The organism is Vibrio sp. Hep-1b-8, assembly GCF_006124995.1.
Classification (GTDB): Bacteria; Pseudomonadota; Gammaproteobacteria; order Enterobacterales; family Vibrionaceae; genus Vibrio.
Map to the genome: position 1 here is coordinate 1 of NZ_QEWN01000090.1, position 45,451 is coordinate 45,451.

General features: G+C 45.2%; 35 protein-coding genes. 14 read left to right on the forward strand and 21 right to left on the reverse strand.

The window, feature by feature from the left end:
- Positions 1–266: 266 nt before the first annotated feature.
- The 3 genes from DA100_RS09850 to gyrA all read right to left on the reverse strand — a co-directional run bounded on the left by DA100_RS09850 (position 267) and on the right by gyrA (position 6,952).
- Positions 267–2,150 (reverse strand): methyl-accepting chemotaxis protein, encoded by a 1,884-nt coding sequence (locus tag DA100_RS09850; protein ID WP_138971976.1) that lies wholly within the window; start codon positions 2,148–2,150, stop codon positions 267–269.
- 195 nt (positions 2,151–2,345) lie between these two features.
- Positions 2,346–4,100, reverse strand: a complete 1,755-nt coding sequence (locus tag DA100_RS09855; protein ID WP_138971977.1) for a bifunctional diguanylate cyclase/phosphodiesterase — start codon at positions 4,098–4,100, stop codon at positions 2,346–2,348.
- A gap of 224 nt (positions 4,101–4,324) precedes the next feature.
- Complete coding sequence (gyrA, locus tag DA100_RS09860; RefSeq protein ID WP_138971978.1) at positions 4,325–6,952, reverse strand: DNA topoisomerase (ATP-hydrolyzing) subunit A; 2,628 nt, start codon at positions 6,950–6,952, stop codon at positions 4,325–4,327.
- Between the two features lie 284 nt (positions 6,953–7,236).
- Here gyrA and ubiG point away from each other — a divergent pair, with 284 nt between their 5' ends.
- The 4 genes from ubiG to yfaE all read left to right on the forward strand — a co-directional run bounded on the left by ubiG (position 7,237) and on the right by yfaE (position 12,190).
- Entirely contained in the window at positions 7,237–7,944 is a 708-nt protein-coding gene (ubiG, locus tag DA100_RS09865; protein WP_138971979.1) for a bifunctional 2-polyprenyl-6-hydroxyphenol methylase/3-demethylubiquinol 3-O-methyltransferase UbiG, read from the forward strand.
- Between the two features lie 468 nt (positions 7,945–8,412).
- Positions 8,413–10,695, forward strand: a complete 2,283-nt coding sequence (gene nrdA, locus DA100_RS09875; protein ID WP_138971981.1) for a class 1a ribonucleoside-diphosphate reductase subunit alpha — start codon at positions 8,413–8,415, stop codon at positions 10,693–10,695.
- 83 nt (positions 10,696–10,778) lie between these two features.
- On the forward strand, positions 10,779–11,912 hold the full coding sequence (nrdB, locus tag DA100_RS09880; RefSeq protein WP_138971982.1) for a class Ia ribonucleoside-diphosphate reductase subunit beta: 1,134 nt from the start codon (positions 10,779–10,781) through the stop codon (positions 11,910–11,912).
- Positions 11,912–12,190: a class I ribonucleotide reductase maintenance protein YfaE gene (gene yfaE / locus DA100_RS09885; protein ID WP_138971983.1), complete on the forward strand. Its 279-nt coding sequence runs from the start codon at positions 11,912–11,914 to the stop codon at positions 12,188–12,190. Before nrdB ends, yfaE begins: the two co-directional genes overlap by 1 nt.
- 349 nt (positions 12,191–12,539) lie before the next feature.
- On the opposite strand, the gene DA100_RS09890 is transcribed toward yfaE, so the two are convergent.
- Complete coding sequence (locus tag DA100_RS09890) at positions 12,540–12,779, reverse strand: 30S ribosomal protein S6 modification protein (protein WP_138971984.1); 240 nt, start codon at positions 12,777–12,779, stop codon at positions 12,540–12,542.
- Between the two features lie 244 nt (positions 12,780–13,023).
- Positions 13,024–14,265 (reverse strand): CinA family nicotinamide mononucleotide deamidase-related protein, encoded by a 1,242-nt coding sequence (locus DA100_RS09895; protein WP_138971985.1) that lies wholly within the window; start codon positions 14,263–14,265, stop codon positions 13,024–13,026.
- A 174-nt stretch (positions 14,266–14,439) separates the two neighbouring features.
- On the opposite strand from DA100_RS09895, the gene DA100_RS09900 reads away from it, so the two are divergent.
- Both DA100_RS09900 and DA100_RS09905 read left to right on the forward strand, forming a co-directional pair.
- Positions 14,440–15,336 (forward strand): DUF3943 domain-containing protein, encoded by an 897-nt coding sequence (locus DA100_RS09900; RefSeq protein WP_138971986.1) that lies wholly within the window; start codon positions 14,440–14,442, stop codon positions 15,334–15,336.
- 211 nt (positions 15,337–15,547) lie between these two features.
- Positions 15,548–16,060, forward strand: coding sequence for an ACT domain-containing protein (locus tag DA100_RS09905; RefSeq protein ID WP_138971987.1), 513 nt, complete (start codon positions 15,548–15,550; stop codon positions 16,058–16,060).
- Positions 16,061–16,128: 68 nt separating this feature from the next.
- Here DA100_RS09905 and nspC read toward each other — a convergent pair whose 3' ends face one another.
- The 4 genes from nspC to DA100_RS09925 form a co-directional block, all read right to left on the reverse strand.
- A complete protein-coding gene (nspC, locus tag DA100_RS09910) occupies positions 16,129–17,262 on the reverse strand; it encodes a carboxynorspermidine decarboxylase (RefSeq protein ID WP_138971988.1) in 1,134 nt (377 codons plus the stop codon).
- A gap of 89 nt (positions 17,263–17,351) precedes the next feature.
- Complete coding sequence (locus DA100_RS09915) at positions 17,352–18,596, reverse strand: carboxynorspermidine synthase (protein WP_138971989.1); 1,245 nt, start codon at positions 18,594–18,596, stop codon at positions 17,352–17,354.
- 14 nt (positions 18,597–18,610) lie between these two features.
- Entirely contained in the window at positions 18,611–21,511 is a 2,901-nt protein-coding gene (locus tag DA100_RS09920) for a pyridoxal phosphate-dependent class III aminotransferase (protein ID WP_138971990.1), read from the reverse strand.
- A 502-nt stretch (positions 21,512–22,013) separates the two neighbouring features.
- Positions 22,014–24,470: a cadherin repeat domain-containing protein gene (locus DA100_RS09925; RefSeq protein WP_240800903.1), complete on the reverse strand. Its 2,457-nt coding sequence runs from the start codon at positions 24,468–24,470 to the stop codon at positions 22,014–22,016.
- 288 nt (positions 24,471–24,758) lie between these two features.
- Here DA100_RS09925 and DA100_RS09930 point away from each other — a divergent pair, with 288 nt between their 5' ends.
- Complete coding sequence (locus DA100_RS09930) at positions 24,759–26,072, forward strand: TolC family outer membrane protein (RefSeq protein ID WP_138971992.1); 1,314 nt, start codon at positions 24,759–24,761, stop codon at positions 26,070–26,072.
- 2 nt (positions 26,073–26,074) lie between these two features.
- Positions 26,075–26,689 carry an OmpA family protein gene (locus DA100_RS09935; RefSeq protein WP_138971993.1) on the forward strand — a complete coding sequence of 205 codons (615 nt, stop codon included), beginning with the start codon at positions 26,075–26,077 and terminating at the stop codon, positions 26,687–26,689.
- A 77-nt stretch (positions 26,690–26,766) separates the two neighbouring features.
- On the opposite strand, the gene nhaA is transcribed toward DA100_RS09935, so the two are convergent.
- From nhaA to DA100_RS09960, 5 genes are all read right to left on the reverse strand, one after another.
- Positions 26,767–27,951 carry a Na+/H+ antiporter NhaA gene (gene nhaA / locus DA100_RS09940; protein ID WP_138971994.1) on the reverse strand — a complete coding sequence of 395 codons (1,185 nt, stop codon included), beginning with the start codon at positions 27,949–27,951 and terminating at the stop codon, positions 26,767–26,769.
- Between the two features lie 273 nt (positions 27,952–28,224).
- A complete protein-coding gene (locus DA100_RS09945) occupies positions 28,225–29,343 on the reverse strand; it encodes a lipocalin-like domain-containing protein (RefSeq protein ID WP_138971995.1) in 1,119 nt (372 codons plus the stop codon).
- Positions 29,344–31,797, reverse strand: coding sequence for an ABC transporter permease (locus DA100_RS09950; RefSeq protein WP_138971996.1), 2,454 nt, complete (start codon positions 31,795–31,797; stop codon positions 29,344–29,346).
- The gene (locus DA100_RS09955; protein WP_138971997.1) at positions 31,778–32,449 is read right to left on the reverse strand and encodes an ABC transporter ATP-binding protein; all 672 of its coding nucleotides are present in this window, start codon (positions 32,447–32,449) and stop codon (positions 31,778–31,780) included. Before DA100_RS09955 ends, DA100_RS09950 begins: the two co-directional genes overlap by 20 nt.
- Positions 32,450–32,572: 123 nt before the next feature.
- The gene (locus DA100_RS09960) at positions 32,573–33,949 is read right to left on the reverse strand and encodes an MATE family efflux transporter (protein ID WP_171052193.1); all 1,377 of its coding nucleotides are present in this window, start codon (positions 33,947–33,949) and stop codon (positions 32,573–32,575) included.
- Positions 33,950–34,050: 101 nt separating this feature from the next.
- On the opposite strand from DA100_RS09960, the gene DA100_RS09965 reads away from it, so the two are divergent.
- Positions 34,051–35,490 carry a DUF2867 domain-containing protein gene (locus DA100_RS09965; RefSeq protein WP_138971999.1) on the forward strand — a complete coding sequence of 480 codons (1,440 nt, stop codon included), beginning with the start codon at positions 34,051–34,053 and terminating at the stop codon, positions 35,488–35,490.
- A 27-nt stretch (positions 35,491–35,517) separates the two neighbouring features.
- On the opposite strand, the gene DA100_RS09970 is transcribed toward DA100_RS09965, so the two are convergent.
- From DA100_RS09970 to rsuA, 3 genes are all read right to left on the reverse strand, one after another.
- Positions 35,518–36,177: a DUF2913 family protein gene (locus DA100_RS09970; protein WP_138972000.1), complete on the reverse strand. Its 660-nt coding sequence runs from the start codon at positions 36,175–36,177 to the stop codon at positions 35,518–35,520.
- Positions 36,177–37,382 (reverse strand): Bcr/CflA family multidrug efflux MFS transporter, encoded by a 1,206-nt coding sequence (locus DA100_RS09975; protein WP_138972001.1) that lies wholly within the window; start codon positions 37,380–37,382, stop codon positions 36,177–36,179. Before DA100_RS09975 ends, DA100_RS09970 begins: the two co-directional genes overlap by 1 nt.
- Before the next feature lie 156 nt (positions 37,383–37,538).
- Positions 37,539–38,240, reverse strand: a complete 702-nt coding sequence (rsuA, locus tag DA100_RS09980; protein WP_138972002.1) for a 16S rRNA pseudouridine(516) synthase RsuA — start codon at positions 38,238–38,240, stop codon at positions 37,539–37,541.
- A gap of 73 nt (positions 38,241–38,313) precedes the next feature.
- On the opposite strand from rsuA, the gene DA100_RS09985 reads away from it, so the two are divergent.
- From DA100_RS09985 to DA100_RS10000, 4 genes are all read left to right on the forward strand, one after another.
- Positions 38,314–40,053 carry a DEAD/DEAH box helicase gene (locus DA100_RS09985; protein WP_138972003.1) on the forward strand — a complete coding sequence of 580 codons (1,740 nt, stop codon included), beginning with the start codon at positions 38,314–38,316 and terminating at the stop codon, positions 40,051–40,053.
- A gap of 69 nt (positions 40,054–40,122) precedes the next feature.
- A complete protein-coding gene (locus tag DA100_RS09990) occupies positions 40,123–40,521 on the forward strand; it encodes a PepSY domain-containing protein (RefSeq protein ID WP_138972004.1) in 399 nt (132 codons plus the stop codon).
- A 12-nt stretch (positions 40,522–40,533) separates the two neighbouring features.
- Entirely contained in the window at positions 40,534–41,193 is a 660-nt protein-coding gene (locus DA100_RS09995; protein WP_138972005.1) for a response regulator transcription factor, read from the forward strand.
- Positions 41,183–42,520, forward strand: coding sequence for an ATP-binding protein (locus DA100_RS10000; RefSeq protein ID WP_138972006.1), 1,338 nt, complete (start codon positions 41,183–41,185; stop codon positions 42,518–42,520). Before DA100_RS09995 ends, DA100_RS10000 begins: the two co-directional genes overlap by 11 nt.
- A gap of 7 nt (positions 42,521–42,527) precedes the next feature.
- Here DA100_RS10000 and DA100_RS20955 read toward each other — a convergent pair whose 3' ends face one another.
- The 4 genes from DA100_RS20955 to DA100_RS10015 all read right to left on the reverse strand — a co-directional run bounded on the left by DA100_RS20955 (position 42,528) and on the right by DA100_RS10015 (position 44,784).
- Complete coding sequence (locus tag DA100_RS20955; protein WP_171052194.1) at positions 42,528–42,692, reverse strand: hypothetical protein; 165 nt, start codon at positions 42,690–42,692, stop codon at positions 42,528–42,530.
- 115 nt (positions 42,693–42,807) lie between these two features.
- On the reverse strand, positions 42,808–43,092 hold the full coding sequence (locus tag DA100_RS10005) for a putative quinol monooxygenase (RefSeq protein WP_138972007.1): 285 nt from the start codon (positions 43,090–43,092) through the stop codon (positions 42,808–42,810).
- Positions 43,093–43,245: 153 nt separating this feature from the next.
- Positions 43,246–43,992, reverse strand: coding sequence for a DUF2931 family protein (locus DA100_RS10010; protein ID WP_138972008.1), 747 nt, complete (start codon positions 43,990–43,992; stop codon positions 43,246–43,248).
- 42 nt (positions 43,993–44,034) lie between these two features.
- Positions 44,035–44,784: a DUF2931 family protein gene (locus DA100_RS10015; RefSeq protein WP_240800904.1), complete on the reverse strand. Its 750-nt coding sequence runs from the start codon at positions 44,782–44,784 to the stop codon at positions 44,035–44,037.
- Between the two features lie 146 nt (positions 44,785–44,930).
- Between DA100_RS10015 and DA100_RS10020 the strand changes: the two genes are divergently transcribed.
- Positions 44,931–45,451 (forward strand): IS630 family transposase (locus DA100_RS10020; RefSeq protein ID WP_171052195.1); only part of this gene is annotated, 521 nt, incomplete at its 3' end.

The following is a 45,451-nucleotide window of genomic DNA, read 5'->3' on the forward strand; positions in this document are numbered from 1 at the left end:
GCGTACTTGGCAATTCGAAACCGGTCTGTTTTGTCGGTCGAATACAGCAATCTGAAACACATTTTTTGCTAAATCGATACTAATAAGCCTATATTTCATGTTGGTCACCTTTATCCTTGATTCTGTCAAAAGTTAATCATGGCACATTGCGATGCCGAGATAGAGGTGACCATCTCATCACACACCATCGATACCATCTATAAAAAGACCCCAATGTTTTTAGTCAACAATTGGGGGTCATAACAAGTTTATTGTATTCGGGTCACTTAGAGTTTAAAGCGCTGGATTTCTTGCTCAAGTTCATTAGACAACTCAGATAGTTGAGCCGCTTGAGATGCTGCATCGTGCGCTTCGTCAGCGAGTTCGTTAGAAACATCGCGGATACCGACGGTATTGCGAGTAATTTCAGACGTCACAGAAGCTTGCTCTTCCGCAGCAGAAGCGATTTGAGTCGCCATATCGCTGATACGTTCAACCGCCGTTTGAATTTGTGTCAAACTCACCGCAGCAGAGTCTGCATCACTTACACTGGTATCGGCTAGTTGGCGACTGTCGCCCATAATACCGACGGCTTTACCTGTCGTGTTTTGCAGAGTTTCAATCATTTGCTGAATCTCTTTGGTCGACGCATGTGTACGCTGGCTCAGCACTCGAACTTCATCGGCAACCACCGCAAAACCACGACCTTGTTCACCAGCACGCGCCGCTTCGATTGCTGCGTTCAATGCTAATAAGTTGGTTTGTTCTGCAATGTCTTGAATCGTCGACAAGATGGTACTGATGCTGTGTCCGTGTTGCTCCAATTCTTGAATGACTTCTGTCGCTACACTCACTTCTGTGGCTAGATTTTGAATAGAGCCTTGAGTTTGAACGACTTGCTCGCCACCGTGGATACAAGCTGTTACAGCCTCGCTAGAGTTTTGCGCTGTGTGATCTGCATTACCAGCGATCTCTTGGGTTGCGGCGGCCATCTCATTGATCGCGGTCGCGACCATGTTGATTTCATCTTGTTGTAGTCGGATACGAGCACTGCGTTCTTCAGCTTGCATCGCCGTCTGCTTAGACTGTTCTGAAAGTGAAGCGGAAACCACGCTTAGCTTAGATACCATCGCATGCATGTTTCCAACAAAGATGTTGAAGTTATTTGCTAACTGCCCCACTTCATCATCGCTGCGTGGTTCAAGACGTTGAGTCAAGTCGCCTTCACCTGACGCGATCTCTTCTAGCGCTTTTGAAACACGCACCAAATCGTTGAACAAGTAACTAACTAGCCATGAAACAAGTACAATCACAATTAAGGTGATAACCACAGCCGTGATGATCAAACTTTGTAGCAGCTCAGCCAGTGCCGCTTCTTCCGTTGTACGGTCCATCTCAATGGCAAAGATCCACTTAGTGTCTGGCACCTTAGTAAAGAAGTAGAGCTTCTCTTGACCGTTACGCTCAAATGTTACTACTGAACCTGTATTGGCATGCTTTTCGATCTCACGCAAAGTTAGTTGTTTAGAAAGAGTGTTCGTTGGCTTTAATGAGAGTGATTTGTCAGGGTGAGCTAAGAATGTGCCATCTTGAGCATCAATCAGCATTGCGTATGCGTTCTTACCGGCATCCAAGTTGATGACGTCATTAATTAACTGGTCGATAAGTACATCAGCACCAACCACTCCAACAAACTGTCCATTGGCACGAATTGGTTCAGCGATTGTTACTAGTAACGCATTGGTGATTGCGTCGGTGTAGGCTGTGGTAATGATCTGTTTACCCGCATTACTCGCATCGATATACCAAGGACGAACGCGTGGGTCGTAATCTGCACGATTACGTTCAGGGTGTGAGCGGTACATCCCACCTTCTGGCGTACCAAGGAAAATGTCATCAAAACCGCCTGCTTTGCGTGCTTGCTGCAGGAACGGAACCACATCGGCTTCACGGCTGTAGTCGTTGAATGCACTGGCAATATCTTTACGGATCGATATCCAGTCCGAAACGCCTACAGATGCCGCATTTGCTAAGCTTGTTGCACGTGCATTTATACCATTACGTGTTTGTTTTGCTAGTTGATCGGCGGATAGCCACGTCAAAGCGCTTGCCATCAGCACAACGGCGATTAAACTCGCGCCGATGAGTTTTTGTTTTAAGGATAGTTTCATGGTTTCTATACAATTAGTAGAACAGACAGGAAGGGGATTTTATCGGCAATTTCTTACATTTGCACCAATTAATGACAGTATCTTGACTTAAGATAACGTATTGTTATCCCGATATTTTAATAAACGTATGACGGTGTTTTTTGCGCATGTCATCACCACAGCACTCTATACCCACTTTTGACATCAATTTGTCAACTATTGTATGAGTAATTGATTAAACTCTGCGGCAGAAATGGGCTTGGAAAAAAGGTAACCCTGATACTGATGACATTTTTCCCGACGCAGTAATTCGAGTTGCTCGTCGACTTCTACCCCTTCGGCAATCACCGTTTTGTTTAGGTTGTGTCCCATTTGGATTATGGTTCGAACAATCATATGGTCGGTGACGTCTTCTACGCAGTCATCAATAAATGACTTGTCGATCTTGACCACATCGATAGGTAGATGTTTTAGATAGTTCAATGAAGAATACGCCACCCCAAAATCATCAATGGCTATCGTGCCCCCTAGGTCTTGAAGTTTTTTACAAGTCTGAGCAACTTGGGAATGCTTATCCATCATTGCGGTTTCGGTGATTTCAATCTGCAAACAATTGGCTGGCAACTTGTGTTTCTCTAGCTGTTCCATGATGTAAGGAAAGATATCGTCATGAGCAAACTGAACGCTGGAAACATTGATAGAAATAGGAATCAGCGAGCCCTTATCGAGCCAAGCCTTAGCCTGAATAATGGCTTGTTCGAAAACCCATCGGCCGATTGGGATGATTTGCGCGGTTCGCTCCGCAACACCAATAAAATCATTGGGTGCCACAAGCCCTAAATCTGGATGCTGCCAGCGGATCAAGGCTTCCGCACCGACGATCTTATTGCTTTCTAAATCGACTTTTGGCTGATAGACAAGGAACAATTGCTGGTTATCAATCGCGCCTTTGAGTTCTATTTCAATCTGATGCGCACGAATCGTCTCATCCATCAATTCATCATCGTACCATTGGACACGAATCGATTCGTTCTGCTTGCCTCGAGCAACAGCCGCATCGACGTTTTTTCCCCATACTTTGATGTTATTTTGCGCATCACTTAGCAGAGCACATCCTCCTCTGTATCTCAGTCTGTGCGAAGTGTTGTGGATCTTACACACTTTGTCATGATGCGCCTCAAGTCGATCGATAAGTTTATTCACTTCATAGAGTTCGCCATTCTGGCAGGCAACCAAGATAATCAGTTCATCACCGCCTAAGCGAAATAGTTTTCCGTGTCCACCTACAAGTCTTTTAATGTGACAAGCGAATTGATACAGTAATTCATCACCATAACCGTAGCCCAAATCGTCATTCACTTTCTTTAAGTTGTTCAAGCCGACCTGAATCGCTGCATAGTCCATCTGATCACAGGCACTAAGATCACTCACCGCTTGGAAAAAGGACTTACGATTAGGCAGATTGGTCAAATAGTCAGTCAAACTTGCCCGCTTATACAACCGTGATTGCTTTTTCGCTTTTTGCTGATAGAAGGTCATCACTGTGGCAAATATCGTAATAAAGAGTACTTCAATTGCATCTTCGACGAACTCGTCAAACTCTTCAGTAGGAAGATCAATAAGGTAGCTGCCTATCAGCCCAAGTCCCACCGCGATTGGCCACAATGAACCTGGAAACAATATGATGTAGCAGAGGGGTAAGACAAGTAAGCTTTCTTCAATGGCATCCATCTCTAAAGGTTCGATAATCGAACCTCCGAAGATCAAGAATAAAGAGACCAAACTTGCAATAATTTTAATTCGCCTATGAGGTGAAAAGTAAGCGACTAACATAGCAATAGGAAACGCAGTGTAAAGCAGACGAATAGACTTATGTTCAGAGATAAGTGTATAGGTTATTAGGGCAACAGAAATAAAGAAAAAAGCTGTTACACCATATTGGACTACTCGATTGAAATGCTTCAACTGCACTCAACCCTCCTTACTAAAAATGCCTGCAAATAAGCCTATAAATGACCAAGAAGCATACAGTATGCACAACCATTAAATAGAACGCAATACCATTAAATGATTATACTACTAACCTAAAGCATAGTCGAAAATGTTCCTATGACCTCTATCACCTTAAATAAAAAGACAAAAAAAATGCCAGACTTTCGTCTGGCATTCCTCATTAATTAGATTATTACTTTAGCTTAGGCTTCAGTATCATCACTTTTTTGGTCTGCCTCTGGTGCTTCTGATGATACAGTTTGTTCACCTTCAACACCCTCTTCAGCTTCTGGAAGTTCAGCTTCTTCAACTTCGTCAATTCGCTGTAGACCAACAACGCTTTCATCAGCTGAAGTACGGATGAGCGTGACACCTTGAGTGTTACGACCCACTTGGCTTACTTCCGCTACGCGTGTACGAACCAAGGTTCCAGCGTCGGTGATCATCATCATCTCGTCGCCTTCCTCTACCTGAACCGCACCAACCACAGGGCCGTTACGTTCAGAAACCTTGATTGATACTACACCTTGTGTTGCGCGTCCTTTGATTGGGTACTCTGCAAGTTCAGTACGCTTACCAAAACCGTTTTGAGTCACAGTCAGGATGTCACCCTCGTTAGAAGGAACAATTAGCGATACTACTTGATCGTCATCGGCCAGTTTCATACCACGAACACCTGCCGCTGTACGTCCCATTGCACGTACTTTATCTTCACTAAAGCGAACAACTTTACCCGCTTTAGAGAACAGCATGATGTCACTTTGACCATCTGTAATGTCAACACCGATCAGAGAGTCATCTTCACGTAGATTAACCGCAATCAGACCATTTGAACGAACGTTTGCAAACTGATCCAGTGACGTTTTCTTAACTGTACCGTCGCCAGTCGCCATAAAGATAAACTTATCGGCACTGAACTCAGAGACTGGCAGAATCGCGGTAATACGCTCACCTTCTTCCAGTGGAAGAATGTTGACGATTGGTTTACCACGTGCAGTACGACTTGCTAGCGGTAGTTGGTACACTTTCAAGCGGTATGTCTTACCGCGAGTAGAGAAACATAGGATGTTGTCGTGGGTATTCGCCACTAGAAGACGTTCAATGTAGTCTTCTTCTTTCATCTTAGTTGCGCTCTTACCTTTACCACCACGACGCTGAGCTTCGTAATCGCTTAGGATTTGGTATTTAACGTAACCTTCGTGAGAAAGTGTTACTACTACGTCTTCACGAGCAATCAGCTCTTCCATGTCGATATCATGGCTTGCGGCAGTAATTTCTGTACGACGAACATCGCCAAAGGCATCACGAACAGATTCAAGTTCTTCACGGATCACTTCCATCAAGCGTTCTGTGCTTGCAAGGATGTGCATCAGTTCAGCAATCTCTTCTAGAAGTTGCTTGTATTCATCAAGAATTTTCTCGTGCTCAAGACCTGTTAGTTTGTGTAGACGTAGGTCTAGAATTGCTTGTGCTTGAGTTTCTGTCAGGAAGTACAAGCCATCACGGATACCGTATTGAGCTTCTAGCCAATCTGGACGAGCAGCGTCAGTACCAGCGCGCTCTAGCATCGCCGCCACATTGCCCAAATCCCAGCCGCGAGCAACCAAGCCTGCTTTAGCTTCAGCTGGCGTTGGTGCGTTACGAATAAGGTCGATGATTTCATCGATGTTCGCTAACGCTAGTGCTAAACCTTCTAGGATATGTGCACGGTCGCGCGCTTTACGTAGTTCGTAGATAGTACGACGAGTCACCACTTCACGACGGTGATCAACGAAGCACTTCAACATATCTTTCAGGTTGAATAGCTGAGGTTGACCATTGTTCAGTGCAACCATGTTGATGCCGAACGTTGTCTGCAACTGAGTTTGAGCGTAAAGGTTGTTTAGAACCACTTCGCCTACTGCATCGCGCTTACATTCGATAACAATGCGCATACCGTCTTTATCAGACTCGTCGCGCAGTGCACTGATGCCTTCTACTTTCTTATCTTTTACAAGCTCCGCAATTTTTTCAATCAAGCGAGCTTTGTTTACCTGATAAGGGATCTCGGTAACAATGATGGTCTCTTTACCATTCTTTTCTGTCTCGATTTCCGCTTTAGAACGCATGTAGATTTTGCCACGGCCAGTCTTGTAGGCATCTACGATACCTTTGCGACCGCTAATTAGCGCCGCTGTCGGGAAGTCTGGGCCTGGAATGTAATCCATCAGCTCATCAATAGTGATTTGTTCATTATTGATGTACGCAAGACAGCCATCAATCACTTCACCAAGATTATGTGGTGGAATGTTGGTTGCCATACCTACCGCGATACCAGAAGCACCGTTTACCAGCAGGTTAGGAATTTTTGTAGGTAGAACAGCTGGAATTTGTTCAGTACCGTCGTAGTTCGGTACATAGTCCACTGTCTCTTTATCTAGGTCTGCGAGAAGTTCGTGGGCGATTTTGGCCATGCGAACTTCGGTGTAACGCATTGCCGCCGCTGAGTCACCATCGATCGAACCGAAGTTACCTTGACCGTCGACTAGCATGTAACGGAGCGAAAACGGCTGTGCCATACGTACGATAGTATCGTACACAGCGCTATCACCATGTGGGTGATATTTACCGATTACGTCGCCAACAACACGGGCAGATTTTTTATATGGTTTATTCCAATCGTTACCAAGTACATTCATCGCGAACAAAACGCGGCGGTGTACAGGCTTTAGGCCATCACGCACATCTGGAAGAGCACGACCAACGATAACTGACATCGCATAGTCTAGGTATGAACCTCGAAGCTCATCTTCAATGTTTACGGGCGTGATCTCTTTCGCTAGATCGCTCATAGAGCCATTATCCCTCTATTTATAGATCGTATGTACAATACGTTTAAGGTGCAAAAATATAACATACAATTCAGTGGTTCGGCATTACTTTCCCTCTCCTTTTATCAGGTTGTGAGGTTGGTTGTGAATCAAACGCCGAGAAATTGCACACTGATCTTATATCTTGCTGATTAGTGGCTACATTTTGTTCAACAATCGATAAAAGTGCCCCCTCCTTGTGGAGTGTTATCATTTAAAGGGTATAATGCCCCCTTCAAGGAAGCTGGTTAATTAATAGAGTTGTTATGACCCAATCACAAAACGTCGATCCAAATGAAATTAAGAAGTTTGAGGATATGGCCTCACGCTGGTGGGATTTGGAGGGCGAATTTAAGCCACTGCACCAAATCAACCCATTACGTTTAGACTATGTTCTTGACAAGGCTGACGGCTTATTTGGAAAAACCGTACTCGATGTCGGTTGTGGCGGCGGTATTCTTGCTGAAAGCATGGCAAAGCAAGGTGCCGTGGTGACTGGTCTAGATATGGGTAAAGAGCCCCTTGAAGTTGCTCGCCTTCATGCCCTTGAAACAGGAACTAAGCTCACTTACATCCAGAGTACCATCGAAGATCACGCTGTCGACAATGCAGGTAAGTACGATGTTGTGACCTGTATGGAGATGCTAGAACATGTTCCTGATCCTCAGTCAGTCATTCGCTCATGTGCAGCACTTGTAAAGCCTGGTGGTCATGTTTTCTTCTCTACTCTCAACCGTAACGTTAAGTCGTATCTGTTTGCGATTGTGGGTGCAGAGAAGCTGCTTAAAATCGTTCCTGAAGGAACTCATGACCACGAGAAGTTTATTCGTCCCGCTGAACTGATTAAGATGGTCGATCGTACCGATTTGACCGAAATGGCGATAACTGGTCTGCACTACAACCCTCTTACCGACACCTATAAACTAGGTCGAAATGTTGACGTGAACTACATCGTCCACACTCAAAAGTTTTAGCAAATTTCACCTGATTAAAGACAAGGTTATGTTTAAGGCGGTAGCACAAGCTCACCGCCTTTTTTAGTTCTTTTTTAACCTATTTTTGTCGATCTGATTCCAATTTAATCAACTCAATAATCGCACTCAAAATTGAGTAAAGATCAAGGGATTTTTTTTTGTTTATGGTTACTTCTAAACCGATCCTCAAAGTGCAGTTTTACACAATCTTTGCTGCTCTAACTTCATCGGTTAGTAGACACTTACTGTTTTTTTCATTTTTGTTAGTTATCCACAAGTCATCCAAGATCTGCAACTTGAAATACAGTGGGGATAGCACTATCTTGTAATCCGCACCTCGGTGCACCCCTATATGTTGTGTTTGTACTACAATATATAGATAGACTTTGATCACAAAGCCGGAACGAATTTTACAAGAATTACACAAAAATCCGGCTTTAATCAGTTTTGTTAGGGAAATGAAGCAGAATGAACCAACAACTTACCGTTACAAAGCGTAACGGACGCAAAGAAAGTATTGATCTTGAAAAGATCCATCGCGTTATTACCTGGGCTGCAGAAGGTCTAGATAACGTCTCTGTATCTCAAGTAGAACTGCGCGCTCACATTCAGTTCTATGACGGTATTACAACCTCTGATATTCATGAAACTATCATCAAATCAGCGGCTGACTTAATCTCAGAAGAGACGCCTGACTACCAATACCTTGCTGCTCGATTAGCTGTATTCCACCTGCGTAAAAAAGCGTACGGTCAGTATGAGCCACCAACGTTATATGATCATGTATCTCATCTTGTTGAAATGGGCAAATACGACAAGCACATTCTGGTAGACTACACCAAAGCAGAGCTGGATGAGCTAGATGATTACCTAGACCACAAACGTGACCTAGACTTTTCATACGCTGCTGTTAAACAGCTAGAAGGTAAGTACTTTGTACAGAACCGCGTATCAGGTCAGATCTACGAAAGTGCTCAGTTCCTATACATTCTTGTTGCGGCTTGTTTGTTTGCTAAGTATCCAAAAGAGACTCGTCTTGATTACATCAAGCGTTTCTACGATGCGACTTCAACATTCAAAATTTCTCTACCTACACCAATTATGTCTGGTGTACGTACTCCTACTCGTCAGTTCAGTTCATGTGTACTGATCGAGTGTGGTGATAGCTTAGATTCTATCAATGCGACGGCGAGCTCTATCGTTCGTTACGTATCACAACGTGCTGGTATCGGTATCAACGCAGGTCGTATCCGCGCTCTAGGTTCAGAGATCCGTGGTGGCGAAGCATTCCACACTGGTTGTATCCCGTTCTACAAGTATTTTCAAACTGCGGTGAAATGTTGTTCTCAGGGCGGCGTTCGTGGCGGTGCAGCGACCGTATTTTACCCACTATGGCACGGTGAATCTCAAGCACTTATGGTCCTGAAAAATAACCGTGGTGTAGAAGAAAACCGTGTTCGTCATATGGACTACGGCGTTCAGTTGAACCGTTTGATGTACCAACGTCTGGTTGAGGGTGGCAACATCACGCTATTCTCGCCTTCTGACGTTCCTGGACTTTACGACGCGTTCTTCCAGAACCAAGATGAGTTTGAGCGCCTATACGTTCAATATGAAAATGATCCGTCAATCAAAAAAGAGACCGTTAAAGCAATTGAGATGTTCTCTATCTTGATGCAAGAGCGTGCCTCTACAGGTCGTATCTACATTCAGAACGTTGACCACTGTAATACTCACAGCCCATTTGACGCTGAAGTTGCACCAGTCCGTCAGTCTAACCTGTGTCTTGAGATTGCACTGCCGACCAAACCGTTAACCAACGTTGAAGATGACTCTGGCGAAATCGCACTGTGTACTCTGTCTGCATTTAACTTGGGTTCAATTAAGTCGCTCGACGATTTTGAAGAGCTGTCAGATCTTGTAGTTCGCGCTCTTGACGCACTGCTTGATTACCAAGACTACCCTCTTCCAGCGGCGTACAAATCTACTATGAACCGTCGTACTCTAGGTGTGGGTGTTATCAACTACGCATACTACCTTGCTAAGAATGGCGTGAAATACTCTGATGGCAGCGCAAACGGCCTAACTCACCGTACATTTGAAGCGATTCAATACTACTTGTTGAAAGCATCAGTAGCACTAGCAAAAGAGCAAGGTAAGTGTCCTCTATTCGGAGAGACAAACTACGCGAAAGGTCTACTTCCTATCGACACTTACAAGAAAGACGTGGATAAGATCTGTGATGAGCCGCTGCACTATGACTGGGATGGCCTACGCCAAGAGATCATGACACATGGTCTGCGTAACTCTACCTTAACAGCATTGATGCCTTCTGAGACCTCTTCTCAGATTTCTAACGCGACTAACGGCATTGAGCCGCCACGTGGCTATGTATCAGTGAAAGCGTCTAAAGATGGTATCTTGAAGCAAGTTGTTCCCGAGTTCACTGAGTACAAAAACAACTACGAGCTACTGTGGAATATTGGTTCGAACGAAGGTTACTTGCACCTAGTTGGTATCATGCAGAAGTTTGTTGACCAAGCTATCTCTGCAAACACTAACTACGACCCAACGCGTTTCGAAAGCGGTAAAGTACCAATGAAGAAACTGCTGCAAGATCTTCTTACTGCGTATAAGTTCGGTGTTAAGACGCTTTACTACCATAACACACGTGATGGTGCGAGCGACGACCAGAAGGACGCTGTACAACCACAAGATGACGATTGCGCAGGCGGCGGTTGTAAGATTTAATCCCTGGCCCACTCTCAGTGGCTAAGGCATAACAAATTATTCGCCCCTCTTGTAACGAGGGGCATAAAAGGAATTGAGGCATCATGGCTTACAGTACTTTTAACCGAAACAAAAATGACCAGCTAAAAGAACCAATGTTCTTAGGTCAGTCAGTCAACGTAGCACGCTACGACCAACAGAAATTTGAGATTTTCGAAAAGCTGATTGAAAAGCAGCTTTCATTTTTCTGGCGTCCAGAAGAAGTTGACGTATCTAGCGACCGTATCGATTACAACAAGCTACCAGAGCATGAAAAACACATTTTCATCTCTAACCTAAAATACCAAACCTTGCTTGATTCTATTCAAGGTCGTAGCCCAAACGTTGCACTACTTCCCCTTGTGTCACTACCAGAAGTAGAAACGTGGATCGAGACTTGGTCTTTCTCTGAAACGATTCACTCTCGCTCATACACGCACATCATTCGTAACATCGTGAACGACCCTGGTTTGGTGTTTGACGATATCGTAGAGAACGAGCATATCCTAAAACGTGCTGAAGACATTTCTCACTACTACGATGATCTGATTAAGATGACCAATGACTACCACCGCTATGGCGAAGGTACTCATCAGGTTAACGGTGAAGAGATCACCATTAAACTGCATGACCTGAAGAAGAAACTATATGTGTGTCTAATGTCGGTTAATGCATTAGAAGCCATTCGTTTCTACGTAAGTTTTGCTTGTTCATTCGCATTTGCTGAACGTGAGCTTATGGAAGGTAACGCTAAAATCATCAAGCTAATTGCTCGTGATGAAGCACTTCACTTAACCGGTACGCAGCATATGATCAACCTACTGCGCAACGGTCAGGATGACTTCTCATTCATACAAATCGCTGAAGAGTGTAAGCAAGAGTGTTTCGATCTGTTCAAAGCAGCAGCAGAGCAAGAGAAAGAGTGGGCGGAATACCTATTCAAAGATGGCTCGATGATCGGTCTGAACAAAGACATTCTTTGCCAATACGTTGAATACATCACCAACATCCGTATGCAGGCTGTCGGTCTTGATGCGGCTTACCCTGAAGCGACATCTAACCCGATTCCTTGGATCAATGCATGGTTATCTTCAGACAACGTGCAGGTTGCGCCGCAAGAAGCAGAAATCTCATCTTACCTTGTCGGTCAGATCGACAGTGATGTTCGCGCGGACGACTTCAAGGACTTTGAACTGTAATGCCCAATATCAAAATTAACGGCCTCACTGCTATCCAGTCTCACCCATCAAATACCATTTTGGAAACGATGGAGAACGCTGGGTTAGAGCCAGAATATAACTGTCGAGATGGTCATTGTGGCGCTTGCCGCTGCACCCTGGTTTCTGGAGAAGTGGAATACGTTGGTTTTGCAATGGCTTACACGCAAGAGAAAGAGATTTTGCCGTGCATCTGTAAAGCGAAGTCAGACATCGAGATTGAGGGTGTCAACTACGTACTAAAAGAGAAGCGCGCATAACAACTTGCACTGTTCTAGCCACAAACGGCCGATATCATTATGATGTCGGCCATTTTATTTTGTGTTCTTCAGCTTAACGGATTAACCTTTTGTTACAAGAAGACTCGTCTCATCCATTAGTCGTAAATTTTCTGGATTTAGTCGTAGGAATAAGGTCTGATCACAGCGTTTAGAAAAACATATTCCATTACATCTCTAACTCGCTGTGTCAGTCACAAAACCCTACCACTCACTGATCAGAAGCCAAAATTCTATTCTCTAGACCTTTTGAATGATAACGCCAATGTGAATAACTATTCACCAAAATAGTGAAGTGAAAACTAAACTAATTTTATGGTTGTACTGAGATTTAAGCTCGCGACAAAAACTGATCGGCTGTCACCATCGAGACAGACTTGTCCGCAATCTCCCTGCCATCGTCATCGAACAACGATAGGTGATAGCCAAGGCTATCTTCGCCTCGCTTCTCTTTTGGAGCTTGCAGCCATAATGAGATCATATCTTGACGACCATCCCTAACCGCCTCACCCAAAAGGACTTTTTGGCTTGCAACCTGATACCACACAATGATTTTTGATTGACCAAACATGCGAACCTCCTTGAACAGTTTGCAAATCGAATAGTCAGTTTAAAGGTTATTGTGAAGAATGCACGTTGCAAAAGTAAGACAAGTTTCTGTTCTATTGAAAATCATCGCGTTAAGCATTATATGATTTTGGCATAAGAAAATAATATGAGACGACACGAGTAATAAGAAACATATTCATTCACTTATTACAGAACAGCAGTCTGAGCCAGTTTGACAAAACTGGCTCGCTCTTCTAGCTGAATAACTATGCTTTGAGGACGCTTCGTGGAACGAACATTTCCTTTTCTCTAGTTAGAGAACTGTAGGAAACGAACATCGGCTTAGCGCTTAGGTAACGACGTAACATATCAGCCGCCACTGTGGTGATAACGAGAACTTGCTCATCGCAACTGTAATTACGATTCAAGGTCAAGGTTTGCCCCCACTCCCCCTCCGCTGCCGCAATCGCCACAGAAAAGGTTTTGTCGGATACCTTACCTGTCACAATCGCCAGATCCGTTGCACATTTATCTTTGGTCGCACCTGCAAGGGCAAAGGCCGCCGCCAATGGATCATCATTCGCATCTCCAACAGCAACACGCTCACCTAACACCCAACCATGACCACAGTATTGGGCTGCTTGGGAGTCTGAGTGCAAACATTGAGACAACGCACCAAAGGTTGACTGCTCAGCCGTCGATATCGAGTACTGTTTCTCTTGAATGAGGAAAGCAAGATGTTCTGGCATCGACTCATCGACACTCACGACATTACTTTCAATCAAGTTGAAAATGATTTGTAGCAGCTTGACGCGATTATCCAAATCGTTCTTTGGACCAAACAGTTTCACTTCGATGTATGGCAGGTATGAACGATAGCCAAGCGTGTATCCTTGAGGCAACTGAACTTTATCAAGTTTATCGGACAGCGCAGACTCTGAGGTGCCAAATGTGTAGAGTTTACTGCACTCGAGACCCGCAATATCGGGATGAACTTGCTTCATATCCGGTAGGATCTGTTGATCGACCATTAACTTGAATTCACTCGGTACCCCAGGAGTGAAATAAAAATCACAGTTATTGAAAGTAACTTTGAACCCGCAAGCCGTTCCAATCGGGTTATCGAGTAGAACGGAATCTTTTGGCAACATGGCTTGTTTGCGATTGCTTTCTGGCATAGTGACACCACGACCAGCAAAAAAACGCTCTAGTTTTTCCAACCATTCAGGATACAGCACCAACTCTGTTTCGGCGGCTTCTGCGGCTGCCTGAGCACTTAAATCATCGCTAGTTGGCCCCAAACCACCGTTTACAACGACAATGTCGCTATTGAAACTGAGCATCATAAGCTCTTCCACTAGCGCAGACATTTCATCGCCAACCGTTGAACGTTTGGTCAGACTGTAACCATTTTCGAAAAATCGACGTGACAACCACGCAGCATTGGAATCAACAATATCTCCGTGAAGAACTTCTTCCCCAGTGCTTAGCATTGCGATTTTTAACATCATTTATCCTTTATGGGAAACCTCTCACGTTCGTGAGTTTAACTTATAAATACTATTCTCATAGTCCTAAAATCGAACCAATTACTTATTTAGGACAATTACGGGTTTCTATTCCGCTAAGTTTATAAGATAATTGTGAACCTGATCATTAAAATAATAACGATGGAGTTTTCTGTGTTCAAAAAAAGCATTGCTGCTTTAATGTTGTCAGCGTCTGCTTGCGCCAACGCTAATGTTTATGAATCAAATCAACATATTGAGTTTTCGTATACAGTAGATCAAGCTGAGACCGACACGTTCTACAATCACTCCTATCAATATCAATCTAAAGATCCTTATTGGTTAAGTTTGACCGAAAATGATCTCAAACTTGAAGATCAGGGGCTGCCAAAGTATCTCACGCCTTCAAGCGAAAAAGATTGGGACTACCTTATGGGTCAGACTTACACCATCTTAGGTTTGAGCGTTGCAACTGTCGGCTTGATGACACTACTTCCAGAATCTATCACAAAGTGGGATGAAGAAGATCGTAACTTAAGTGGCCTTGGTAAAAAATGGAAAGATAACGTCACTGATGGCCCAGTTTGGGACCGTGATGAACATTTCCTAAACTACATCATGCACCCATATTTTGGTGGTGTTTACTACACCGCAGCTCGCCATGCTGGATTTAATGAATTTGAGTCGTTCCTTTACTCTGCCACTATGTCGACATTCTTCTGGGAATACGGCGTCGAGGCCTTCGCAGAGATCCCGTCATGGCAAGATATCTTCATTACTCCATTCTTTGGTGCGGTTGTCGGTGAAATGATGTTCGAAGCAGAACAAGATATCGTAGCTTCTGGTGGCGAAGTCATGGGTTCTGAAACCATGGGTGGCATTACCCTATTCTTCCTCAACCCTGTTGGCCATATTCATGGCTGGGTCAGTGACGCATGGGGCGGCAGCGCTGAGTTCCAATACAGCAGCAAACCTTGGTTTGGTAACCAAGATGCAGCTAAGTTCGCCATGGATGCGGGAGCGAGCTACGATGACGTTTTCTACGGCGTAGAAATGAAAATTACCTTCTAAATACCTCTCAATCCTATGAAAAAGCGACGTCTCCACGTCGCTTTTTTTGTGCTCGCTACGTGATATTAGTAATGCCAACAATAGATTAGGTTTAAAAGTTGACCCAAGTCAAACCTAACATTTGCCACAATCCTAAACTGAATTTAGGCATTCATCCTCCTATAGGTTTGGACCGATGAATCTTGCCTGTATCAACGCTAGGAGGCTCACTATGCAAAGCACATTTATCGTTAATTTCGTCGGTAAAGCAACACCTGCGACAATTAAGCAGTTAGCCGCAATCACCCATGAGAATGGTGGTAAGTGGTTAATCAGCAAAGTTAATTTTATTGAGGATCAAGTTGCTGCGGTAATAAAAGTTGAGCTGCCTACTGAGAATGCCGAGGTGGTCAAAGATGCTTTCAATGGTCACCCAGATTTACTGGTACAAATCACGGAATCCGCTCAGGCCAATCATCACGTTGATACCATCTACCAATTAAGACTCGATTCCAACGATCGAGCGGGTATTGTCAATGAGATCACTCATGTACTTGATGGTCAAGGTATTAATATTCTAGATATGGATTGTCAGCGCGTATTTATCGCTGGTGGTGGCGGTGTCAGTTCAAGTCTATTTACCGCAAATATGGCAATAAGATTACCAAAAGAGCTCGACATCAAAGATGTCGCTAATGAACTGGAGTCTCTCAGTGAAGATACTCGCGTCTTAGTTGAAAGCTAAGGCAGTTTGTTAAAAAAGAGAGCGCCAATGTCGCTCTCTTTTTCATTGCTAGTCGAAGTCAGTCAATCTTATTTCACTGACCATTGAGACAATGAACGTTTAAAGTCTGAGTAGTCGAACTCGTTCAGCTTTTCGATCGAACCATTAGAGCGTTCACAGTAAACCGAAGGCATGCGAAGCCCGTTAAACCAGTTGAGTTTAACCATGGTATAACCTGCACTGTCCAAAATGTGCAAACGCTGACCAATCTTTAGTGGTTGTTCGAATTTAGCAACACAGAATTGGTCGCCAGCCAGACAAGAACAAGAACCAATTACGTACTCGTGCTCACCGTTCTCTGATGCTTCAAGAATCGATGCTGGCTCATTGTAAATAAGCGTATCCAAACGGTGTGCTTCTGTCGCCGAATCAACAATAGCCGTTTTCTTTACGTTCTCAACAATATCAACCACAGTCACAACAAGATCAGTGGTTTTAGTGATGATTGCTTCACCCGGCTCTAGATACATTTGAACGCCGTGTTTTTGCGCAAACGCCTTTAGCGCAAAACCTAGTTTTTCGATATCGTAGCTAGGCCAAGTGAAGAACACACCACCACCCATGCTTACCCAATCAAGTTTGTCGAGGTATTCGCCAAACTGCTCTGAGATAGCATCAAGCAAGCTGATAAATGCGTCCACATCTTTGTTCTCACAGTTCATGTGGAACATCACGCCATCAATTTCGTCAAAAATTTGCGGTTCAATGTGATCGGCTTGAACACCTAAGCGCGAAAACTGACGTGCAGGGTTAGCAAGGTCTTGTCCTGCATAGCTCACACCTGGATTCAAACGTAATCCTAGTGATGCTTTGCCCTCAACAATGTGACGGTAGGCTGCCAACTGGCTTTGAGAGTTGAAGATCATCTTGTCACAGATATCCGCAACTTCACGTACGTCTTCTTCACTGTATCCGACGCTATAAGCGTGTGTTTCGCCACCAAATGTTTCGTAGCCAAGCTTAACCTCAAACGGGCCAGAGCTTGTTGTACCATCAAGATACGGCTTAATGATGTCAAACACCCCCCAAGTTGAGAAACATTTCAGCGCCAGCACCAGCTTAACACCTGAAATCTCTTTAAGCTGTTTCGCTTTATCGAGGTTTTCAACCAACTTATCTTCATTGATCATAAAGTAAGGGGTTTTAAGTTCGTTATGTTGCATTCTAATACCTTGAGTAGGTTCACTCTAAAATCGAATAAAGCCGATGCAAAGCATCGGCTTAAATTTTATCTGTCAGTCGTTCAGGCCGATTACTTCAGCTTATGGATAACAGGCTGACCAACTTCCAGTTCCTGAACATGCCAATCTAGGCCGATTTCTGGCATTGTTTCTAGGAACGGATCTGGGTCAAGCTGTTCCATGTTGAACACGCCTTTGTCCGCCCACTTACCGTGGAAGAATTGAAGCGCAGCAGTGATTGCAGGAACACCCGTTGTGTAAGAAATCGCTTGGTGTTCTACATCTTCATATGCAACTTCATGGTCCGCATTGTTGTAGATGAAGACACTGCGCTCTTTGCCGTCTTTCTTACCCTGAACCCAAGTACCGATACAGGTTTTACCCGTGTAACCCGATGCAAGGGAAGTAGGGTCTGGCAGTAGTGCTTTTAGAACATGAAGAGGCTGTACAACAGTACCGTCATGCAGTGTTAATGGCTCTGGACTCAGTAGACCAATATCACGCATACAGTTGAAGTAGTTTAGGTATCTGTCACCAAAGCCCATCCAGAACTCAATACGTTTTGCTGGAATGAACTCTTGCATTGAACGAACTTCGTCGTGCGCCATTGAGTAAACTTTATGCTTACCTACAAGTGGGAAGTCAAATTCAAGCATACGTGAGTGACACGGTACTTGCTTCCACTCTTCGCTTTCCCAGTAGAATGAGTCGCCTTGGATTTCAAGCATGTTTGTTTCTGGGTCAAAGTTTGTCGCAAACTTCTTACCATGGTCACCTGCGTTTACGTCCATCACGTCAATCGTGTCGATTTCATCGAACAGATGCTTAACTGCATACGCTGCAAATACTGATACCACACCTGGATCGAAACCTGCGCCAAGAATACCCGTGATACCCGCTTGTTCGAACTTCTCACGGTAACCCCATTGCCAGTCGTACGCTTGAGGAACTTGCTGACCTTCTGAGCACAAGTCTACAGCAACTGAGGTATCTAGGTAGCTAACTTTAGTTTGGTAACATGCTTCCATAATCTTGATGTTGACCCATGGAGGACCAGCGTTGATAACAAGATCAGGTTTAACGTCGTTGATCAGTGCAACCAACGCATCCACGTCATCTGCGTTCACTGCGCGAGATTCTAGCTTTTTAGAAGGATCTTTGAGGTTGTTCTTCTTTTGAATAGACTCAATGATTTTTTCACATTTACCGACTGTGCGCGAAGCGATGGTAATATCACCTAGAACATCGTTATTTTGTGCCGCTTTGTGAGCAACAACCCATCCGACACCACCTGCACCAATTTGTAGAATAGCCATAGTATTTGTTACCTTTATTTTGCTAGCTCAATCGCCAGTGTATTGATTTTGTTCAGTAAAGATTCGAAGTCAGATATCTTTAAACATGGATTTAAAATTGTAAACTTCAGTGCCGATTTACCATCAACCATAGTCTCACCTAGCACCGCTATTCCGCGGACTAAAGCCTCTAGTCTTACGACTTTATTCAGCTCATCGAGATCAGTGGCGTTTGGATTCACCGCACGGAACAGCACCGTAGAAAGAGAAGGCTGAGCCAGTAACTCAAACCCTTCATGTACGTCAACAAGTTCAGCAACACGCTGAGTTTGTTCAATAACGTGATCGTACATTTCTCCCAGGGTATCTGGACCGACACTCTGCATTGTCATGAACACTTTTAACGCATCAAAACGCTTGGTCGTCGCGATTGACTTATCGACCAGATTCGGTAGCTCATCATGTTCGCGATTCAGATAATCAGCATGGTGAAGTAGGAATCGGAAGTTAGCTTTGTCTTTAAGGAGAATCGCACCGCAACTGATTGTTTGATAGAACAACTTGTGGAAATCAACGCTAACAGAATCTGCACGTTCAATACCCGCTAGACGGTCTTTGTGGCTGCTTAAGATCAGCGCACCACCATAAGCACTGTCAACGTGGAACCACATCTGGTTTTGCTGTGCGAGATCGGCAATTGCCGCTAGGTCATCAATGGCGCCATGATCGGTTGTCCCCGCTGTACCCACGACCGCGAAAGGAATCAGGCATTGACCCAGCAGAGCCTCAACTTCTGCCTGTAACGCTGCCACTTTCATCGTGCCATTTGGATTGGCATCAACGCAGCATACCGCGCCTTCACCGAGCCCAAGCAAAGATGCGGACTTCTGTACTGTGAAGTGAGACTTTTTCGAACACAGAATGCGAAGCTTTGAGGCGTAATCAGGTAAGCCTTGCTTTTGCACTGAGTGAGAGTTCAGTCTATCTGCTACCCAGTCACGCGCTATCAACAAACCCATTAGGTTACTTTGCGTACCACCACTAGTGAATACACCGTCTGCTTTTGAACCTAGGTCATACTTACTGCACATCCAGTCTACGACTTTTTGCTCAACATAAGTGGCTGCTGACGATTGATCCCAAGAATCCATTGATTGGTTTAGCGCCGCGATCATCGCTTCCGCGATTACCGATGGCATCAATGGTGGCGTATGTAGATGAGCGATACAGTCTGGATGCTGAACAATGATTGAGTTTTTCGCGACTAATTCCGCCGTTTCACCAATAATGTCTGCAAGTGGCGCGTTTCTGTTATCTAGGTCAACAGAGTTGATCGCTTGCTCCAATAGCTTTGGTTCTAGACCAGAGTATGGCGCGTCAACTTGATCAAACACGGCTTTCATCGCTGAAGTCGCGTGGTTCATCATTTTGGCAAACTCACGACCGCCTGCTTCACCAGTTTGGATAAAGTGCTGTTTCCAGCTCTCATTCGCCTGCTCAGGGGACACTGGGTTGCCGCCAGCAACAAGAATCGCTTCTTCAATCACACGTAACGCAAAATCGATTTGCTCGAAAGAGATAATCAGAGGAGGAAGGAAACGGATAACCGAACCGTCACGCCCACCTTTTTCTACCATCAGACCACGCTCTAGCGCTGCACGCTGAATCTTCAGTGTCAGTTGACCATCAGATACCGGCTCACCGAATTTATTCAGTTCACTGCCTGGCTTACGGATCTCAACACCTAGCATCAAGCCTTTGCCACGCACTTCTGCGATACAATCTACTCGCTTTTGAATGCCTTCAAGACCAAGACGCAGATATTGACCTGCGATGTTGGCATGCTCAACTAAGTTATCACGTTGGATAATTTCTAGTGCTTTAGCACCCGATACCATCGCAAGTTGGTTACCGCGGAAAGTCCCTGTGTGTTCACCTGGTTTCCATGTGTCGTGCTGCTTGTTGATAACCAGCAACGACATAGGCATACCGCCACCAATCGCCTTTGATAAACACAGTACATCAGGAATGATACCCGCTTCTTCAAACGCGAAGTTGTAGCCAGTTTTACCAACACCACACTGAATTTCGTCAAAAATTAGTAGGATACCGTGTTCATCACAGATACGACGTAACTCACGTAACCAAAAAGCAGGCGCAGGAATGACCCCACCCTCGCCCTGCACTGGTTCTACAATGACGGCGGCTGGCTTCATAATGCCCGCTTCATCATCGTTTAGCAGACGTTCGATATACCGGATACTTGCTTTAGCGCTTTCATCACCACCCAATCCAAACGGACAGCGTAGGCTGTAAGGGAAAGGCATAAAATGAACATCAGACATCAAACCGGTACGACGAGCCTTGGTACCCAAGTTACCCATCATGCCCATGGTTCCGTTAGTCATACCATGGTATGCACCTCGGAAAGCGAACATGGTATTACGACCAGTAGTCTGCTTAGCTAATTTGATCGCAGCTTCAACGGCGTCAGCGCCTGAAGGACCACAAAACTGAATAACACAGTTGTCGCCTAATTGCTGAGGAAGAAAGTGCTTAACACTCTTAATGAATTTTGTTTTGGCTTCCGTTGCCATATCAAGAGTCTGATATGGCAAACCACTGTCGAGTTCATCCTTAAGTGCTTGGTTGATCTCCGGATGGTTATAGCCCAATGCCAACGTACCAGCACCAGCCAAACAGTCTAGAAATAGCTGTCCGCGGGTATCTTCAACAAGCACACCGTAGGCTTGCTTGATTGCGATAGGTAGACGACGAGGGTAAGAGCGTACGGCAGATTCGTGCTGCTCTTGATCAATCAGTACTTGGTCTGGCGTCAAATCGTAGATGCCATTCAATACTGGAATTTGTGTAGAAAAAGGGGTTGCGATATCGGTGTTCATCACTGCGTTATCGACTTCAAAGGCTGTGCTCATGATCTAATCCCTTGAAATGTAATTATCCCTCAGCAGAACAACGTCTGAATTGAGGGTACAGCAAGCCGTTCCGCGATCGAAATAAATAACGCGTACGACAATTCGCCCCATCATTACGATGGACTACATAGAAGAGAATTTAGATCAAGGTTCAGTAATGCAACTGTCTTGTAAAACAGGGCATTGTGGTAGAACTAAGCTGATTAGTGTAGTTTTGTTTAGTGGATTCAATGTTGGGTTTCCTATTCACATGTCTTCAGCGACATAAGTATCCCGTCTATCGACAAAAGGGTTTGTCGATACCTACCCTACGTGATGTTCACTCAGCCCGAATGCCATCACGCGTATCCCCCAGAATATCGAATTACGACTCATCTCCGAGATTGCGGCGAAAATTAACATAATTCGAATTCATCTGGCAATATTTTTTGACCTGCACTTTTGAAATAATAACCCAATTATCAAAAAGGCCAACCGTTTGGCTGGCCATTTTATTGGTTAATTATGCTGCATCTGTTTTCAATACTTGAGCCAATAATTCCAACTCATTGGTGATCGGATTGTTCTCGATGAAACCTGCCTCTTCAAAGGCTGTGGTCATTCCCTCTAACACTATGGTTTGCTCTCGTCCCTCATCTGACACGGTCATAACAATGTCATCACCGTCTATTTCAGTGCTGATGGAATCGATAAGATCACCCAGCAGTACGCTGTCATCTTGTTCCAAAATACCGCGTAAATCGATCAAATCACTACCGAGCTCAAAGTTGTCAACAACATCGGTTCCGTTATCTAAGGTACCATCGAGCCAAGTGAACACGTTGTCCTCGCTATCACCGAGCATCATTTGATTACCCAAATCGGCATTCATTTCATCTCCTTGAGCTGCGGAAAGCACTTCATACTCTGGAGATTCCGATACATCAATGGTCACGGTTGATTCGTTACTCACTGCTAAATCTGAATCGACAGCCACATAGTCAAAAGTGATGTCTTCAGTGATATCTTGTGTACCTGACAAGTAACGTAACTCCCAGTTGCCCCCTGTCGAACTTAGTTCCATCTGAACAATTGGGTTATCTGGAGAGGAGTAACTAAATTCGTAAAGAATTTGCTCGTTACCCACGTCACCCTCATCTTTATGGTATTGCTCTACATGAGTAGTACCATCGGCAAACGTATATGTAACCTCGACATAGACATTACTGTTGGCGACAAATGAGCCCCCCATACCATCTAAGCCAAAGGTCACCACACCGAGAGGGTTGTTGCTAAGATCAACGATTAATTTTTCCTCTTTATTCATACCACTACCATCAGTATCACCGATACCCCAACCAACATGGGCAGGGCCGCCGGTGTATTGTTTGAGCGGTTTATCGTTGTTGTCGACAATCGATATGCCGATGGTATTGCCATTCTCTAAAGTGATTAGACGTTCGGTATCACTGACCCACTCACCCCAGTTATAGAAGCCATCTTCGTCAAGAACAATATTCTCTGGGTCGCCGCTATACCCCATTTCAAATGGCTCGCCCGGTCCTGGGACAAAAGTAAAGCTGCTAGGATCAAATAACTTAGCAGGATCAATATCATTACCTAATACGTGAAGATCTACTTCAGTAGTCACTCTGGTTTCACCAAAGTCATCGGTATAGAGCAAGGTGCCGTATTGTGGCAAAGAGGTGATCATCACGTTGAGCTCAACACCATTAAAGTCATCATCTTCATCTGAAATGTGGTCGAGTAGTTCGTCATCAGAGTCGAATATAATCGGCACAATGATCGCTTCACCCGCATCAACGTTAAAGTCTTCGGTAACTGGTAGTTCGTTAACGTTAAGCTCCGTTAGGTCAACCACGACTTCCGTATTGAGTTCACCATCTGACGCCACCACCGTAATGGTGTGCTGGTTGTCTGGCAATTCATAATCGTTGGTGAAGGCGTCTACCCCCGCCGTTGTAAGAGAGATTTCGCCAGTCACACTGTCTATTTCGAACAAGTCTTGACCATCAACCTGAACATTCGAACTGATGCTGTAGCTCACCACATCACCCGCATCTTCATCGGTGGCGGTCACGGTACCTATCACATAGGCGTCAGAGGAATTTTCGTTGTAGCTGAATGCATAACCACCTTCAGGTTGATCAAACTCAGGTGCTTCATTGACATCCAACTCATTTAAAGTAACTAATACTTGGGAGATGTTAGTACCATCGCTGGCCTGTACAACAATGTCGTGGCTATTTAAGCTACCTTCATCTTCAAAATCATTGGTGAAGGCGGCAGCCCCTGCTTCCGTCAGTGATATATCCCCTGTATCCGAATCAATGGCAAAGTAATCGGCTAGTGGGTCACCATCTTCAAACACCAAAGAATATGTGACACTGTCACTCTCAAAATCCGTCGCAGAAACGGTTCCGATTACCGTACCTGGTTCTGAGTTTTCATCATAAGAGAAATCGTAACTCTCTGCGTCAAACACTGGCGCTTCAAGTTCAATAACAAGCTGTGCCGCAACAATATCCAACAAGGCAAGACTTTGCGTTTCAGACAAACCTTGAGACTCCAATCCTGAAGTATCAAATTGAGTCTCTGCTAATGTTTCGATACCAGTACGGTCGATATCTCCCGAACCAGTGAGGCTTGAGCCATCCTGTCCTCCGGCGGCGGTCGCGAAATCGTCGTTCTGAGTTGGATCGACACCTTGCTCAATCTGCTCAATAATCGAAGCGATTTCATTATCTAGGTTGAGTTCGAGATTTCCCCCTTCTCCGATTAACTGTGCCTCAATCCCAGTCGGTGAATCAGCATTGGCTGTAGCGTCTTGTCCCAAGACTACTATCACTTCACCGGGTGCCGGAACTTCGCCTGGCAACAACTCTCGGATATCACCATTTACGTCAATCACAACAGTTGTGCTGGCAAGTATAAACGGCGCTAAGCTCTTCGCATTCATAAGCAGGTTCCCCATACAAACGGTATGCGATCCCCCCCTCTCCACCATTGTGAAGATACAAATTACGCATACCTCTACACCTTAAAAACTAGCTCCGAAGCTACTGATATTCTAGTTAATAGCAACAAAGTACTAACAAAAGTTACTAAGTCATTAATATTAGGTCTCATTTTTATGACGCAAAAATTCTCAAATAAGAGATATATCAACTAAGCTTTTGATACTCGCCACAGGCTAAACACACGCTTAAAAAGTGCCACAAACATAGCACTGATTAAGGAGGCTACCTTGAACTGGAAAAAGTCACTCATTGCAAGTGGTGTACTGCTAGCTTGCCTATCGGTACAAGCACAGACACTTGAGCAAGCGGTCGCAATTACTCTTGCAACCAACCCTGAAATAAAAAGCACCTTCAACGAGTTCCAAAGTGCAGTCAAGCAAGCAGATGCATCAACAGGTGCCTATCTGCCAAGCTTAGATTTGGACGCTGGCATTGGTTATGAAGGCATTAATCCCGCTGAGTCGACCGGACGATCGGACACCGATCTGACAAGAAAAGAAGCAAGTATTAGTCTGACCCAATTGCTATGGGACGGTAATGCAACTTTAAATGATATGGATAGAACCGCAGCAGACGCTGAATCTATCCGCTATCAACTTATTGCTGATGCTTCCGATATAGCACTTCGGGTGACACAAGTTTATCTGGATGCAGTAAAGGCAACAGAGGTGCTTGCCCTATCCGAAAGTAACCTTGCGGTCCATAAAGAGATTTATCGTGACATATCACGCCGCGCGAGTTCAGGGATCGGCTCAACAGCCGATGTTTCACAAGTAGAAGCTCGGCTCGCCAAAGCACACGGCAATCTATTGGCAGCACAAAACAACCTCATCGACACACACACTCAATTCCGTCGCATAGTTGGACAAGAGCCATTAGGTCTGATTTACCCGCGAGCTGACGAATCCAAGCTGCCATTGTCGTTAACGGACGCTCTTGTCGAAGCCTTTGATAAACATCCAGTTATCAAAGTGTCTCAAGTTGACGTCGATTCTGCTCGTTTCCAATACAAGCAGTCTAAAGGTAACTACTTCCCCACACTTTCGATTGAAGCAAGCCAAACATGGCGAGACGATGCCGGCGGTGATCGAGGCAGCAGTGATGAAACACTTGCGATGCTCCGCATGCGTTACAACCTTTATAACGGCGGATCTGACAGTGATTTGTCGGAACGAGCAGCATTCCAACTCAACCAAGCTAAAGATTTTCGCGATAATGCATATCGCCAAGTTGAGGAAAGCCTTCGCCTATCTTGGAGTGCACTAGATTTAACACTGCAACAGAAAAGCTTCTTAGCCGACCACGTTGATTCTGCATCAGAGACTGTTATTGCCTATCAAAAGCAGTATCAGATTGGCCAAAGAACCTTACTTGACCTACTCAACACTGAAAATGAACTGTTTGAAGCGCGTAAGGACTACCTTGATGCACACTATGCAGAACAATACGCCAAGTACCGCGTTATGAATGCAACTGGCAATCTGTTAGATGCGTTATTGGTCGATACCCCTGAGGCTTGGACTAAGCGAGTGGAGTACTAAGTATGATGAACAAACACCTAATCCCTCTCACTTTACTGTTTATCGTTCCATTCAGTGCAGCCAATGCAGAGGACGAATACGACTACATCGAAACGCCTATCGCCAATCAAATATCAGACCTGACTGACGATGATAAAGATGGTGTGGTGAATGCACGTGATATATGCCCTGGCACACCCGTTGGCGCCATGGTAGATAATGATGGCTGTGGCGCAGCGATTGTAGAACAAGAACAGCGACAACTCAGAATTTTGTTCGCCAACGACTCTTATGAAATCAACCCAATCTTCTCCGATCAGATCCAGACTATGGCGGAATTTCTTGATAGCTACCAATCTGCGTCAATTCAGATTCAAGGCTATGCCAGTAAAGTGGGTGATCCCAACTATAACCTTGAGCTATCAAAAAAACGGGCTCACGCCGTTGAAGACGAACTACTTTCGTATGAAGTGGATCCAAAGCGCGTCACCATCGTCGGTTACGGTGAGTCGCGTCTAGAAGCAGAAGGCGATGACGAAACCTCTCATGCTTTAAATCGTCGCGTAACCGCAACGGTGGTAGGCCTGAAAGAAGAAGTTGTTGAAGAGTGGACTATTTTCACCATCATTGAAAAGTAGCCCAAACAAAAATCCATAGGTAAAAAAACGCCCCGTCTCTACGGGGCGTTTCTAATACTAATGCTGTCTGTTTTGAATTAGTGCTGAGAGTTCACTTGCTCACTACCCTCAACACTAGCGACCTTCTTTGGCAACGACACGTGTAGTAGGAAGTAACCCAATACAGCCGCTGTCGTTGAGCCCATTAGGATACCCAAACGAGCGTAGGTATCAAACTCAGCGTTAACAGAGCCAAATGCCAGTGAAGAGATGAAGATCGACATGGTGAAACCGATACCACACAACACAGACACAGCGAAGATATGCACAAAGTTAATACCTTCAGGCAGTTTCGCAATACCTGATTTCACTGCTAACCAGCTGAACGAGAAGATACCTAGAGGTTTACCAATCAATAGACCAAGCGCGATACCCAGAGGAAGCATGGATGTCAGACCGTCTAACGACACACCTTCCAACGAGATGCCTGCGTTTGCAAAAGCAAACAGTGGCAGGATACCAAACGCAACGTATGGGTGAAGCGCATGTTCCATATGTATCAGTGGCGAGTGCTCTCCTTTCTTACCTTGTAGAGGAATCGCAAAACCGAGCACAACACCTGCAAGCGTAGCGTGGACACCTGACTTCAACACCGCAAACCACAAGATAGCACCCACAATCATATAAGGTGTTAGCTTAGTCACTTTCTTAGAGTTCAAGATAAACAGTACCGCTGTCATTGCGAAGCCAACCGCCAGCGCTGAAGTAGAGAGATCACCCGTATAAAATAGCGCGATGATCACAACAACACCAAGGTCATCAATAATAGCCAGCGCAAGCAAGAAAACTTTCAGACTCACTGGTACACGCTTGCCGAGCAGCGCCATGATACCTAAAGCAAACGCAATATCCGTCGCGGCTGGAATCGCCCAGCCTTGAACAGCTTGTGCATCACCATAGTTAAACAGAAGGTAAACCAAAGCTGGAGCGAGCATACCGCCAACGGCAGCGATTGCTGGGAAGATAGCTGTTTCTTTTGATTTAAGAGCGCCTTCAAGTAGCTCTCGCTTTACTTCCAAACCGATTAGCAAGAAAAAGACAGCCATCAAGCCATCGTTGATCCAATGCGACACAGACATACCAAATACGTAGGTATGAAGAAAACCTTGGTATGCATCATTCAACGATGTATTTGCGATTGTCATAGCAACTGCAGCCGCAATTACCAGCAGAATGCCCCCGGCAGACTCCATTTTGAAGAAATCGCGAATCATGTCATTCATTATATTGCCCTTATATTTATTATGTTAATAAGCGATTAACAAAGAATACAGTTGAGTTTATAGAGTTCGCCAACACAGTAAAAATCGCTTCTTTAGAGTAAATGATTCGGTTTTTCCGATAAAAACCGTTCGAATGCCATTTATTTTCCTTAGTTAATTATAGGCAAAGTCAACGCTTTTCCATATAAAAACGCAAAAGCCACTTCATATTACAAGAGAAGTGGCTCTGGTACGATTGAAACACAACAGTTTGTACACCCATCAAAATCTAGGTTAGTAACCGGTAAGTTGCATAAACCCCTTGGCTTTGTGACTTCCCGTTGTGGTAATTGGCCCTTCCCAATATGGCAAAACAAAAGGAAGCCACAAGTTGGAGTTCAATACTTGGGTATTTAATCGGATTCCATAATCAGGGACATTGATTGCCCATTGCATAGGAATCGATCTTCCATTGTTGAAATCGGCGGACATCACGGGCGTGATATCGATTTGATCATTGGTGAGCGTAACGACTTTGCCATCATTGGTTGATAGCGTGCCGAACAAATAAGGCAACTGCTGATCATGACGATAGCGACTAACCGATAAGGTTGTCTCATCATCAAGCTGGAACACAAACCAATCCCAGCCTTGTTGCCCTTCGGCTAGCAAACCACTTCCCCACTCTTTGCTCATCCAGCCTTTGCCTTCGACTGGCACAACCTTGTTTCCGCCAAGATCCAACAGGCCTTTAACGTTCAAAAATGGGGCTGTTATATTGTGAGAAGCGATGGGCAACAAATCGTGTTTAACAACGTAACCACGTTCTCCGGGAATGACAAACGGCCCGCGCGTCGACGTGGTGAGGCGAAGACCAAAAGTATCCGTCTGAGCGTCCAATAGCCCAGGGAAAGGTGTCTGTCCCAAAGAGCGCCAGAACCAGTTATCAATCCATAATTTGAATGGTTTGACCGTCATGCCGGCTTGTCCGATCCCACCCCGTGCGACTCGCTGCTCACGCCAGACACGGTGCTTATCAGAAATAACAACATGAGAAATATAGAGTTGAGGGCTTTGCCAACCTGATAAGTTACTGTCGCTGTTCGCGATACGGAAGTAACTCCATTGGACACCGTACTGGTTGCCTCTTTTATCAACGACATTGGCAAAGAAGTGCCACCATCCATGCTGATATTGGTTGTGAAACGCGAAGTCTTCAGGCAACACCACAGGATTGTCAGGCAGCACTGGTTCAAACACTTTATCCGCTTGAGAGCGGAACATCGCGTTCATTCCATTGTGGTTGTCGACGCTGTCGAGTTGGTTCGAGTGATGAAAATAAAGTGCTGAAATTATACCTGCCGCAATAGCGATAATTGCTATGATCACGAGAGTGAATTTCGAGCTCTTCATTTACAACGCATCCCTTAATGACTTCATCGGCGTATTTCTCACCATCCGTAGAACAGGCAACGCACCAGCCAACATCAAAGAGAGCATAGCAAGCGACGCAGTCTGAAGATATTCGGTTGGTATGAATTGTAGTTCCAGAGTCCAACCAAATGACTGTTTAATGATGATATCCACCACAAGGCGTGCCAAAGCAAGCCCCAACGGCATGGCAATCAACATCGAGATAGCACCGAAAACAAACAGCTGCAAACTGCCCATTAAGATCAGCTCTCGTCCCGACATACCGACACAGCGAAGCAAAGCTATGTGTTTCTGACGAGAAACCTCCCCCGCGACTGTAGCGAAGAAAATACCAAACACCGCTATGACCAACGTAATATTGCCCAACGTATCCGCAATGGAGAAAGTACGGTCAAACACGCGCAGTGCATGTTTGTGAATATCACTATTATCAAACACTCGCTCAGAATCAAGCCTAAACACCGCCTCGAGACGGCGTTTCAAACCAATCGGATTGACATCCTCCTTGAGCACAGTGCCCAATGCAACCATGCCGCTTCCAGCAAAAGCGTAAAGCCAATTTCGATGGGACAAGAGCACTTGGTTATACGGGTTGCCATAGTCATAATAGACCCCGACGACTTGCCAACCTTGCCCTAGTTTTCCATCAAGATCGATGTAATCTCCGGGACGAATCCCGAGCTTAAGTGCCATCGATTCACTCACCATGACACCCTTAGAGTGGTGGAGATGATACCAATAGTCAGGAATACCAAGCTTGACCGTCAGAGCGCCTAACTCACCTTCAGACGGTCCGCTACTCACCACTTGCAGTGCACCATAGGAGGTAGAGACCTCTTTTTCCCATCGCCACCAAACCGACTCAACCTCTGGCTGTTTAGCTAACCAACCACTCATTCGAGCCGCGGTACTGGTATTCGGATAGATGTAGAGATCTGCCGCTAAACGCTGACTTAGCCATTTATCCGTGGTATCCCTAAAACTGCCGACCATCGTTTCAATACCGATATTGGCCGCCATCGCAAGCATAAAGGCCATTGTAGCGACACCTCGATAGCTCATACTTGCAGCCGCATCGGCGAAGAACCAGCGCACTTTTACCCAGCGAAGTGAATATGAAAGGCTTTCGAACACTCGCCAAATAATATAAGGCGTGAACAGTGCGACACTTAACAGCATCAAAGCAATAATGGCAAAACCCGACTCTTGCGTCTGCGGAGCCTGATAAATCGCAATCGCCGCCACACAGAATGCACATGCCAGCAATGCTTGAATAGTGAACTCTGCACCAGTAAAGCGAACCAGTGACAATCGCGTGGTAAGACGAACAGGCTGAGAACGCAGTAAGCGCACCAAAGGCCACGCACAGGCGACAATGGCACCTGCGGCCGAAAGATACAAACTGTAAAGACTCGCTTGCCAGTTCCAGCTAATCGCCAAACCAACGTTAGCATCGTAAAGATCGCTTAAACTTGCTGACACTGTTGGAATCAGTTGGTTTGCTAACAGCATGCCCAGCAAGTTGCCGCACAACCAACTCACCAAGACCAATGCAAGCAGCTCAAGCAACAAGGCCTGCGCAAGTTGCCAGCCTGATACGCCAGTCTGGCGCAAGATACCCACTAGTCGTTGACGCTGAGTGAGAGACAGAGACATCGCCTGATAGAAGATAAACAGACCGACTAAAAAAGCCAACATCCCCATCGCACTCAAATTCATGTGGAACGCTTGCGTCAGCGATTCTAGTTCTGCACGCGAACTGCGGTTCAACTCCATGCCATTAGGTAGAATAGATTTTAGCTTCGCCAGTTTTTCAGGTGGCATATCACCACAAGCAATCACGGAGATACCAGAGCTGCGCGCTAATGTTCTCAGTAGCGAGATATCGGCTAGAATACGAGTCCCATTTAGCTTCCCTTCTTGGTCGACCATAATCGGACCAAGCGTACTACCGTTATCTAACTGAATGACATCGTTGTCTTGCCACTTCATTCGAGCAGCCAGATCCGAACTGACAAGGATTGGATAAGGGGGATGCATCAAAGCGAGTGTTGACTGATCTTCGAGCAATACGCCAGGTTGAAAACGCAGCATTGCCACAGGGTCGATACCAATCAGCATCAAATCGACACCGCTCGCAGTATCAACTCTTAAACTTTCAAACGGTGCACATTGATGGAATCCATCACGACGCAGCTGGATGTAAAATCCTTGAGGGATCTTGCTTGTGGCATGCTTAGGACGCACACGATATGGTAGAGGGTTGGAAAATAGCTTTTCACCATGCTCATAACTTTGACGAGCATGGCTATTAATCGCCGTCACGCCAACTAAGAGTGATACACCAAGAGTAAGACCGAGCCAGACGAGAAGGATTTGAAAAGGATAACGCCTGTAGTGGCCCAGTAGTGCTTTAACTACGGGCCATAACATGCAACTGCCCTCCTTGGAGCCTTATCCTGCCTTCCATATGTTCCGCAACGCGTTCACTGTGCGTAACCAACAATAAAGTACAGTCAAGCTGCCTGGTTAAGCTCGTTAACAGACGCATCACCGCTTCTGCATTTCGCTCATCAAGACTTCCCGTAGGTTCATCAGCAAGAAGAATCTTGGGTTCCATATATAACGCACGAGCAATCGCAGCACGCTGTTGCTGACCACCTGATACCTCTTCAGGATAGCGACCTAAAAGCGGCATTAAATCCAAAGCAGAGAGAATTTGACGCCATAGTCCCTGATCTTCAGGCAAGCCTTTTAGCTGGCGACAGAAACGGATGTTATCCGCGACATTCAGAGTCGGAAGAAGGTTAAATTGCTGAAAGATAAGGCCAATGTTATTACGACGATAAGCGGTGCGCTTGGTCTCTGCGACAGAGTTCATCGCAAAATTGGGGAAAAGAACTTCACCAGAATCAACGGTATCAAGGCCTGCTATCAGGTTGAGTAAAGTGCTCTTTCCAGAACCACTCTCGCCCATCAGAGCAACCTGCTCCCCTTGTTTCAATGACAACTCAGCACCTTGTATAACAGGGTGAAATTCACCACCGTCTAAGTAGCCCTTACATAGGTCTGTCAGTTGTAACATCGATTCTCTCGTTAACCTTACAAATAGGAATGTGAATCTACACTAAATCGACCCATCTAGGAAGTAATTTGGATACTAGATCACAAGATATGCATCTATACACATCAAATAGACGCTCAATATCTAATTTTCGATCAAATTACGTATCCATTTGCGTGTACTCATCCTAAACAGCGAACCAAACCATTTAATCAGTTCTTCGGTCAAAAACAGCAAATAGATCCACTCTGGCGGCCAGCCTAAGACAATCGCCGCAAACGCAGCAAGAGGAATACCAATAAGCCATTGAGCAACCAGATCTTGGTAGAGGCAGAACTTAACGTCACCGCCTGCACGCAACACACCTACAATGGTCATCATCGGCACAGAGCGAAGTACGATACCAACACTCAATACAAGCATAAACTTTTCCGCCAAAGCGCGGGTTTCGGCAGACAACGCGCTAAAACCATCAAGCACAGAGCTTTGGACAAAGAACAGCAAAATCGCAACCACAACACCAACAAGCAAGCTGAGTAGCGTAACACCAATAGCTTGATAATAAACCGCATCATAATTCTTAGCGCCAATCTGATTACCCACCAACACCGCTGCGGCATTCGACATTCCTATTAGCAATGCTAAGGCGATAGATTCAACAGGCGTCATCACTGATAACGCAGCCAAACCTTGAACACCGGATTGTCCCATAATGGCGTGATAAGCAAACAAACCACCAGCCCATGCCAAGAAGTTAAAAGTGGTTGGCAGAGACAGTTTCAAGAACTTGATGACTCTATTCCACTCAATGACTCGCCGAATATCATCAACTCCAAACGCCAGCAAATGCTGCTTAACATGCAGGTAGCAAAATAGCGTGAGCACCTCTATCGCGCCGCTCATCACCGTTGCTATCGCCGCCCCTTTGATCCCCATTGCAGGCATACCAAATTTACCAAAAATCAGTACCCAGTTGAGAAAGATGTTGGACACAATACCAATGCCACTAAAAAAGGTGCTGATACCCGGCTTATGCATCGCTCGCAAGCCCACCGACATACTGGCAACACAAGCGACTGCGAACATGGTGACTGATGTGATGACCAGATAGTCGCTACCGAGTTGATTGACCTCTGGATCATTGGTTGCTAGCCCCATGATCTGGCTTGGGAAAAGAACAAATAGCAGAGCAGTCAGCGCAGCAAATAGCGTACAAACCAACCAAGTTAAAGCGGTGCTTTCACGCACCCCTTGTCGATCACCTGCCCCCCAATATTGTGCTGTCAGCAAGGCCCCACCTGTGGTCACACCGACTAACATAATGGTGGTAACAAACGTTGCCCTAGCAGCGACACCGACCGCCGCAATTTCTGCTTCGCCTAATTGGCCTAACATCAGAACATCGACCAAACTACGGCTTGAGAACATGATACTTTGCAGCGTGATAGGTAGAGCGATAGCAATCAGACGGCGGATAAAGTCACCACGGGTATGGTGCATGATTTGAGAAAGCATAGACAAACGCCACCTTGAGCTGCAACAGCATGAAAATAGAGAAAAAAATACTTGGTTATTATATGATCGGCTTAAATATGAAACCATAAAAATATCAGGGAAAATAAATGAAGAAAGTGCTGGTATTGGGGGCGTCAGGATACGTGGGTTCTCAACTCCTAGAACAGCTCTGCCAACGTGGTTATCTCGTTACAGCTGCGGCTCGACAAATCGAGTATCTTCGTGCGCGTGTGGCACCTCATCCCAATCTAACCCTGCGCTATCTTGATCTTGCCGACCAAGCGGCAACCATGGAGCTTGTGCCTCACTTTGATCTTATCTATTTTCTAGTCCATGGTATGGCTCACGGCCATGATTTCCTTGATTACGAAATCTCGCTGGCGGAGAACTTTAAAGCCGCCCTAGCCCACAGTAAGGTTCAGCACGTCATCTATCTGAGTGCGATTCAACCTCAGACTGGCAATTCAAAACATCTGCAAGCGCGGCGAATGACGGGGGATATTATCCGTTCCTCTGGCGTTCCCATCACTGAGTTACGCGCTGGAGTGATTATTGGCCCAGGTTCTGCTGCTTTTGAAATCATGCGCGATTTTGTCTACAACATGCCGTTGTTGATCACCCCTAAGTGGGTCGATTCACGCGCGAACCCAATTGCACTAGAAAATCTCAATCACTATCTGTTAGCCGTCGTGTTAGAGCCACCAACAGAACATCAGTTGTTCGAAGTAGGCGGACCCGACACTCTCAGTTATCGCGAACAGTTTAAAGTCATTGCGCAGGCAATCCACAAACCAATATCGATATGGTCGACCTCTTTGTTGACCCCAAAGATGGCATCACATTGGCTTGGCATAATCACGTCTGTCCCTTCAAGTATCGGTGCAGCACTGCTATCTGGCTTAGAACATGATTTTATCGCTGACTCGACAGCCATTAGGCAGCGCTACCCTCAGCAACTAGTGCGTTTTTCTGACATGGTCAAAAACAGCATAGAGCGTGAAGGGACTTTCGTTCGTAGTAATGTTTGGGGATTTGACCCAGCAGCTCTCTCGCGCTGGCAACCCGGATTTGGTTATTACCCTAAACAGACCGGAGCCAGTATTGAGACCGAGTTAAGTTCCGAGCAACTGTGGCAACTGGTCAAACAGATTGGCAGCAGACAACAAGGATATTTCTTCGCCAACAGTTTGTGGCGCACGCGAGAATGGCTCGATATTTTTTTCGGTGGCGGTCGCCCTATCAGACGCTCCCCGTCGGGGCCACAGTTGCAAGTAGGCGATTTTATTGACTCATGGAAGGTCATCCGCTGTGAAGAACAGCAGTTCATCTCTTTACTGTTTGGTATGAAAGGACCAGGGCTTGGTCGATTAGAATTTGCGATAGAGGATGTAGGCCAGTTTAGGCGCTTAACCGTAACGGCATGGTGGCACCCCCAAGGTTTCAAAGGGCTTCTTTACTGGTTTGCGATGATGCCAGCGCACATGTTTATTTTTAAAGGAATGGTCAAAGCCATTGTTCGAAAAGCAAAAGAGCTTCCACACTCGTAGAAGCTCTTTTCGATTACAGCTCGATGACTATACCGTCAAACTCAGAGGTATTTCTGCAAGCTGATTGCCTCTATTGGCTGGGAAAATCAAATATTCACCGTGATATTTCACATTTGATTTATAGTCGGTGACTTTATGTACCATAAAGCCTGCTGCGGATGCTTTCTCAACAAAATCCGCATGATGACCACGTACAAACCAACTCATTGGTTTCACTAGCTCTTCGCCATCAAAACAGTTATCACACTGATCTGCACAGAGCGCCAGTGAGTTTGGACCTTCAGTAAAAATCTGAACTTTACCGCAATTGACTAATGGTTCTGAGGTTGAGATCTCCCACCCTTGCTGCTCCATTGCATCAAGAAACGCATCAATCTCTTTGTCTTTAATCACACGTTCAGCTTCACCTTGTGGGAAAAACTGCGCATAGAACTTAGAGATTCGCTGGAAAGTCTGCATCAAACTAGCTTGATTACCTTTAGAACGACCGCTTTTTTGCCAACGAGTCAGGTCATCGACCACAATACGTGGATACTGCTGCGATTTTAGCGCTTTGGTCACCCAACGAACCAAATAAAGATTGTTTGCCACTGGCCCATTCACCAGCTTACCCGCTTTGTGCTCTCGAGCAATGTCATCCAATGCCGCATTCACTAGTTTTTGTATTTCTACCGTATATTCAGACATTACGCCTTTCTTCCAAATACCCAATAACAGGTAGCCGAGATCACCGAGCACAAGCTCATAACCGTTATCATCGGCCAGGTTACGCCGCCGGGCAAAAATGCCACAACAGCACCAATAATAGACCCAGTTCCAAAACGTAGAGTCCCTGCCAACGAAGAAGCAGTACCTGCCATCGTTGGATAACCACTCAATAATAGTCCCATGGTGTTACTGCCGATGGTCGACAATGTACCAATAAACATCACCACAAACACCACCGTGCCCCATAGACCTGCGTCGAGCAACCATGTAACAAATAGACCAATACCCGCGATAAGTTGAACCAGTAAACCAAAGCGCAACATGTTATGCGAGCCGACCTTTTTAACTAATCTGCCGTTAATGCTGGTCATAATAATCATTGCAACGATATTAAGCGCAAACAAATAACCAAACTGATCCGGCCTCACACCATAAATATCAATATAGACAAACGAACCTGCGGTCAAAAATGCAAACATGCCTGCAAAAGAAAACGCTCCCGAGAAGATAAGACCCATCGCCACAGGATTTTGAAACAAGCGTAAATAGTTGCGAAGTGTATTTCTGATCCGTAGCGGTTGCTTATTTTCTGCACTTAAAGTTTCAGGAATCTTCCACAATACTAGGGCGATAACAACCAAGGAAAATGCAGCAAGAATCCAGAAAATCGCTCTCCAACCGAACCAAACCGCTACATATCCGCCAATCATAGGCGCAATCAGCGGAGCAACCGTCATAACCAATGTGACAAATGACATCGCTCGGGTGAAATCCTCTCGGTCAAACATATCGCGAACAACCGCTTGGATAATCACGGCGGCCGCTGCACCAGCAAAACCTTGAGCGGTGCGAACCCAAGTCAATGCATCAATGCCATGGGTTGTTGCACTGACTACCGATGCTAAACCAAAAAACAGCACGCCCAGCAGCAAGACTGGTCTGCGTCCATAGCTGTCTGCTAATGGCCCATGAATTAACTGACCAATGGCGAAGCCTGCGGTATAGGCGGTCAAGGTAACTTGTACCGAACCCTCACTAACACCAAGATCGCGGGCGATGGCTGGCATTGCTGGCAAGTACATATCAATGGCTAAAGGGGTCAGAGCACCAATCGCACCCAGCACTAAAAATAGTAGAAAACTGATATGTGGAGTATTGGATTGCGCTAAGGATTTTTCAGACATAAGTCTCCTACTCGGCGGCGTATAAGATGCAGCCTCCGTGCTGCAACCAAACAGTATGTATAAATATCAACGATGTCGTGATCCGATCTATCCTCAATCAAATCCGGATAAAAAACCAGTTCCCATTCGGAAACAAAGCATTTCCCAAACTATCTATTAATTCCAGACAGATTCAATTTCTTCTTCAGTCAGATAACGATATTCGCCCGGTTCCAAGGTCTCACACAACTCGATTTCACCAATGCGTTCGCGGTGCAGATGTTCAACTTTATTTCCCAGAGCGGCAAACATACGCTTAACTTGGTGATACTTGCCTTCCGTGATCGTCAGTAATACTTCATTTTCTTCCGCATTCACCACTTCTAGGCTGGCAGGAAGCGTCAGCTCTTTCTCATTGCGCAACTGAATACCGGCCGCAAACTTGTCTGCGTAGTCCTCTTGCACAGGATCCGCCAACCATACACGATAGGTTTTCGCACACTTATGCTTTGGAGACGTAATTCGGTGCGACCACTGACCATCATCAGTAATCAACACTAGACCTGTGGTATCCACGTCGAGGCGACCAGCAAAGTGAAGATCTTCAATTTTCACTTCGTCCAGCAACACAAATGCTGTTTGATTGAATCCATCTTCATGCGAGCAAACAAAACCATCAGGTTTGAACAGCATGATATAACGTGGGCCGGGTTTATGTATTTCTCTACCCTGCCACTCAACCGTACAATCTTCAGTGATCTTAACCGCACCACTTTTCTGCACGATGTCGTTAACTGTTACATCGCCACTTTTAATGATTTTTGTTGCTTCTTTACGTGTTGCACCTAATGCATCACATAGATATTTATCTAAACGCATGAATACCTCATCTCAGTCAGGTGGGGTATTATAGTGCGACTAAACTAAATAGTTGAGCTATTTCACACATTTTATGTATACACTCCGCCCTTACCAGTCTGATTCGGTAAAAGCCGTAATCCATCACTTTCGTCAACACTCAACACCGGCAGTTTTGGTACTGCCTACTGGTGCCGGAAAAAGCTTAGTTATCGCTGAATTAGCGAGGCTGGCAAAAGGCAGAGTTTTGGTACTTGCCCACGTCAAAGAGTTGGTCGAACAAAACCACGAGAAGTACGAAGGATACGGACTCAAAGGCTCAATCTATTCAGCAGGTTTAGGGCGTAAAGAGACAGACCAACAAGTGGTCTTCGCATCGGTTCAATCTGTGGTACGTAATCTCGATCAATTTGAAAATCAATTTTCACTCTTAGTCATCGACGAGTGCCACCGAGTACCCGACGGTAAGAACACCAGCTATCAAAAAGTCATTACCCATTTACGAAACCTAAACCCTGGTATTAAGGTTCTCGGGCTCACCGCAACACCCTATCGACTTGGAATGGGCTGGATTTATCAATATCACTCTCGGGGTTTGGTGCGAAGTGAAGAACCGCGTTTCTTCCGCGACTGCATTTTCGAACTGCCTATTCGTTACTTACTTGATGAAAAGTTCCTCACTCCGGCAAGAATGATGGACGCACCAGTGCTGAGTTACGATTTCTCGCAGCTTAAACCAGCCAGTACAGGTCGTTATAAAGAGTCGGAAATGGATATGGTCATCGACAAAGCCAAGCGAGCCACCCCGCAAATTGTCGACCAAATCATTCATATGTCTCGCCAGAAACAGGGCATCATGATATTTGCCGCTACGGTTCGACATGCTCAAGAAATATTTAGCTTACTTCCTCAAGGGGAAGCCGCCATCGTCATTGGCGATACCCCGACACCTGAACGTGACGCCATTATCAGCGCCTTCAAGCAGCGAAAAATCAAGTACTTGGTCAACGTGTCTGTATTGACGACGGGGTTTGACGCGCCGCACGTCGACCTTATTGCTATTTTACGCCCCACAGAATCGATCAGTCTCTATCAGCAAATCGTTGGTCGCGGACTACGCTTATCTCCGGGGAAAGATGAATGTCTGGTACTGGATTACGCAGGCAATAGTTACGACCTTTATCAGCCAGAAGTTGGCGATCCAAAGCCCAACTCAGACAGTGAAATCATTACCATCCCTTGCCCTGCCTGTGGTTTTAATAATAACTTTTGGGGCAAACTCGACAACAACGGATTTTTAATCGAACACTTTGGCCGTAAATGCCAAGGCTATTTTGAAGATGATGAAACGGGTGAGCGTGAACACTGCAACTATCGTTTTCGCGCCAAATACTGCGGTGAATGCGGGGCAGACAATGATATCGCCGCCCGAATTTGCCATGAATGTGACGCCACTCTGGTTGATCCAGATAAAAAACTAAAAGAAGCGTTAAACCTAAAAGATGCCTTAGTCTTCGAATGCCGTGAAATGACCCTCTCTGTCCACAAAGACGATAAAGGTAAAAGCAGTCTCAAGGTCGCTTATATCGGGGACAACCAAGCGCAAGTTAGTGAGTTCTGGTCACTCTCTACCAAACCGCAAAAGCAGCGTTTTCTTGATCAATTTGTTCGACCGCATCTGGCAGACAAACATCGCCCCTTTGACGAGTCATCACCGACCAAAGTGGTCAACAATCAACATCGATTCCGCCCTCCTCAGTTTGTTATTGCCAGAAAATCCGGACGCTTCTGGAAGATGCGCGATAAGATTTTTGCTGACGAGTTAACTAACTAAATGCCATTCACTTGGTGTTCATAAACAAGTCCGTATACTGAGCGATAGAAAATGCGAGAAGGTATGATTATGTTTAAAAGTCCGATAGTTACGACGTCTGCCATCGTTGCCTGTGTGCTATTCTCATTACCAACAATGGCTAAAAAACATGACCAGCAAGATGGTCATGCTTTGGTTCAGGACGTACACAAGCCGGGAACTCGAATTGAGTTCGATGGGGATCAGGATGAAGTCTATGAAGCGGTCAAAAATGGCAACATTCGCCCTTTTTCAGAACTCTACGCGGCCGTTGAACGTGACTTAAACGGACGAATCATTCACGTTGAACTCGAAGAAGACGACGATATCTGGGTCTACGAACTCAAATTAAACCACGACAACAATATAATTAAAGTCGAGTACAACGCCAAAACTTTGGAAATGCTGCAAATCAAAGGCAGAAACATTAAACAAGCACTAAAAAACTAAGAAGAACTGAATATGAAAATTCTTGTTGTTGAAGATGAACCACGCCTTGGTGAACAAATTGTAGAGTCATTAGAAAAAACCGGCTGGGTGCCAGAACTTTCACAAGATGGTATTGATGCCCTCTATCGCGCGACCTCCGAAGAGTGGGACGTCATCGTGCTTGATCTTGGCTTACCTAAATTAGATGGGCTGACCGTTTTGAAAGGCATTCGTGACGAGAACATCAACACGCCTGTGGTAATTCTTAGTGCGCGAGACACCCTGACCCAACGCGTAGAAGGACTCAATGCCGGAGCCGACGACTACCTGACTAAACCCTTTGAAATGGTCGAGCTTACCGCTCGCATTCGTGCGCAATTGCGCCGCGCTTCAGGTAACGCATCTCCTGTGATGCAAATTGGTAATCTCAGCCTCGATACGCGTACATCAAAAGTCATGTGGCAAGGTCAAGCGATTAGCCTCACTGCGCTGGAATATAAAGTCGTCGCCTACTTTATGCATAATCCAGAAAAGGTTATCTCGCGCACCGAACTGGTTGAGCATATCTACAAACAAGACTTTGACCGTGATTCAAATACCATTGAAGTTTTCATTGGCCGTATCCGCAAAAAAATCGCACCAAAAGTGATTAAAACCGTTCGTGGACTAGGGTATCAACTGAATGCCGAGTAACAAACGAACGCTGCTTAAACGACTGAGCCTTAAAAGCCGCCTCGTCCTTGCGGCCGTAGTCTGGTTAACAGCGATGATTATTGCAGTTGGTGTCAGCGTACCCAATCAGGTATTCAGCTACATGGTTGATGACACCAAATCACAGCTCACCATCTATATGGATGAGATCTCAGCATCGCTTGAAGCGGATAAAACCGGCAACCTGACCCTCACGAGCACACTCTCAGATCCTCGTTTCAATCGTCCCTATAGTGGACTTTACTGGTCAGCCAAAACAGACAAGGAACTGCTTCGTTCACGCTCTCTGTGGGATAAAAAAATCACATCGGAGAAGAAAGAAAAAGAGTATTTTGGCGCACGAAACGAGAAGCTCATTTACATAAAAACCACCCTTTACTACCCAGACTATGACGGCCCAATCGAAGTGATTATCGGCATCGATGAACAACCTATCGAAGATACCGTCGGCAGCCTTATGAGCCAATTGTGGATTATTCTTGCCCTGCTCTATTTTGGCGTTCTGGCGGTCATTTTCTTGCAGGTTCAATGGTCACTCAGTCCGTTGACGAAAATGCACAAAGAACTCTCTCAGTTACGTTCTGGTGAAAAGACTCAGCTAGATCAAGACTACCCCAAAGAAGTCGCTCCGGTTGTGTCTGATCTCAATGCGCTGGTGTTCCACTACCAAGAGCTACTTGAACGCGCTCGACACCATGCTGGAAATCTATCTCATGCGTTAAAAACGCCTTTGTCGGTGTTAAAAAACGAAATCGCGGCGCTTGATCAGGAAACCCAGCGCTACCTACACCCCCCCGTCGAGCAGATTCAAAGCCAAATTGACTACCACCTTGGCCGTGCTCGTATGGCTGGCTCAAAGAATATTCTTTCGGTTCGAGCGAATCCTTCCCAAAGAGTTGATGCGATTTCGATGGCGTTCGATAAAGTCTATGCAGAGCGTGGCGTGACGCTTATCAACGAACTTGATTCCGATATTCAAGTGGCGGTTGATAAAACAGACTTAGATGAAATGGTCGGTAACTTGCTCGAAAATGCGTACAAATGGTCAGAAAGCATCATCCGTGTGCATTCCGAGACCTTAGCAGCTGATGACATCGCCATTATCATTGAAGACGATGGCCCTGGGATACCCGATGAAAAACTCAAACAGGCAATTGAACGTGGAGTACGCCTTGATGAGACGACGCCAGGTACCGGTTTAGGCTTAAATATCGTCAGTGAAATGGCACACAGCTACCGAGGGAAACTAACCCTGTCACGCAGTTCCATGGGGGGATTGAGAGCGGTGTTAACATTAAAGCTTTCATAATCAGTCATCATTCCAGTTGAGTAATCTCATCGTTGCAATAGACCTTGTTCACCTTATCCCACGGAATTGGTTCAACGGTAACACCCAATTGTTTTGCTTGTTTTGCTCGTTCTGCCATCCGCTTGCCATAAGTGATTCGATAGATTTCAGCATCGTTGCCAAAGGTGTCCATATCGAACTTCTCAACAGGTTCAAGACTATTAAAGCAATGATGCTATTGGACGCATCACTTCATCCAATTGACAATTTCTTTCAGATTCTGCGCACGATTTACAATTACTGTTACATCAGTAAGCGAGATCAAAAATCTCGTAGTGTCGCTCAACGTTGGCTGTAACTTGCCCCCAATATGAGTTCTTTACCCTAGTCTGATGTTTGTCGAAGGCTTCCCTATCGGTGAACTCTTCATAAACATCAAATCTGTTTGGATTTCCCTTGTTCTTAGTGACTTCAAATACCAAACAGCCGTCTTCTTCAAGCGTAAGCTTAGTGTGTGTTGGTAGCTCTTGCTCAACGGTTTGTAAATCTTCACACGAGACTACGATGAAGCCCTTCAGTATGATTTTAGACATTTGCACTCCTTGCAATGGCGATGCTATTGGTGTGAGCATAAGTAAAAAGGGGATGTTTTACCATCCCCTAAATTCATCAACACGAAAGCGCAATAGCTTGCTATTGCTGGCGTTTTTTATTCTGACTGACCTACAAAAGAGCGAAATCAGTCATCAATCCAGCTTAGTAATTTCTTCTTTGGAAAAGACCTTGTTAACCTTATCCCACGGAATTGGATCGAGCGTCGCACCAAGTTGTTTGGCTCTTTCTGCCATCCGCTTGCCATAATTGATTCGATAGATTTCAGCATCGTTGCCAAAGGAATCCATATCGAGCTCCTTAATAGGTTCAAGCTCTGTGACAAACTTGTACTCGGCACAGCCCCGTATCCATATTTTGGTTTTTCCGTTGGGTATGAAACCAAATACAATATCATTGCGGTAACATTCAAGTTCGACCCCATCCCATGTTATGTATTTATCTTTAATGACCATTTGATCTTTTAGTCGGTCAGGTAACTCAAATTGAGTGATAAACGATTTTGCGTTGCTTATTGACGTCCAGTAAATGGTGATGCTATCAGGTAAGTTATTTGTACCTGCGACTTGGCTTGAGTAACCAATTGGTGCGCCAAGAACGATGCCATACCCATCATACGATGGATACGATTTCGTCATATAGTCATATTCAGTTCTATAAAAATACTGTAGATAATTATGTACAAAGGAAATCCAACCTCCCTGCTTATTTTCTCCATAAGCTTTGGTTACTTTAACTGGATACAAGGTCGACATAGCATAGCCAACACGCCATTTAGGCATATCTTCCGGTACGTTAGGCGCTCGACTAAATGCATTAGCATTTGCATAAGTGATAAGCCCTAACAGGGCAATAAACCACTTTATATCAAGACATCTCATAGCATCGTGCCCTCTACTTATCTTGGAAAAGGTCAAAACACATCATAGTTCGAGCTTAGTAATTTCTTCTTTGGAAAAGACCTTGTTAACCTTATCCCACGGAATTGGATCGAGCGTCGCACCAAGTTGTTTGGCTCTTTCTGCCATATCCTCGCTATAATTGTCTCGAATAATTTCCGCATCATTGCCAAAGGAATCCATATCGAGCTCCTTAATAGGTTCAAGCTCTGTAACAAACTTGTACTCGCCACAGCCATCTAGCCACACTTTTGTATTTCCGTTGGGTAGAAAGCCAAAAACAATATCACTTCGGTAACAGTGAGTGTTAAAGCCGTCAAAGCGGATGAATGGCTCTTTGGTGCTCATCACCGTTTTCATCTTAGGCGTTAGATCAAATTTGGTCGCAAAAAACCTTTGATTGGTGACGGAAGCCCAGTAAAGATAAATGCTATCGGGAAGAGCACTCGTCGGCGCTACCTGGCTTTTTATCTCAACTGGTATACCTAATGCGATACTGTAGCCATCGTAATTCGGGGCATACTTTCTCATCTCTTTAAGCTCAGTTCTGCCAAAAAAAAGCACATCATTATGAATAAATGAGGTCCAACCTCGGCTGTCATTAACACCATAGGCTTGAGTCACTTTAACTGGATACAAGGTCGACATAGCATAACCTATACGCCATGCCGGCATATCTTCCGGTACGTTAGGCACCCGACTAAATGCATTAGCATTTGTAAAAGCGATAAGCACTAACAGGGCAATAAACCACTTTATATCAATACAACTCACAGCATCGTGCCCTCTACTTATCTTGGAAAAGGTCAAAACATGTCATAGTTCGAGCTTAGTAATTTCTTCTTTGGAAAAGACCTTGTTATACCCCTGATCATTGAAAATGCTTGATTTTATTTAGAATCAGGATCATGCTACGAACCATGAAAATTACACTGACTCCTCAGCAGAAACTGCAACTCGAACAAATGCACGATTCTACTCGTGATGGTCGAGTGCGTGACCGTATTAAAGCAGTATTGCTTACCACAGAGGGGTGGAGTCAGACCATGATTGCTCAAGCTCTTCGCATTCATGAATCAACCGTTGCACGCCACCTTAGTGACTACGTTCTTTCTGAAAAACTTAAGCCTGAAAATGGCGGAAGCCAAAGCAAGCTTTCTGCTACTCAAACCATGCACCTAATCGAGCATTTGACTGAGAAAACCTATTCTCACACTCATCAAATTGTCGCCTACGTTAAAGAGGCATTTGGACTTGATTATACGGTCTCTGGTATGAACAAATGGCTTCACCACAATGGCTTTAGCTACAAGCAACCGAAAGGCGTTCCACACAAGTTTGATAAAGCAAAACAGCAAGCATTCATAGAGGCTTATGAAGCTCTAAAGGCAAGCTGTGGCAAGGATGAATCGATAGTCTTTATCGATGCAGTTCACCCAAC

Excerpts from the sequence above, each read along its gene's own strand:
- DA100_RS09850 (WP_138971976.1), bottom strand. The coding sequence starts at position 2,150 with ATGAAACTATCCTTAAAACAAAAACTCATCGGCGCGAGTTTAATCGCC.
- gyrA (WP_138971978.1), bottom strand. The coding sequence starts at position 6,952 with ATGAGCGATCTAGCGAAAGAGATCACGCCCGTAAACATTGAAGATGAG.
- ubiG (WP_138971979.1), top strand. The coding sequence starts at position 7,237 with ATGACCCAATCACAAAACGTCGATCCAAATGAAATTAAGAAGTTTGAG.
- nrdA (WP_138971981.1), top strand. The coding sequence starts at position 8,413 with ATGAACCAACAACTTACCGTTACAAAGCGTAACGGACGCAAAGAAAGT.
- nrdB (WP_138971982.1), top strand. The coding sequence starts at position 10,779 with ATGGCTTACAGTACTTTTAACCGAAACAAAAATGACCAGCTAAAAGAA.
- yfaE (WP_138971983.1), top strand. The coding sequence starts at position 11,912 with ATGCCCAATATCAAAATTAACGGCCTCACTGCTATCCAGTCTCACCCA.
- DA100_RS09890 (WP_138971984.1), bottom strand. The coding sequence starts at position 12,779 with ATGTTTGGTCAATCAAAAATCATTGTGTGGTATCAGGTTGCAAGCCAA.
- DA100_RS09895 (WP_138971985.1), bottom strand. The coding sequence starts at position 14,265 with ATGTTAAAAATCGCAATGCTAAGCACTGGGGAAGAAGTTCTTCACGGA.
- DA100_RS09905 (WP_138971987.1), top strand. The coding sequence starts at position 15,548 with ATGCAAAGCACATTTATCGTTAATTTCGTCGGTAAAGCAACACCTGCG.
- nspC (WP_138971988.1), bottom strand. The coding sequence starts at position 17,262 with ATGCAACATAACGAACTTAAAACCCCTTACTTTATGATCAATGAAGAT.
- DA100_RS09915 (WP_138971989.1), bottom strand. The coding sequence starts at position 18,596 with ATGGCTATTCTACAAATTGGTGCAGGTGGTGTCGGATGGGTTGTTGCT.
- DA100_RS09920 (WP_138971990.1), bottom strand. The coding sequence starts at position 21,511 with ATGAGCACAGCCTTTGAAGTCGATAACGCAGTGATGAACACCGATATC.
- DA100_RS09925 (WP_240800903.1), bottom strand. The coding sequence starts at position 24,470 with ATGAATGCGAAGAGCTTAGCGCCGTTTATACTTGCCAGCACAACTGTT.
- DA100_RS09935 (WP_138971993.1), top strand. The coding sequence starts at position 26,075 with ATGATGAACAAACACCTAATCCCTCTCACTTTACTGTTTATCGTTCCA.
- nhaA (WP_138971994.1), bottom strand. The coding sequence starts at position 27,951 with ATGAATGACATGATTCGCGATTTCTTCAAAATGGAGTCTGCCGGGGGC.
- DA100_RS09945 (WP_138971995.1), bottom strand. The coding sequence starts at position 29,343 with ATGAAGAGCTCGAAATTCACTCTCGTGATCATAGCAATTATCGCTATT.
- DA100_RS09950 (WP_138971996.1), bottom strand. The coding sequence starts at position 31,797 with ATGTTATGGCCCGTAGTTAAAGCACTACTGGGCCACTACAGGCGTTAT.
- DA100_RS09955 (WP_138971997.1), bottom strand. The coding sequence starts at position 32,449 with ATGTTACAACTGACAGACCTATGTAAGGGCTACTTAGACGGTGGTGAA.
- DA100_RS09965 (WP_138971999.1), top strand. The coding sequence starts at position 34,051 with ATGAAGAAAGTGCTGGTATTGGGGGCGTCAGGATACGTGGGTTCTCAA.
- DA100_RS09970 (WP_138972000.1), bottom strand. The coding sequence starts at position 36,177 with ATGTCTGAATATACGGTAGAAATACAAAAACTAGTGAATGCGGCATTG.
- DA100_RS09975 (WP_138972001.1), bottom strand. The coding sequence starts at position 37,382 with ATGTCTGAAAAATCCTTAGCGCAATCCAATACTCCACATATCAGTTTT.
- rsuA (WP_138972002.1), bottom strand. The coding sequence starts at position 38,240 with ATGCGTTTAGATAAATATCTATGTGATGCATTAGGTGCAACACGTAAA.
- DA100_RS09985 (WP_138972003.1), top strand. The coding sequence starts at position 38,314 with ATGTATACACTCCGCCCTTACCAGTCTGATTCGGTAAAAGCCGTAATC.
- DA100_RS09990 (WP_138972004.1), top strand. The coding sequence starts at position 40,123 with ATGTTTAAAAGTCCGATAGTTACGACGTCTGCCATCGTTGCCTGTGTG.
- DA100_RS09995 (WP_138972005.1), top strand. The coding sequence starts at position 40,534 with ATGAAAATTCTTGTTGTTGAAGATGAACCACGCCTTGGTGAACAAATT.
- DA100_RS10000 (WP_138972006.1), top strand. The coding sequence starts at position 41,183 with ATGCCGAGTAACAAACGAACGCTGCTTAAACGACTGAGCCTTAAAAGC.
- DA100_RS20955 (WP_171052194.1), bottom strand. The coding sequence starts at position 42,692 with ATGGACACCTTTGGCAACGATGCTGAAATCTATCGAATCACTTATGGC.
- DA100_RS10005 (WP_138972007.1), bottom strand. The coding sequence starts at position 43,092 with ATGTCTAAAATCATACTGAAGGGCTTCATCGTAGTCTCGTGTGAAGAT.
- DA100_RS10010 (WP_138972008.1), bottom strand. The coding sequence starts at position 43,992 with ATGAGATGTCTTGATATAAAGTGGTTTATTGCCCTGTTAGGGCTTATC.